Source organism: Pontimicrobium sp. MEBiC06410 (genome assembly GCF_053601615.1).
Genome location: NZ_JBSHNT010000133.1, coordinates 1 through 57,671 on the forward strand (window position 1 = coordinate 1; position 57,671 = coordinate 57,671).

Consider the following 57,671-nt stretch of genomic DNA (forward strand, 5'->3'; position numbering starts at 1 on the left):
TAAACATTATAGAAAACTATCCTTTTTAATTTTGGATATTGATTGCCATCAACTCACATGATTTGGTGGCAACATTGCCACTAATTAGTTCTTCAGCCATATTTAAGAGCTTCATATTATGGATTTAAATTGAATCATAGAAAATTATATTAAAACCGACTCCATGTTTTTATGTTTTTAATGGCATATTATGAGTATTTGGCATGTTGATGGCACGTTAATGGCATCCATAAACGCCTATGAATAAAGACTATATTATCTATTTGCCACATTGCCATTACTTTTACATAAAACTATTTAATTAAAAATTATTATAGAATATATAATAGATATAATATCAATAATAGTTTTGGGCTGTAACGTGGCAATGTGGCATTTTAATAATATTATTGACTTAATGTTATTAATTTAAAGTCTACTCTATTCAATATACATAATCACGATAAGATAATTGCCGTAAACATACACTTGTCAGGGAATTATCACTATATTAGTGTTATTATTTAATATAACCTAAATTAATAACATTTATGAGCAATATTGGATACTACTTAAGAACCTCCCATTACCTTCAGAATATAGGTACTCAAATTGATAAAATCGAAGATGGTTGGAAGGTGTATGAAGATAAAGGTGTCAGCGGTCGTATCCCATTCCTTGAACGCCCAAGTGGTAAACGACTTATTGAGGATATTGCAAACGGTAAGATTAATCAAGTGATAGTCCTTCGTATCGACCGCCTTGGACGAGACCTTAATGATATACTCACCACCATAAAAACTATCCATAGTTATAATGTACCTATTACATCGCAAAATGAAGGCATTACTACTCTTATTGATGGTAAAGAGAGCGTGATGTCTAACTTGCTCATTAATATATTAAGCTCGATTAGTGAGTTCCAATATCACCAAACTAGAGAAAAAACATTAGCAGGAATTGAACGAGCAAAATTAGATGGTAAATATAAAGGGCGCAAAATCGGTAGTACAGAAAGTGTTGAGACCTTCTTATCTAAACCAAAAGTGCAAAAGATAATGACCTTACTTAATGAAGATATAGGAATCAGAAAGATTAGTCGAATCGTTGAATGCTCACCTAACTACATATATAAGGTAAAGAATGCCATGACAACTAAACTTTCTGCCTAATTAAATCTGATTAATCTTTACATCAGTTATTGTAGGTTCGAACTCTCGACTGAACCTCTGAATGCTTTTGCTCTTCTTCTTATAAATACTCCAACAATGCGTGTGAGTGAACGTCTTACCTCTAGGTGTTTTATAGTTGTTCTCAATCAACCAATCCGATATCTGTTTAAAGTTCAATCCATCTTTCTCATGAAACTTACTTATAATATCAAATAGTTCTTGCTGATATGGACTGTAAGTTGATGTCCATAGATTAGATGATGATAAACTTACAGACAAATTAAGTGAGTATATAGGTTTGATAGGTGCTGAGTGTTGTCCCGTTGGAGCAAAATCAGTTACTGTAGAATAAACAACATTATCGAATAACATAAAAAAGGCACTATTTATTAAGAATAGTGCCTTTTTTTATTCATTTTTAACTGTTTTTTTGCTATGCACGCATAATTTTGTTAACTTTTTTTTATGATCTCACTAAAAAACGTATATTGGTCTTTCCAATATTAACTAATTAAAGAAATGAGAACAATCTTATCAATTTTATTGTTGCTTTTTTGTGGTATTACATATGCACAAACAACAATTACTGGAACAGTTGTAGACGAAAATAGTCAACCCATTCCAGGAGTCAACGTATTTGCTGTTGGCACATCTTCGGGAACTTCAAGTGATTTTGATGGTAACTTTAAACTAACCGTAAGTCAAGATCCTCCTTTTACAATTCAAGCTAGTAGTGTAGGCTTCTCTACAGAATCAATTGAAGTTACTACTAACAACCAAGTATTAAATTTCATTTTAAAAGAGGGTAGTATTCTAGATGAAGTTGTCATTTCTGCATCAAGAACACCAGAACGTATTTTTGAATCTCCAGTAACGGTAGAGCGTTTTGGTCTTAAAGAAATAAAAAATACAGCATCTGCAGATTTTTATGATGGATTAGAAAACTTAAAAGGTGTGGATGTAAACACAAACAGTTTAACTTTTAAATCTATAAACACACGTGGTTTTGCAACATTTGCAAACACTCGTTTTATGCAGTTAGTAGATGGTATGGATAATTCTGCTCCAGCAGTAAACTTCCCCTTAGGAAACTTAGTCGGTATGATTGAAACAGATGTATTAAGTGTAGAACTTTTACCTGGGGCATCATCTGCGCTATATGGAGCAAATGCTTTTAATGGTATTTTATTTATGAGAAGTAAAAATCCTTTCGAGCATGAAGGTATTAGTGGCTATATAAAAAGAGGGATTACATCTCAAGAAGCAGCTGGAGATAATGACTATACAGACCTAGGAATTAGAATGGCTCATAAATTTACAGACCACTTTGCAGCTAAAGTAAACTTTGGTTACTTAAAAGGAACCGATTGGGCAGCTACAAGTGAGGTAGATAAAACAACTCCTGGAGGCACAAGAGCAGATACAAATTATGATGGAATTAATGTTTATGGAGACGAAGTGTCTACAAATATACGCTCAGCATCAGGTTTAGGTATTATACCAGATGTTGTAGTAAGTAGAACAGGTTATAATGAACGTGACTTAACAAACTATAATGCAGAAAGTGTTAAAGCTGATTGGGGCTTTTATTTAAGACCAATAACAGATAATAGTTTAGAAATATCTTATGTAGGTAAAATAGGAACAGGTACAACTATATACCAAGGGACAAACAGATATAACATTAAAAACTTTACACAACAACAACATAAATTTGAAGTTAAAAACGACAACTTCTTTGCTAGAGCATACGAAGTAGCAGATAGTGCTGGTGATTCGTACGACATGGTTTTTACTGGTATTAATATTAACAGAGCTTGGAAAAGTGATGCAGATTGGTTTGGTGATTATATTAACACATTTGCGGGCATTAACTTAAGTGGTAACCCATTAGGTTTAACAGAGCAAGAAAAACATGATGCGGCAAGAGCAGCAGCAGATACTGGTCGTTTTTTACCAGGTACTCCAGAATTTCAAGCAGCATTTAATAAAAGTGTAAATGATCCAGATTTAGCAACAGGATCTAAATTTCAAGATAGGTCTAAATACTTCCACAGTGATGCTAACTATAACTTTAGTCACCTAATTGACTTTGCAGAAATACAAGTTGGTGGTTCATACAGAAAATATACTTTAAACTCTGGAGGAACAATTTATACAGATGGAAATGGAGAAATTAAGTACTCTGAAGCTGGTATTTATACTCAAATTCAAAAAAACTTTGAATTATCTGATGGTAAAGAATTAAAAATTACGGCTTCTGGACGTTATGATAAATCAGAATTGTTTGACGGTTTCTTCTCTCCAAGATTATCTGGTGGTTTAACGTTAAATAAAGACCATAATATTAGAGCTTCTGTACAAACAGGATTTAGAAACCCAACAACACAAGATTTATTTATTGGATTAGATGCAGGACGCGCTATTTTAGTTGGTTCAGCACCTAATAACTTAGATAGATATGTAAGAACATTCCCAGTTAGTACAGTTGCCCAAAATACACTTGGTCAACCAAGTAGTGTTACACAAACTGGAGCTGTTGCATACAACAACTCTTATTCAGCTACAGCTGTACAAGAATTTGCAGCAACAGGTAACCCTGCTATTTTAGCAGCACCTAGCGCAATTGCAAATCCAGATATTATAAAGCCAGAACGAGTAACATCTGTAGAAGTAGGATATAGAGGAAAGTATGACAAAGTTATTGTAGACTTTAGTACATACTATAACTCTTACCAAGATTTCATTTCTCAAGAAGTGGTAATCTCTCCATTCTACGGAACAGTTGGAGATAATACATTATCTGTAGCAGCAATAGTAAATAATGACTTCCAAACATATAGTACATACACAAACTCTGCTGCAAGTATTAATTCATACGGAGCCTCTTTAGGCTTATCTACTAAAGTATTTGGAAATTTTGATTTAAGCGGTAACTATACTTATACTAAGTTAGATTTCGATCAATCTTCAGATCCAGATTTAATGACAAACTTTAATACACCAGAACATAAGTTTAAAGCTACTTTTGGTAATACAGAATTATTTAAAAACTTTGGATTTAATATAGCTTACAGATTTAGCGATGACTACTTCTGGGAAGCAACTTTTGGAGAAGGTGTTGTACCTGAGTTCCATGTTTTAGATGCTCAAATAAACTATAGAGTTCCAGCAATTAAAACAATAATAAAAGCGGGTGCTACCAATATTACTGGTAAAGAATACTTTACTGCTTTTGGTACAGGATTTATTGGTTCACAATACTACGTTTCATTAACAATTAACAATCTATAATAATGAAAAAGATAAAATATATATACCTATTAGCAATTGCTTTAGGGTTTACAGCATGTAACGACGAAGAAGATTTTATAGATGCACCAGAACCAGCAGCAACATATCCAGCCTTAACTGCGGGTAGTGCAACACTTTCTAACTATGTAGCAGTAGGCGCTTCTTTTACAGCAGGCTTTACAGATGGTGCTTTATTTAATGCAGCACAACAGAACTCATTTCCTAACTTATTATCACAAAAATTTGCTACAGTTGGAGGCGGTACTTTTACACAGCCATTAATGAATGATAATACAGGAGGAATGGTAATAGGTACAACGCCTATTATTCCTTACAGATTAGTATTTAACGGATCTGGACCACAACGATTAAACGAATTTTTCGCAGATTTAGGAGCACCGGCACCACCAATAACAACAGATGCTACTGTAAACCTTGGTAGTACATTTAATAATACTGGTGTCCCTGGTGCAAAAAGCTTTCATTTAGTAACGCCAGGCTACGGAGCGTTAAATCCATATTTTGGGCGTTTTGCTACATCTGCTGGAGCAACAATACTAGGAGATGCAGCGGTACAACTTCCAACATTCTTTACATTATCAGAAATTGGAGGAAACGATGTATTATCTTATGCTACCTCTGGAGGTATTGGTGAAGACCAAACAGGTAACTTTAACCCTGCCACTTATGGTAACAATGATATTACAGACCCAACAGTTTTTGCTCAAGTATTTAATGGTATTGTAACACAATTAACTGCAAATGGATCTCAAGGTGTTTTAGCTAACATTCCTTACATTACAGATTTACCATATTTTACAACAGTACCACACAACCCAGTACCTTTAACTGCAGCTACTGCGGCACAGTTAAACGCTGGATATGCACTTTATAATGGAGGAATAGTACAAGCTTATGCATTTTTAGTTGCTACTACACCATTAACACAAGAAATGGCAGATGCAGAAATTGCGAAAAGAACCATTACATTTAGTGCAGGAGATAATAATGCTCTAGTAATTATAGATGAAGACTTAAGAAACTTAACAGGCATAAACCCTCAATTAATTAACTTAAGACAAGCAACTGCAGATGATTTAATAACATTACCAACATCTTCAGCTATACCAACAGGAGCAGGTACAGCGACTCCATTAGGAGATGCATCTGTATTAACACCAGAAGAGCAGTTAGCAGTAATAACAGCAACAGATGCTTATAACCAAACTATTGATGATACAGTACAAGCTACAGGTTTAGCTTTTGTAGACTTTAAAGCAATTTTACAGCAAGCTGCAACAGTAGGTATTGAAAACGGAGACTTTATTTTAACTACAGATTTAGTAACTGGAGGTTTAGTAAGTTTAGATGGTATTCACTTAACAGCTCAAGGTTATGCTATTATGGCTAATGAGTTTATGAAAGCTATAGATAAAACGTATGGGTCTAATTTTGAAGCATCAAATTCATTATTTAAAGTGGTTAATTATCCAACAAATTATTCGCCTTTATTACCATAAGACTACCTAATAAATAACAGTATAAAACGCCTTCAAATTGAAGGCGTTTTTTTATGCTTAAAAATGCTTTAAAAAACCCCTTTAATATTAAATTAAAACTACTATCTTTGCACGCGAAAACAAATTGCGTTTTCAATCAATTAAATTGCATAATATTAAATAGATAAGTAATGTCAAAAGTTACAGGTAAAGTTGCACAAATAGTAGGTCCAGTTATCGATGTTGAATTCGGAGCAGGTGCTGAACTTCCAAAAATTTACGATTCATTAGAAATAAATAGACCTGATGGTTCTACTTTAGTACTAGAAGTACAATCTCACATTGGTGAAGATACTGTACGTACTATAGCAATGGATTCATCTGATGGTTTAAGTAGAGGTACAGAAGTTAACGCTACTGGTGCTCCAATACAAATGCCTATAGGAGGAGACGTTTACGGACGTTTATTTAATGTAATTGGTGATGCTATCGATGGTTTAGGTGACTTACCTAAAGCGGGTGATGCAGGATTACCAATTCACAGAAGCGCACCTAAATTTGAAGATTTATCAACTTCTACAGAAGTTTTATTTACAGGTATTAAAGTAATTGACTTAATTGAGCCTTATGCAAAAGGAGGTAAAATTGGATTATTTGGTGGTGCTGGAGTAGGTAAAACGGTATTAATTCAGGAGTTAATTAACAATATTGCAAAAGGACACGGTGGACTTTCTGTATTCGCAGGAGTAGGAGAAAGAACTCGTGAAGGAAACGATTTACTTCGTGAGATGTTAGAGTCAGGAATTATCAAGTATGGTGATGACTTTATGCATTCTATGGAAGATGGTGGATGGGATCTACAAAAAGTAGATAAAGCTGCCATGAAAGATTCTAAAGCAACTTTCGTATTCGGACAAATGAATGAGCCACCAGGAGCACGTGCACGTGTTGCCTTATCTGGTTTAACAATTGCTGAATATTTCCGTGATGGAGCTGGAGATGGACAAGGAAAAGATGTACTTTTCTTCGTAGATAACATTTTCCGTTTTACACAAGCTGGTTCTGAGGTATCTGCCTTACTTGGACGTATGCCTTCTGCCGTAGGTTACCAACCTACATTAGCAACAGAAATGGGTGCAATGCAAGAGCGTATTACTTCAACTAAAAAAGGTTCTATTACATCTGTACAAGCGGTATACGTACCTGCAGATGATTTAACGGATCCTGCACCAGCAACAACATTTGCTCACTTAGATGCAACAACAGTATTATCTCGTAAAATTGCTGAGCTTGGTATTTACCCAGCGGTAGACCCATTAGATTCTACTTCAAGAATTCTAACAGCAGATATTTTAGGAAATGAGCACTACGATTGTGCACAAAGAGTAAAAGAGTTATTACAACGTTATAAAGAATTACAAGATATTATCGCCATCTTAGGTATGGAGGAATTATCTGAAGAAGATAAAATGGCTGTAGGTAGAGCAAGACGTGTACAACGTTTCTTATCTCAACCATTCCACGTAGCAGAGCAGTTTACAGGTATCCCAGGAGTTTTAGTAGATATTAAAGAAACTATTAAAGGATTTAATATGATTATGGATGGTGAATTAGATCACTTACCAGAAGCAGCTTTTAACCTTAAAGGATCTATCGAAGAAGCTATTGAAGCTGGAGAGAAAATGTTAGCTGAAGCTTAAAACTAGAAAACTATGTACTTAGAAATTGTATCGCCAGAAGCTACTATATTTAGTAGCGAAGTAGATTCTGTTGTTGTTCCAGGAATAAATGGAGAATTTCAAATGCTGAAAAATCACGCACCTATAGTGTCTCTTTTAAAATCTGGAAGCATTCAAATTCACACACACACGCAATCGCATTTAGTTTTTGACGATTTACATGGACTTGTAGTACCTCATGCAGATGATGATAAAGTACTAACAGTTCAAATCAACTCTGGAACGTTAGAAATGAACGGTAATAAAGTTATTATTTTAGCAGATTAGCTTTTATAAATAACTCATAATATTTAAAATAAAAAACGCGAAACAATTAAGTTTCGCGTTTTTTATTTTATGTAAAATCTAAGAATAAATTAATAGATTATATTTTTATAAATAGTTTCTTTCTATACATTACATACCCAAGTAATAGGTAAAAAGAAACAACCGATAGCCCGTAAAGTAATGAGGATAATTTATGACTAAAAAAGTCATGTACAAATACAGTATTATAAATCCATGAATGAATATTTTCGTCCCCTATTTTTGTTAAATAAAATGCTTTAGAAATAAAACTAGATAAAAAATAAATAGTAATTGCATTCATCCCCATATACTTAAAAATTGCTCCAAATTTTACTTTCTTTACATCTGTTATATAATAAATAATAGCTAATATTAACGTTGCCCAACCACTTGTTGCGAGTACAAAACTACTACTCCAAATAGCTTTATTAATGGGAAACCATAGATTAAGTAAATAACCTAAACATAATAATATTATAGCTACTACAAATAACAAACTAACGTTTTTAAGACCATCTAATAATTTCCCGATCAATACTCCTGAGATACAGGTAGCAATGGCAGGAATTGTACTAAATAATCCTTCTGGGTCGTAATCTTTTTGCCACATATGGTTTTCAAGTAAGTTAAGATCTATATACATAGCCCAGTTATTAGGGGCTCTATTAAATGTTGGAAATTCTCCATTAGGGAGAGGAACAAAACCCAAAAATAACCAATAGCCAATTACAATAATTATAGCTATACCAAGTAACACTTTCCATTTACAATTAAGATACAATATCGCCGAAAAGAAAAAAACCAGACCTATTCGCTGTAAAACACCTAGAAATCTGAGATCTGCTACATCAACAAAAAAAGGAATATAAGGTAAAAACCATGCTAAAAATAAACCTAAACCAATTAATTTTAGGCTCCTTATAGCAATTTTACGATATGTAATAAATTCATTTGGTTTGTTTTTATATGCAAAATATATAGAAATACCTACAATAAATAAAAAGAAAGGAAACACTAGGTCTGTAGGTGTCAACCCATGCCAATCGGCATGCAATAATGGTGCATAAACTGCACTCCAAGTTCCTGGAGTGTTAACTAAAATCATTGCCGCAATAGTAATTCCTCTTAATATATCTACAGATTCTATGCGTTGCGCCATGGTTAATTTTATTTAATATCTATCTATTATTCAGTTTAATACACTACTAAATTAACCTTTTTTCATTGTATAAAAAAACACGAAGTAAAGCCTTCGTGTTTTATAATATTATAACATTTGTATTGTATATTACCTCTGTCCAAAACCTGTAATTAATTGAAATGTTACACCCCAATCTGCTGTGCTTGTTTTAGAATAGTTTACAAAATGATTTAATCGAAAACGAGTATGCGGTGAAGCAACATAAGAGAAACTATTAATAAGTTGTCCATTAATACTTGTTTCAATAGCATCATCTTTATAATTATTTATTAGGACTCCATTAGATACATTAAAAATATAATTTCCTTTTAAATAATATTCTATATTTCCTTGTAAATTATAATTCCATTCATCTGAGCGATTATCGCTATACAATGTATTTCCTGTTACTGCCAAAGCTCCTATTTTCCATGACTCCCCTATTTTTTTCAAAATATCTACTCCTACTCTATTAATTTGCCTTGTAACATTATTCCCATTATCTAATCTACCAGACATACCCACAATACCATATTCAAATGGTTTAAACATTGGTGAACCTATTCTACCTGTAATTAACCAAGTGCCGTTATAATCTAGGTGAATATAATCGAACTCTCCAATTGTACTATTATAGGTTAAAAGAGACTTACTTACCGTTCCTCCAATAGATACACCTATTTCTCCATCTAAATTAGCCGAAATGGGAGATTTAAAAAAGACGCCTAAATCTTGATTAAACCCAATATCGTTTCTAGTAACATTTGCTGTAAAGTCTGATACTGGGTCTATTTTTGGGTTATGCCCAAATTTTACACGACCATAGCCTACAAAAAAAGAGGTTCTATCCCATTTAGTTGAAAACGACACCCCAATATTTTGAGGTTTAAAGCTAAAAATATCATCTCTAATATTGTCCTCACTTAATCCTCCATTAAACTGTAGTGATACCCTAGCTTTAAAGCTATTTACAGCAATGTTTTTAACGTAACCTTTTTGTAACTGTTTTTGATTTTTAGATAAAAATTGATAGGTAATATTATTTGAAGGTCCCACATTTGAAAAATCTAAGTAATCTATATTGCCTTCATTTATATATCCATAATGAAAATTCGTTTGTAAGTAATGAAAATTCGTTTGTTGTTTGTCTCGTTTAAGAGATTGTTGAGATTGCGCTATTTGTAACCCTATAAGTAATGAGCAGACAAATGTTATAATGGTTTTATTGTTCATTATTTTTTAATTCTATTGATGAAAATGCTTTTGAATTAGTAGTTGTAAAGTTGTTTACGGATTCTTACTCGCTCTCTTAATTCTTTTGGAAGTTTTACTCTTCCCATCCATAGAGGAGCAATTCGCTCATAAGAGATTAGATGAATATTTAAAACGTCTCGTTCTAACGTATCAAAGGACAAGTAAACTTTACCTAATCCTTTATGAAAATTATCCACCCAATGCCCAGTTTTAGAATCTGTAAGCAACACATATCTTTCATAGTCTTTAGGCATTAAATCTTCATCGAAAGTAATGGTTGCTTGTGCTGGATTATATCGTCTTCCTTTTGGGTATGTATTAAAGCCAAAATGCAAACCATATAGTTTTTGTTCTTGTAATGTTGACAAATCAAAGTTTCCTATAGTAAGTGTATAGGGAGACCATTTTCCTTTAACCTGTATTTCTACAACGCATTCTGTTTCGGGCAAATCAACACTTTTAATAGTTATCTCATTTAAATGGGATAACCAATTCATATCGAATGTTAAAGCTGTTTCTGGTGAGTAAAACCCTTCATCTCTAAACTGAGCAAATTGTAGCGGTTGCTTTTCTGGGTTTAAAATAGATTTGTAGGTTTCTTTACTTAAGCTATTTTCATCATAGCCAACAAATAAACCGTAGTCTATTTTATAGTGTTCTTCCATATCTAACAACGCTATAGGTTTGTTGCTTTCATGGCCTACTTCAATCATCTTGGTATCCCAAGACTTTTTTATTGGTTTGCGTAGTTTTTCGAAATCAATTTCAATACCTTTTGAAAAGTTAGATAATGTTTTATAATCGAAATCTCCAAAATCGAATCCATTTAGCTTAACATTAGGGTTCTTTAGTTCAACCAGTGTTTTGTATATATTTTTGGGTATTAAAAACCAGCTATGTGCAAGAATTTTATTTTGATTATAGTTTACCGGATTCTTTACTCTAGCATTAAAATCGGAATAATCCTCACTGGTTAAAACTATTTCCCATTTACCAGGATCTAGACAACCGTTAGTTATACTTGCTCTATACACACGGTCTAGTGCTTTATTAACTTCATCTGTATTTTGCTTTGATCTCTCTATTTTAAACTCGTTAAACTCTTTTCTAAACCCTACTCCAAATCTATTAAATTCCTCAAGCAGTAATTCTGGATATAAATGTGCTCCAGTAGTGTTTAAAGTAGGTACAACACGCATTAAATCGAAGGCATTAAATTTTATTTTATTTCCTATACCGTCTTCGAATACCATATCTACTAAAACTTGACCTTTAGGCATAACATCATTTAATGACAGGGTTATTGTATTAAAGTTTAAAACATTACTGTTGTTAAATGCCATATCTTTCTCCCACGCATCATATTTATAATTAGAGTTTGGGCTTATTCCTGTTGTAATTAGTTTATTATTATGGTCGTTAAATAGTTGTTTTATTTCTTTTGGAGCTTCAGCCGTTTCTACTGTTTTGGTATTTGTCCATTTATAGGTATAACAACTTGTAATACTTAATGGAAATATAAGCGCTATAAAAATAGCCTTAAACATTTGTTTCCGTTTTCTCTTAGTCTTTAATGATTTTGAAATTCTCATGATCTGAATTTTTATGGTTTTGTTTTTTATTGATTTAGCTATAAATATGGCATATAAGCACACATGTATGTTATTAACTCGTGTTAATGATGTTAATTTCTATACACAGATTTGCTTTAAACACATCAAATTGTAAGACGCTTACTCTTAAATGTATTTTATTTTAATAGGGTTTTGTTTTAAGTTATTGTTTAAAAATCCTAGGGTTAGATTTTTAATAGAACACGGTTGTAGTTACCTGTTATTTATATGGTTTATATTAATTAATAGCTTAGGTGATAAAGAGCATATTAAAATACGTTTTTTGTTCTTTATCGTTGTGAGTAAAATACTTATTAGTTTACTACTTTCATAATTTCTAATATTTTAACTAGTCATTTTCCAACAACTACTTGGATTAATAAAATAGAAATCTTTGTTTAGAGATAAAATATAAAAAAGCTATACGTCACTACTTTAATTATAATTTTAGTACTCTAAACTAAAAAGAATACTCTTTAAATTCAATTTCCTTTCCTTTAAAAAAAGTATAGAAGTGAATTCCAAAAACAACTCTAATACTTTTTTAGGTGTAACGAAATTAAATAAAAAAATTTAAGCTAATTGTAATTTAACCTATGTTTTTGCGTCTTTTATCGAAAAACTATAAAAACACTCAACTTGTTTATTTTAACGTTATTTATAGGTTAAATTTTAAAAATTGTGTTAAAAAAAATGCGAAGCATAGCTTCGCACTTTTGGGCTTTATAGGTCTAATCTATAATTTATTTTAAAGGCTAGTCCCCAATTTGTTCTATTAAATGAATTTGTTTTGTTGTAATTATCGCTTAATACTAAATAAATATATGATAACGGTTTATACTCCCATTGTAAGCGACTATTTACATTAAAATTATTTCGTTGGGTGTTGTGTTGTAAATAAGTAGTCCAATTTAATCTGTTATTAAAAAAGACTTCTCCTGTAAAGCGCATTAAATGAAAGGTTTGTTTGCCTAATTCTTTTAAATCTATTCTATTAATATCGTAACTGGCTTCTAAATTGGCAAATGGTAGTAATTGATAATTTAAATATATTCCTCCAGATGTTCTTTTTCCACTAAAATATTGTCCTTTTTGAATATTAAAACGATACCTTAATTTTTGGTTGTTTGCAGAATTATAACCTACTTTTAAAAGTCCATAATTATACTTCCTTGGTTGTAATGCATTACCATTTCTTAAGGGGTCGAATCCATATTTTAAATCGACATAATCGTAGGTAAACACATAATATAACGCTGATAAATCTTTAAAAAATATGGCAGAATTTAAAAAGTGCGCTGTTTGGTTTAATTTGCCTTGCTCATCGAAATAAGTATTGTTTCTATAGTTTAAAATTCTAAAGGAATTTAAAGTATTAGAGGTTTCATAAAATTTTTGATACTCGATACCTGTATTTACTTCTGTATACCCCTCTCTAACCGTTACATTATTTATAGCATCGTAATTATATAATCTAGGTGTAAACCCAATGTCTGTAATAAAATTACGTCCAATGGTTTTAACCCCTGCGTTCCATTCGAATCCTCTTTTATTAAACCAAATTCCTGCATTATAAAATGTATTTTTATTAGATATTCCGTCGTTAAAACTCTTCCCAAAATTAGCCAGACCTATCCATTTATTATTACTCGATTTGTAATTAAGGTTCAGTCCCGTAACACGATTATAATCATCTATAAAGTTAAAGGCATTGGTTTGTTGTCTGTTTATTAAATATCCTGTAGCTGTAATGCTTTTAGAGAGTTGTTGCTCTCCTACTATAACTCCATAGTTTTGAGATGCTATATCTTTATTTTTACTAGATTGTACATTTAAAATGCCTATTCGTGTTTTTGAGGCTAAATTTCCTGATAGTTTTAATCCGAACTGAATGTCTGAACTCGCACCTATTCGCCTTGAATAAAATGGATTAATTCCATTGACTCCTAGATTAGAAAACAAGTCTGAATTTTCTAAAAAGAAATTTCTTTGTTCTGGAAAAAAAACAGAAAACCGTGTTAAGTTCGTGACTTGTTGGTCTACATCTATTTGTGAAAAATCAGGGTTAACTGTAGCATCTAATTTTAAAGAAGACGTAAGGTTATATTGTACATCTAAACTGGGTTTGTATGTTGTTTCTTTAACATTATCGGTAACGTTATTTTGATAATTTGAGGTTAAAGAAGGGGTTACAGTAAACCGAGAGTTTGCTTTCTCTGGTAAATTTTCAACAATAAACTTCTCGGTAAACCTTAAATCGAGATTAGCATAGTTACGCTTTACATTTTTAAAAATTGTCCAAGAGTTATTTTTAATGTCTCTTACATAAAACTGCACACCAAAGACAGCATTATCCTTATTAAAGTTTAGCGCTTTTAAAGGGATTGCTATTTCATATTGTTTTTTGTTACCATTTAAAACTGCTTTGGCTTGCCATGTTGCATTCCAACTAAAGCTAAGGTTATAATTGCTATTGTTTCTACCAACCAACCCATCGGTTAGATTTCCTAAAGCATTAACTGCAAAAAAATAACCATTTTGTTCTTGGTTTTGGGTATCTAAAATTATTACAAAAGCATCGCTAAATGCTATAGAGACATCTCTTTTTAACGTACTTACTTGCGTTTTTGCTGTGGTGTCATTATAAACGGCTCTTATATATAAGTTTGTTTTGTTATGAAATAGTTTTACAGAGGTTTGGTTTTTGGCTAAGCCAATATCTGTTGGTAAATAATTGTAAAACCCTGTATATTCTGGTAATTGCTCCCAAACTGGCTCTTTAAAGTTCCCGTCTATTTCTACTGTAGCATCTACATATTTAATTGTAGCCGTTTGTGCTGTTATAGGTAATATATAACAACACATTATTAATACTAAAAAACGCTTCATAATTAGTTACTTGCAGCGTTATCTACTCGTGTTGCCGTTTTACTAATAATTTTCCAGCCGTTTTCAAATTTCTTCAATAAGAATAAATCTATATAAACCCATTGTCTTTCAGGCCCGGCAATTTCAACCTTCGCGGTTGCAATATCTTTCATCACTTCTATCGCTAATACTTTCGCTTCACGGCCATTAAATTTTCCTGTTTCTCCATTTTTAAAGAAACCTACATAGTCTTTTGGTGTTATTGATTTAAAACTACCGTCTCTAAGTGTTAAATATAATGTTGCATCTTCGGTAAAAGCACTTTCTAATAGGCCTAGCTTATTATAGGAACTACCTTCCATATATTTTTGTAAAGTCGTTTCAACTTTTACACATTCAGACTGTGCTTTTGTAAATTGAAAAGTGAATAGTAGGGCTAATAATAGCATGTAATTTTTCATGATGAATTTGTATTTAATGTATTTTAATTTCATTTAATACAAACATGAAAAAACAAGCTAAAATTAGCGTGTTAGCTTATAATTGAAGTGTCCGGAATTATAATTTTGGAGTTAATTTATTACGAATAGTGTTTTTTAAATTCTGATGGTGTTTGCCCAACAACTTTTTTAAAGGTGGCATAAAAATTTGATTTTGAAGAGAATCCTGCTTCAAATCCAATGGCTTCAAGCGTAAATTGATTGTTTTCTTTTATTAATTGCTTTGCTTCTTCAATACGTTGCTCATTTATAAACATTGCAAAGCTTTTTCCTAAGTTATCGTTTAAAAATTGAGATAATTTATGTGGTGTAATGTTAAGTACCGCTGCAATATCTTTTAATTTAACATCGGTATTTTTATAGAATTGTTGTTCTTGCATTACTTTTTGCAACTTCACTTTTAACTGCTCTGCTTCATTCGTTTCAATCTTTTTTAATGCATATTTTTCTGGAATATCTTGAAATACACTTTCTCTGTTATTTTTAAATAGTAAAAAAATTAATAAGGCATAAAACACAATAGAAAATGTCACTGTTCCTATTAAGTACAAATAAAAGTAACCGATTATATAGGCAGAATAAATTAATACATTTCCTACAAACACAGCAACTAACCAAAGCTCTGAAGTGGTGCATTTCTGCGTTTTATGCATTACTTTTTTAAAAATCGTTTTAAGCAATACTCCCGAGCCTAATATATAAAGCCCCCAAACAACATAAATTGAGTAAACAATATAGTTACTCCATGCTTCTGGATTAATTCGATAAGGTTTTACAATACCTATAGTTACAATTACAATTGTTGCTGTTGCAAAGTGTATTTTCCATGCACGCGGAATGACTTTAGTGTTTTCTATAGAAGATTTTATATAGTAAAATAATGCACTTCCTATTAAAAAACAGGCAGATAAACCTATTTGAAGCATTAGTAAATCTCGTGCTTCTCGTTCTGTAAAAATAGTATATACAGATTTACCTATTCGTATACTTAAAAACAGTAATAATAAGCCAAAAAAGAAATTTTGAACACGTTTTTGTTTACTAAAAAAAAGGAAATAGAAACTGGCTAAAAAACCATTAAAAACACCGATAGAACAAATAAAAAATACCAGCGGATTATTAAACGCCATGTGGTTTATACTTTTTTAATAACATTAGTAACAATACCCCATATTAAAAAGTTATTGTCTTCGGTAATTTTAATAATAGGGTAATTAGGATTTTCTGGTTGTAACCAAACCTCATCATTATCTACTCGCAGTCGTTTTACTGTAAATTCGCCATCTAAAAAACAAACTGCTATTTTATTATTTGCGGGCTCTAAACTTCTATCTATCACCAACAAATCGTTATCCTCTAGCCCAGCACCAATCATAGATTGTCCGCTAACTCTAGCATAAAAAGTAGCTTCTTTATTTTTTACTAGTTCTTCGTCTAGAGATAAACGTTGCTCTTTAAAATCGTCTGCTGGCGATGGGAAACCTGCAGAAATCCCGGTATCGAAAAACTGTGCAGCTGCATCGTCTACGGTTTCTGGTGTAAAGAAGGTTAAACTTCCTGATTTATGTACTATCATTTTACAACTATAATATCGTTAATATTAGTGGTATATCTTGGAGACAAGCGTTCTTGCCTCATTTTCCAGGTGCGTTTTAAATCTTGGTTCCCTAATTTAATTTTATAATCGCCATATTTAGTGTTTAAACTATCTATGGAGGCCATTAATGGTTTATGTTTCGGGTTTTCGTTATGAAACATATTTAATTGATAATTATCTGTAGGTACCAATCCTGTTACAATAACACCTGCTCGCTTGTATTTTATTCCTTCTTTAAATATAGACATTACTGCGCTAATAGCATAATTACTTATAATTAACGAGGAGTTTGTAGGGTATGTTAAATTAACACTAGTACTTTCCCTGTGTTGCTCAGCTCCTTTTTTATGTCTATCGCTACTTAACGAGACTATAATAACATAGCAACTAGAATCTTGTTTTCTAAGTTTCTCTGCGCAACTAGAGGCAAATGTAGAGATGCGTTCTTTTATATTATCTATATCCGAATAGGTATACTCAAAACTACGTGTAGTGGCAATCATTTTTCGGTCTTTATGCTCATCTAATTGTAGTGTAGGAACTCCTTCTAGGTCACGTTTTAAGCGCGATTCTATAACCGAAAAATTCTGTTTTACCCATGCATCAGGTAATTGCACAAAATCTAAAGCTGTTTTGCAGCCTTTTAACTTTAAACGTTTAGATAAGCGTCTACCAATACCCCAAACGTCTTCAATTTTAATCCATTTTAAGGCTTTTATTCGTTTTTCTTCAGAGTCTATAACATAGACGCCTTTAGTCTCTTTAGGAAATTTTCTTGCTATTTTATTAGCTATTTTAGATAGTGCTTTTGTTGGTGCTATACCTACGGAGGTTGGAATCCCTGTCCATTTTAAAACACGGGTTCTTATTTGTAAGCCATAATCATTATAATCGAAATCGGTTTTAAAGTTTCTAAACTCTACAAACGATTCGTCTATACTATAAAATTCTATATCTGGTGTAAATTGTTTTAATATGGACATAACACGACTACTCATATCTCCATACAAAGGATAGTTAGAGGATAGCACATGTATATTATTGGCTTTACAAAAGGCTTCCCATTTAAAAATAGGCGCGCCCATTGGTAAACCAACTGCTTTGGCTTCATCACTTCGTGAAATAACACAACCATCATTATTACTTAAAATAGCAACTGGTTTTCCTTGTAAGTTGGGGTTAAAAGCACGTTCACATGAAGCATAAAAATTATTACAATCTACAAGTGCAAACATAGACTGTAAAGATACGAGAAAATGATTTTGGTTACTTAATATTCAAAATAATTAATTCCCAAACTCTATTATTAGACTCATATTCCTTTAAAATTTCGAAACCAACTGCTTTGTGCGCATTAGATGATCTTATATTTTTAGCATCTACTTCTGTTATTATAGCATTAAAGTTACTTTTAAGTTCCTGAGCCATATAATTATATAAGCCTCTAAAAACACCTTGACCTCTCATGCTTTTATCTATACATATTTGCCCCATAACAATATAACTAAGCGTTTTATTTTGCTTTAATAATTCCTTATCTATTTCATTAAACATAGGGATTAATAATGGAATTTCTGTTTTAAAACTTTGCAACATAGACAAGGCATAACCTACAACTTTATCATCTTGTTTAGCAATACAATGTGCACAAGCAGTGTTCATTCTTTTTAAAATATCTAGGTCATGTTTTATAGATACAAAACCTTCTTTTACCTTGTCGCCATCTGTAAGTGATTCTGGTAAATTCTCCTGTTGGAGTGTTAAAATAGCGTTTAACTCTTTTTCTGTTTTTACTCTATGGTATGTAATATTAGTCTTCAACATATTCTAAAATATCACTTGGTTGGCAATCTAATGCTTTGCATATAGCTTCTAATGTAGAAAAACGAATTGCTTTTGCTTTACCAGATTTTAGTATAGACAAATTAGCTGTAGTTATCCCTATAATCTCCGCCAATTCTTTGCTTTTCATTTTACGTTTGGCAAGCATAACATCCAAATTTACAATTATGGCCATAGTTTATATTGTTAACTCATTTTCTTGTTTTAAACTTTTAGCGCGCTCTAAAATTTTACTAAATACTATTAAAAATAGGCCAATTATAGTAGAAAAATAAAGACTATATAAAAAGTCATTATTTAGTTTAAGGTTTGAAACAATATCCAATCCATTTTTAAATACATTAAAAATAACAACAATACTACCTACAATACTCGACATTAAAAGTATATTTCCCGATTTTTTAAACAAGTTAATTTTCTCATTGGTAAAACTTCCGTCTATAACTTTAAAATTTAAGATTTTTATAAGGTGATAAAAGCCAAAAAAGAATAAGCCTTTAGATATTATTTTTACAATCATTATTCCAACATCTATAGATGTTACGTTTTGATTAGAGCATACTCCTATATAAGACATATCATTCTCCATTATAGCAAATACGTTTTTAATTATTAATAAAAAATAACTTCCTAAAAAAACAAAAAACATAAGTTTAATTATCATTTTAAAAACCTCTATCTCTTTTAAATTTTTCATGGTTATATTGTTAGTTTATTTTCAGATTGTATCTCTATACCGCGTTTAAAAATAACAGCTACAATAAATAATAATCCTGCCATGAAAATAAACGCTTTGCTTCCCCAATTTATATCGAAACTGGCTCCTTTTTGTATTAATCTATCGCTATACGAATTCGCTATTATAGCAATAACACTTACCACAACAGCATAGTAACTAATTTTAGAAATTATATTGCCTACTACTACATCAAAAGGATTATCGAAATCAATATTTTTAAATAGTTTAATAACCAGATAAAACAAATACGCCTTTAAACTAGCTATTGTTATTAACAAGGAAACTATATAAATATAATACAGCTTAGAGTAAGCTTTAAGTTGAGATAAATCTAACCCCAGATATAAATTTCCTGCTGCTTCTGCATTTACAAATAAACTTATTATAAACGAAATGATAATAGCACCAACCTTAATGCAAAGCCCTATAAAAATAACCCAAGAAACTATTTTTAATAGCTCTAAAATTTGTTTTGTTTTCATAATTAAATTGTTAAATCATTTTCTTGTTTATACTGTCTTGCTTGAGTAAATATGTAACTAGTAAGCATAAAAAACATGCCTAAAATGATAAAAAACAAACCATGTACTTCTAATGTATCTACATGAAATGTTTTTAAACTAAATTTCATGCTTAATAATGCTGGAGTACCAGTTAAAGAGACAATCTGGATTATTATATAAGTAACACCAGTAATTACAAATGTTATTCCTGTTCTTTTTAAATTTTTTGTAACCTCCAAAGAAAAATAGTCTGTATTTAAAATCGCTTTCATAGCCTTGCGCAAGTATAAAACACCTACCATTAACAATACATTACTAATAATTAACAAAAGATGATTTACACCAAAATAACGAACAATATTTGGTCCATTTTTTAATCCATTCCATGTGTTTCCAGAAGAATAAAATAGTAAAGTATTTACTATCATTCCAGCTAATATTAATAGAAATACAATACTAAAAATATCTATTAATAACTTTAATCTCTTAGCAATTCTCATAATGAAAAAACTTAATTTATTATTGTTTAACAATAACAAACATAATAAAAAATTACTGAAAAACAATAATTTTTTATTGAAATAAGATAAATATATCTTTCAGTTAAATTAAAAAAGTAGTCTTACAATTATTTATATTTGACTAATGAAAGACACTAACATAATCGTTTCTGAAACTAATAGACCTTATTGGAAATTAGTCCTCGCGGCATTAGTATTTACCACTGTTATTTATTTAATTTTTGGAGATTATAAAAACTTTCAACTAGGCGAAGCATACCTAATACAGTTTGTAGAAAATAAACTGTTTGCTATTATAATGCTTACTGCTGCTGGTGTAATACTTAGTACTCACAAAAAAGTTTATATAGATATAAGCCAATCCCGATTTAAACCAACTACAGAAATTGGTTTTTTAAAATTTGGTCGCTGGCAAACAATCCGTAATTACGATTATATTTCTGTATTCTATAATAGAGTTACTAGAGATGGGGAGTGTTTTATAGTTAATCTTTGGTATGATACAAATCAATATTTCGAATTATATTCTAGAGATAATTTTGAAGATGCCGTATCTGTAGCTTTCGATTTATCCGAAGTACTAAATATAGATTTATTAGACGCCACTGTTCCAGACGATTTTAAATGGATAGACAAGGACGCTCTAAAAGCCAAACAATATAATGAAAAACCAACACCTTAGACAATTACTAGAACTAAGCCTAGCAACCGTATTTATAAGCACTTCTGGCGTATTAGGTAAGTTTATAGACATGCCGCCACCTCTAACGGTATGGTGGCGTGCGGCCTTAGCCATGCTTATTTTATTAGGTTATTGTAAATACAAAAAAATAAACATAAAACTAAATAAAAAAGACGCCCCAAGTTTTATACTAAGCGCATTGTTTTTAGGAGCTCATTGGGTTACCTATTTTTACGCCTTAAAACTATCTAACGTAGCACTAGGCATTTTATCGCTATACACCTTCCCAATAATAACGGCATTGTTAGAACCTTTGTTTTTTAAAACCAAACTAAACCCTATTCATATTATTTTAGGGCTGCTTGTATTATTAGGTATCTATATACTAGTTCCAGAATTAAACTACCAAAACACATACGTAAAAGGTATTCTTTTTGGTATACTATCGGCATTGCTTTATGCCTTACGAACCTTAATACTAAAAAGTCATGTTCCAAATTACAATGGCACTATGCTTATGTTTTACCAATTATTAATAGTTAGTATTGCGTTATTGCCTATTTTGTTTTACTACGGAAGTTCTAATATACACACACAATTTCCTTATGTTATTCTACTAGCATTATTAACTACAGCTATTGGGCATACCTTATTTATAAAAAGCTTAAAATACTTCTCGGTAAGTACCGCAAGTATTATTAGTAGTATGCAACCCATATATGCTATAATACTAGCCTATTTCTTTTTAAAAGAAATCCCAACTTGGAATACTTTTTTAGGCGGTTTATTAATTTTAGCAACAGTAGTTATTGAAAGTGTTAGGAGTAAAAAGAACACTTAGTAATTGTATATTTGTTATATGAAAAGTTTTCCTAAAAAACTACAGCAAAAACTAGACAACCGTAAAGCAAGTAATGCATTACGACAACTGGGTACACAAAAAGATTTGGTAGATTTCTCATCTAACGACTATTTAGGGTTTTCTGCAAACGAAGATTTGTTTAAACACACGCACCAGTATTTAACAGAAAACAACCTTACTAAAAACGGTGCTACAGGCTCACGCTTATTAACAGGAAATCACTTATTATACAAGATAGTAGAAACTCAATTATCTCAATACCATAATAGTGAAAATGCATTACTCTTTAATTCGGGTTACGATGCTAACCTAGGGTTCTTTTCTAGTGTACCACAACGCGGCGATATTATCTTTTACGACGAATATATTCATGCTTCCATTCGTGATGGTATTACTATGAGTACAGCTAGAAGTTATAAGTTTAAACATAATAATTTAAACAACTTAAAAACACTAGCACAGCGTCATTCTGAACTCGTTTCAGAGCCCTATCAAACTATTTACATTGTTACAGAATCTGTGTTTTCTATGGATGGAGATACGCCTAACTTGAAAGCGCTTGCCACCTTTTGTACAGAAAACAATTATCACTTAATAATAGACGAAGCACATGCACTTGGTGTATTTGGAACTAATGGCGTAGGCCTTGTTCAAGACTTAGCAATAGAGCAATTAGTATTTGCAAGAATTGTAACCTTTGGGAAAGCTATGGGATGCCATGGTGCAGCAGTTTTAGGAAGCACAGCTTTAAAAAACTACTTAATTAATTTTTCGCGCACTTTTATATACACTACAGGATTACCACCACACTCGGTAGCAACTATTAAAACAGCATATAAAGAGCTTTTACAAACAGATGCTATAGCACAATTAAAACATAACATTCATTTTTTTAATAGTGAAATAGAAAAAAACCAATTACAGCAAATATTTATAACAAGTAACTCGGCAATACAATGCTGCATTATTTCTGGTAATAACACTGTAAAAACAATTGCCAATACTATTCAACACAACGGATTTAGTGTTAAACCCGTACTATCGCCAACAGTGCCAAAAGGGCAAGAAAGACTTCGTTTCTGCTTGCATGCTTATAATTCTAAAAAAGAAATCTCCGAGGTTTTAAGCTTACTTAGTACCTTTGTTTAAAAATCATTTTTATCTATGGTAGATCATTATACAGTTTTAGCAACATTTCCGTATTCTACAGAAGCACATATAACAAAATCTAAATTAGAGGAAGAATACATACGTGTAATGTTGGCCGATGAAAAAACTATAGACTCAGACCCTTTAATAAGCCAAGCCATTGGAGGCGTTAAACTATTAGTCCATAATGACGATTTAAACAAAGCCATAACTATTTATAATAGAATTAGAGCTTACGAAAAAGATAAAGATGGAAATGCTATTGTATGCGAAAATTGCGAGTCTACCAAAATATTAATAGCAGAACCCTCAAGAAAAAATATTTTTTACATGTTATTTCCGTTTTTCGAAAAAACGAAATACCGCTGTAATGTATGTAATACCGTTTTTTAAATGAATACCTATTTTATAACAGGCATCTCTACCGAAGTTGGTAAAACAGTAGCTTCGGCTATTATAACAGAAGCCCTACAAGCCGATTATTGGAAACCTGTGCAAGCAGGAGAATTAGACCATTGCGATACTAAAAAAGTAAAACAATTAATCTCTAACACAAAATCGCAATTTCACGATAATGCATATGCATTAAATACACCAATGAGTCCACATGCAGCAGCAGATATAGATGGAATACATATTAAAACCAAAACAATAAAAGCGCCAAAAACTAAAAACACATTAGTTATTGAAGGCGCAGGTGGTATATTAGTGCCACTAAACGACACAGACACCATACTAGATATAATACAACCAAATTATAAAGTGATAGTAGTTTCTAGACATTATTTAGGAAGCATAAACCATACGCTTTTAACAGTAAACTTATTACAAGATAAAGGCTTTAACGTTGCCATTTTATTTAGCGGGGATGAGCATAAAACAACCGAGGCAATCATTAAAACCAAAACTAATGCGCCTATTTTAGGACGCATAGAAGAAGAACCATATTTTGATAAGAATATTGTTAAGGACTATGCAGAACAATTACGAGGCACTAAAGAGGCTCAACACTTTTTTGGATTAGATTAATTCTTTTTCTCATTGTTTTAAACCAACAACGTCACCCTAAACTTCTTTAACTTCGTTAATTAAAAACTAATCTTAAAAATAAGAGTACAGAATATTATAAGTATAAATTATAAATAACATTCTAAAAGCCGTTTTTACAACAACATTAAAATAGATTCCGTTTTTGCAGGAATAACAATTATGAGCATACAAGAAAGAGATAAAAAACATATCTGGCATCCATTAACGCAACATAAACTGCACCCAGAAGCCATAGCCATTACAAAAGCAAAAGGTTGTTTATTATTCGATGAAAATGGTAATGAGTATATAGATGCCATTGCCTCTTGGTACACCTGTATGTATGGCCACTGTAACGATTATATAAATAGCCGCGTAATTAAGCAAATGCAAATGTTAGACCAAGTAGTCTTTAGCGGATTTACACACGAGCCTGCCGTAAAACTATCTGAAGCCTTAATAGACATATTACCAGACAACCAAAATAAAATTTTCTTTAGCGATAATGGTTCTTCCTCTGTAGAAATAGGTATTAAAATGGCATTACAATACCATTTTAATAAAGGTGAAAAACGCAATACACTAATTGCTTTTGAAGGCGGTTTTCATGGTGACACCTTTGGCGCCATGAGTGTATCTAGCTTATCGGTATACAATGGCCCTTTTGAAGACTTTTTTCTAGACGTAAAACGTATACCTGTACCAAACGGAAACAATCATGATGCTATTTTAGAGCAATTACAAACCATAGTTAACCAAAACAAAGTTGCTGGTTTTGTTTACGAACCTTTAGTACAAGGTGCCGCAGCAATGAAAATGCATAACGCTCAAGGGTTAAACCAAATACTTCAATTTTGTAAAGCCAATACCATTATTACTGTTGCCGACGAGGTTATGACGGGCTTTGGTAAAACAGGTAAGCATTTTGCCTCTTTACACCTACAGGAGCAACCAGATGTTATGTGTTTAAGCAAGGCCTTAACTGCAGGGTTATTACCAATGGCAATAACCTCTTGCGCACAACATATTTATGATGCTTTTTATAGTAACGATATTGGTAAAGGGCTATTTCATGGGCACACCTACTCGGCCAATCCATTAGCCTGTACAGCAGCTTTAGCGGCTGTAGAGTTATTACAATCTAAAGCTATACAAGACAATATACAAATGGTTATAGCTGCGCATAAAACATTTAATGACCATATTAAAAACCATCCTAAAGTAAAATCAACACGGCAAACTGGTGTTATTTTCGCTTTAGATTTAAATATAAAAATGGAACGCTACGGTAATTTACGCGATAAACTATTTAATTATTTTATGGATAACGGCCTCTTTTTACGTCCATTAGGGAATACCATTTATATACAAGCACCTTATGTAATTACAGCAACGCAATTAGATAAAATATATGCCACTATTGAAGCAGCTTTAGAGATTGTTTAAATAAATAACTGTCTCATTTTTTTATAAAAAAAAGCCTTAATACAAGTAGGTATTAAGGCTTTTGTACAAACTAATAAAAAGTGAATTAATCCACTATGAGTTTTTTGGTAACACTCCCAACAGTAGTTTCAATCTTTACCATATATAATCCTTTAGGTAAAGTACTCGTATTTATTTGCTCTGTAGCACCAGTAATAGTTAATGCTACCTTTCCTAAAATATCATATATAACAACATTTTTAATTGTAGCATTCTTTTTAGTATTAATATTAAAAAAGCCATGAGCTGGATTAGGTACCAATGTTAAATTTTGCTCTAAAGTAAACTCTTCTACACTTAAAGTTTCTTCATAAAGCTGTACTTCGGCAATTTGTATAATACCTTCTATATCATCGCACTCCTGTATAAAGTTTATTCTGTAATAAGAGTACATATTACTATTAGTAAAATCAAAACTACGCGTTGTAAAACGATCCGAAATACACGGTATATTTATACTAGTAATCGTTGTAAAATCTGTTCCGTTATTAGAACCAGCTATTTCAACAATGGTAGGGTCTCTTAGTTCGGCATCGTTAGCTGTAGTTACCTCAATAGATTGAGCGAGTTTAGCAACACCTCCTAAGTTTACAATAAAACCAGAACCGTCTTCTTCATCAAAGTCTAAAAACTTGGTGTTTATATTACCATCTATAGCCAAATCTATAGTTTCGTTACTTGGGGAGTTAACTACTAAATAGGGAGTTACCGTCATGCTAGAATTAAAAACAGGAGTCTGGGCAAACAGCAATCCAGATAAAAATAATGCAAAAGTAAATAATGTAGTTTTTTTCATAAATGTTAATGTTTTATTTGTGATTGATTTTTCTGCGCTTTAACAAAACCCACATAAGTAGCTCTATGTTAAAACATTGAGTAAAAAAAAGAATATTAATTTAATATTATTTTATAATTGGGATACTCTAATATAAATTGGGGACGAATGGCTATTTCACCTCGATCTCACTGGTTTTAAGCATAAAAAAACACGTAATTATACCTGTTTTTTTTACCCCGTAACTTTACTAACTTTGGTTACATTAAATTTTAGCTCTAACCTTAAAACCAGATACGTTTTATGTCTGTATATTACCCTTTTGGATTACCAAACAATAACAACTTTGCCGAATTTGTGTATTACGAAGGGCTTTTACTACCACACGAGGTTAATAGAGTTCTAGAGTTTTGGGAAGAAGACAAAATAGAAAAAGCAACCGTTTCTGGAGACGAAAAATATAAAGACGATTTACGCAAAAGCTCTGTAATGTTTATAGATAAAACCAAAGCAAACGATTGGATATATCGTAAACTCGCAGAATTATCTGTAGTTACAAATAACCAACGCTATAATTATGATATTTTAGGTTTTCAGCAAGAACTACAATTAACGCGCTACTCTAAAGATGATTTTTTCGAGTGGCATTTAGATTTTGGTCCTGGTAGTATCTCGGTACGTAAACTAAGTGTTACCGTACAATTATCGGACCCAGACGAGTACGAAGGTGGCGATTTAGAGTTTATGATTAACCAAAACATAGTAAAAGCACCACGAAAAAAAGGTACTGTTATTATTTTCCCCTCTTTTATTTTACATCGTGTTACACCAATAACTAAAGGTACACGCCAATCTATTGTTGGTTGGGTTGCAGGGCCGCCATACCGTTAATAGTTTTCATGTAGGCTTACGGATTTCCGTAGAGAACTATAACAAAGGTTACTTAGGTTTGTTTTTTATACAAGAAAATAAACGCAATTAATTGCGTTTGTACAATAGTTGGCAACAATATGAAAAACATAAAAGAAATATGGCTACATTAAAAGGGGCAATGCGTTCATATGGAGCAGCAATCAGAAGAATGGAAAGAGAACAGCAAAGGCAGGCTCGTGAAGCAGCAAAAAGGTTCAAAGAACAACAAAAATTGGAAGAAATTGAAAATGCTAAACAGGCAGTTCTTGATTGGGAAAATTATGTCGATACAATTCAATCTGTTCACAAAAATTGTACAGAACCAATAGATTGGAAACAAATTGAAAATACGGAGAAACCTGTTGAGCCCATAAAAGAAAACACCAATGAACTTATAGCTAAAAATAAACTTGATAATTTTAAACCTTCTTTTTTTGATAAAATATTTGGTTCAACGCAAAAGAAAATCAACCGATTAAAAGAAAATTTAAGGAAGTCTAAGCAAAAAGATGAAAAACAATATGACTTAAAACATAAAGATTATTTAAGAGAATTAAGCAATTGGGAAGAACTTCAAAAAATTAACCAAGGGATTAAAAACAAAAAAGTGGAAGATTATAAAAATGCACTTGAGTATTTTAAGCCTTTCTCTGACATTGGAGAGTTAGGAGCACAAATAAGTTTCAATATCAACGATAACTTTATAGATATTGACTTACATGTTAATAGCTTAGAAGTTATACCTGATTACGAGTTAAAACAGACTGCATCGGGAAAACTTTCAAAAAAGAATATGGCTAAATCAAAGTTCAATGAATTATATCAAGATCATATTTGTAGTGCTTCGATTAGAGTAGCTAGAGAAGTGTTTGCATATTTACCTGTGGATTGCGCTAGAATAAATGCTGTATCAGAAATTGTGAATACAAAAACTGGACATTTAGAGAAACAGCCCATTCTATCTGTAATTTTCCCACCTCAAACAATTGATAAATTAAACTTAGAAACAATTGACCCTTCTGATAGTATGGAAAACTTTGTCCACAACATGAAATTTAGTAAAACAAAGGGGTTCTCGATAGTTGAAAAAGTAGAATTAAAAAAATAAAACGGTTGCCAACAATAGCTATATGCAAATGTTAAACCAAAAGTTTTATACTTATTTTAAAAGCCGAAACTTAAATGAAAAACTCGGAAAAATTGATATTTTGGATTTTAATATCTACAAGTGTAGTTCTGATTTTATTCGTCGGGCTTTTCATTTTTGTGATTAAAAAAAATGGAATCACGGAGTTTAACCAAAAATCAAGTGATTATAAGCCAATGGTTGTTAAAACCGAAAAGACAACGCCAGAATTTGAACATGGAAAAGAAATTTTCATATCAGACTGTAATGTTTGTCATAAAAGGCACTCTGTAATTAATCCCTTAAGTATGACTAAAGGAATAATGAACGAAATGGGAATTGATTACTTTAAAGAATTTATAACTAATCAAGATTCGTTAATAAATGTAAAAGATACTTATACGACTAAAATAAAAAACAATTACGGAAATTTAGCTAATAGCCATAACTTTAAATATTCTAACTCTGAATTAAATAATTTGATTGAATATATAAAAACGGAAAAATAAAAAACGATGTACAACAAGTATAAATAATTGTTACTTTGTACTTAAATAAAGGGAGCTACGTATTTTCTACATTAAATTACTTAAAAACAATCATTCCGCTTTTTTTAAAAGGTTTTTTTAAAATTTATTATTGTTAGCGGTTTGCTTCCTTTTTAAAAGGAAAAAATGAATATAATACGTGAAACAGTACTTGTTTTAACACATATTTTTGGAGATGATAAAATTAATGCTAAACGGCTAGAGCACTATTGCAGATGCGTAATTAAATATCTATTTCTACCATTTCTGCTCTTGCACCAAGCCTTATTGGTAAAATACTAGTACCTACCCCTTTAGAAATATACATTTTAGGTTCCTCCGCTTTATACCAACCTTTTAAATATTGCCCACTGCCTTTTGGTTTAAAAGGCACAAAACCTAAAAAAGTTATTTGGCCTCCATGAGTATGTCCTGCAAGGAGTAAATCTATAGTTAAATTTCCTTTTTCTTTTGCAATAACATCTCGGTGTTCTGGGCAATGCGATAATACTATAGTGGTTTCTGTTTGTACTACAGCTTCTGTAGCTTTTTTAAAGTTTGCGTTACCGCCAACGTAATCGTCTATACCTATTACCGTTATTTTTCTATTTCGTATTGAAAGGGTTCTATTTTCATTTATTAATAATTCGCAATTATTTTTATTGTAAATGTTATAAAGCATTTTTAAGTCGACACCTCCCCAATATTCCCAATTACCTGTTATAGCATATTTTTTTATAGACTTATCTATTAACTCCAAAAACGTATCGAGTGCCTTAATATTTTCGGTTTTGTCTACAGCGTCTCCAGTAATACAGATTAAATCGGGCTGTATTGTATTTATTTTCTTGGCTATAGATTTATGAAAATATCGTAATTGGTTAAAATGTAAATCAGAAATTTGAATGATTTTTATTTTGTTATTCTCTTGTTTTGAAATATCGAAATAATTCCAATCTATAACATATTTCTCAAACCAAAACGCATCTAAAAACAACACTCCTAAAGACGCTAATAGCCCACTTTTTATAAATTTTCTTCTAGTTATTTTCATTATAAAAAAGAAATATAGCGTTTAATCATCTAGTGCTTCTCTAATAATTCTATGCTTGTTTTTGCGTGCTTTTTTAACCTTATCAGATTTATCTTTAACTGCATATTCGTTTTTATCTGATGTAAACCACATATGGCTTTCTGTTAACCACGAACCTTGCTTAATCATGAGACCATTATATGGGCAATCTTTATAACCGCAATTGTGTTTTGAATACTCGCCAAAATTTCTATGTTTAATTTTCTTTTTTGAAAGTATTTTTTGTTGGTTTACCCTAATATCATCCCAAACTTTCATCTCATCTGCCTCTGTTAATTCTTGGCCTAGTGTTGTTAAATCGAAATAAGTTTTAGGGTCTTTTAATGGATAAAAATTAAATGTTTTTATAAACGTTTTATGGGTGTAGTCTCTTATTTCAATTCGGTCGTTTAAATCTAGTATTTTATTCTCGCAAATGGAGCGGTAATGTCCTAGAATATTAAAATCTGTGTATTTTTTATAATGATCTATATAGTAGAAATAGTCTTTTTTACTTAACTCATTAAATCGTTTTCCTATTGTCATGTTTACACTCTAAACTTATATATTCATTAAATTTACTACTCTCTTTTTTTAATTAGTTTAATATTATTTTCTACTGTCCTTACAACACTAAATTTTTTATCTCTTTTATCTACTGTTCTATCAATAAGCATTACACTGTCGTTAAGTATTTTTATTTTCCATAATAGTTCTGTGTCTTTATAATTATTTCTCAATTTCATTGCAATCAACTCTGAAGAGTTACTAACATTAATATAAGATTTAGAAATTTTATAATGGTAATTACTAAAAATAGAATCTTCTTTTATTTCGTAAAACGGAGGATATTGAAATTCACTTTCTAATGCCTCTAATGGCGGAGGTGGTGGAAGAGGCTTTATTATACTATCATTTAAAAATAAATCGTAATGTGCTTCTTCTACCCAAATACCTTTTAATAGTTCTCTATTAAATTTTGTTTCTCTTTTTTCTATAAGAATTTCATGATTTCTCTTACCCATAAAAAGACCTTTATAGCCATTTTTACTTTCTCCTGTTATAGCAATAATCTTATCTCCTAAAATTAGAAAATCGTTGTTTTTTAATTTTTCAACTTTCCAAGATAGAGCCTCTTTCTCATACATATAAGCAATACATATTGAGTCTTTAAACTCAATTATTAAAGTGTCTTTTTCTTCTTTAGAAATTAAATTATAAGTATTCCCCCGTAATTCATTTTCAAAATTACTCTTCTTACAACTAAAAAATAATAGTAGTACTATAAGTAAAGTTATAATCTTGTTCATTTTAAAATGAGGTTATAATTAATTCAAAAAAATACTACAAATATTCTATAATTCCAACGCTTCCTCTTCCTCTACAGCTTCATCCAACAGATTTATATTATTATCCTCATTATTTATATCTACATATAGTTTAGAGTAAGTCCATTCGTCATTTATTTTAGTACCCACCACGTAAATTACAGCACTATTTTCTGGTCCGCTAATTGGTATTGTCATTTCTACGCTTGTTTTACCGTTATTATAATTATAATGTGTGTTAGAGCCTACAAAACCATCTTCTATAGGTTCACCTAATGCTACTTTTACGGCATTGTTTTGTGTTGCCAAATTATAGGCATTAACATAAGGTTCAGACTCGCCTACTGCTTTTGTAACGCCCCAAATAGCACCTCCTATTATTACTATTACTAAAATAATTGAGACTAAACAGCCTCCTCCAAGAACCCAACCCCAATTACGACTAAACCAACTTTTTTGTCTTATTTCTTCCATTTAAAAAAACTTGTTATATTCCTATATTATAGGAATCTAATTTATACTTATAATATTCTGTACTCTTATTACTATTTCTATTGTTGTAAACACACATTAATTATATAATATCTGCATAATATAATACTTCTAAAAATAATTGTGCTTCTGCATTTTTTGCTTTGCCTGTTTTTAACTCTTTAATAATACCTGCAACTCTAATTTTTTCTTCTGGCAATTTAGCTTCTCGCTTTGCATGCGCTATAATAAAAGTTTCTGAAGAGGCCTCATCACGTAACTCATATACATCATACTGCTCTATTAGCGGCACCATGGTAAAGGTAGTAATACTTCCTGTAGCAATAGGAATCATGATAAAACCATTAAAATTGGTTTTAGATTTTGTTAGTTTAGGTATACCTGTAACTATGGCTCCAGAAGCTAAAATGCCTTCTATTTTTACTTGAGAGGCTAATAATTTTTGAGGCTTATAGTTTTTATAACTAGCTAGCATATTGTCTTCCATTTTAGCCAATACTCGCTGTTTAGCATTTTCATCTAATTGCGAAGTAGCCAATTCTAGAAATAGCACGGCACCTTGCTTATTATTTATTAGGCCTCCTGTTTTAGCTATTTCGGCTTGTGTAATAATACCATCGCCAGCTTTTGTAAAAATATTATAAAAACGTCCGCCATTATCTAAAGCCGTTACAGCTTCATTACTGGAAGTATAAGGTGTAACTTTTTTCATATTCATTTTTCCCATAAGAACAGGACTTTCTTTTAAAAGGTTAGTAAATAGCAACTATTTGGAAAATATAAATTGCTTGGTAAAATATTGGTAACCAAAAATTATTTTTTGTTACACATTACATCATAAATAAAATAAATTTCACTCTGTATTACAGAAATTAAATCGTATAATTTTCTAAGATAAAAAAAGGATAACTCGTACTTTTGCGTCAAAATTATTTTTTGTGCTACAACCAATCTCCATAACAGCAATAGCTTCGATTTCTACTTTAGGACTTTCGGCAGAACAGGTGTGGAATAGCTATAAAACCAAAGCACACCATATTACTTTAAAAAATGGTGCCTTAGTTTCGGAACTATCTAAAGATGCAAAAGCCGAAATTTTAAAACTAAAAACTTCAGATTTAAAATACAAAGCTTTAGACAATTCTGTTTTATTTGCTATTTATTCTGCTAGGCAAGCTATGCAACAAGCTGGCTGGAAGGCAGAAGATAATTTTGGTATTAATATAGGTTCTTCTCGTGGGGCTACACAATTATTTGAAAACTACTACAGCAGTTTTTTAAATAGAGATAAAGCAGAAACATTAAGTTCGCCAACCACAACATTAGGAAACATATCATCTTGGGTAGCGCACGATTTACAAACGCAAGGCCCAGAAATATCGCATTCTATTACATGCTCTACAGCATTACATGCACTCTTAAATGGTGTTGCTTGGTTACAAGCTGGGTTATGCAATACGTTTTTAGTTGGTGGTAGCGAAGCACCATTAACACCTTTTACTATTGCACAAATGCAAGCTTTAAAAATATATGCAAAAACAGAAACCAATTACCCTTGTATGGCTTTAGATTTAAATAAATCTAAAAATACAATGGTTCTTGGCGAAGGGGCAGCGATGGGTTGTTTAGAATTAGGTATAAAACCCAATGCTCTAGCAACAATTAATGGTATTGGTTATGCTACAGAAGTATTACAACACAATGTATCCTTATCTACTAATGGCGATTGTTTTATAAAGTCTATGTCTATGGCTTTAGGTAATTTAAGTCCAGACGACATAGATGTTATTGTAACCCATACGCCTGGTACTGTTAAAGGTGACCTTTCAGAAATTAATGCGATACAGACTATTTTTCGCAGTAAAATGCCTGCATTAACTACAAATAAATGGAAACTTGGACATACCTTAGGTGCTTCGGGTATGTTAAGTATTGAACTAGCTGTATTAATGCTACAACACCAAACCTTTATTTCCACACCTTATTTAGAAACTGAATCTCCTAAAAAATTACAACACATTTTAGTTAATGCTGTAGGTTTTGGAGGTAATGCGGTAAGTATTTTACTTTCTAAATAAATAACAGCATAACTTTATTTAAATATAACATACTATTTATAGTATAAAAGAGACTATCTATAGTATTAAGGGTAGTCTTTTTATTTAATATCTCTTCTCACTTTCTTATTTTTATATTTAAAATCAACATTTATATTATTTATAGCCATTATGAAACTTCTATTTAAACTTCTTTTTACATTACTAATAACAAGCACTTCTCTTTACGCACAACAAGACCCTAATATTTTTGATCTATTTGAATCTAAATTCTATACTATAGATGGTTATAAAATTAACGTAGAAACTAAGGGTTCTGGAGATCCTATTTTCTTTTTACCAGGAGGCCCAGGCAATTCTCACGATTACATGCAAGGTAATTTTGGACAGTATTATAAAACAAACACTGTAGTCTTTTTCGATTTTTTAGGACGTGGAAAAAGTGATAATGCAAAAGACCCTTCAGAATATTCTGTAGAGAACGATGTAGAACTTATAGAAAAGCTTCGCGTACTTTTAAAGTTCGATAAAATATCGTTAGTAGGACACTCTTACGGTACTGTTCCTGCACAGGCTTACAGTATTAAATACCCAGACAATGTAGACAAAATGGTACTTATAAGCGGTTTTCATAGCGGTGCTATGTGGCAAGCTAATTGCGATAGTTATAACCATTATGCAAAAACACATTTTCCAGAAAAATGGAAAAAGGTAGATTCTCTTCGTGCTTTGGGTTACCTCTCTAGTGATAAAGAGTTAGCTAAAGTTTATGGTAATTTCCCAACAAAATATATTTACTACCATAATACAACGCTGAAACAAAATGCTCCAAAATATAAGTATAGAGGTTGGGCAAACGATGTTTATGTAGCCATCATAGGAAAAGATGGTGATTTTGATGTCTCTGGGAGTATGATTAATCAAGATTACAGAAAGCAACTTAAAAACGTAAAAGCAAAAACATTAATTATTGCGGGACGATACGATGGGGTGTCTACTCCAGAATTTGCTGTACAGTATAAAACGTTTATGCCTCAAGCTCAATTTGTAATGTTCGAACAGAGCGCTCACAACCCCTATTTAGAGGAACCAAAAAAGTTTTATAAGCTGTTTGATACATTTATAAATAAATAAAAACTTCTATAATAAAGTAATGAGACTGTTATACAATATATCCTAATAGATTCTATGTATTGCTTATTATTAACCTAGAATTATAAGCTTACCGTAACTTATTGATTATTAATTATTTTATTAACTTAGGTCTATTATTAATCTTTAAAAATTGTTACCATGTTAAAAACCATTTCAAACTTAGGAAAAACCTTAAACAAGTTAGAACAAAAACGCATTAACGGAGGAGGAGGTTGCCCAGATGGAGAATGTGTAAATACTAGCGGAGGCTGTACAAATCCTGAAATTTCTCTTAATTACGATTGTGCTTAATATTTTTATAGCCCTCTTAATTGAGAGCTTTTTTTAAACGCAATACCTCGTTTTAAAAAACAAAAAAAGATTATTTGATTGTCCGTTTTGTGTGATAATACTAATTATGGCGTCATGTTGAACTTGTTTCTGCATCGCATAACACCTAAAAACAGAGATGCTTCATGGTGAGAACCTGAAACAAGTTCAGGTTAACGGTAAACTTTATGATTGACACATATATTCTGTAAAGATTATTAATGACCCTTAAAACAAGGGTATAGCATTGTGTAAGAATCACTCCTAACAGTCCTATTTTAAAATAAAAAAGACACTTTTAAAATAAACCTAGCAATTGTAAAATTATTAAATGTTGATATTTTAGATACAACAACGTCAAACTTTAAATGTATATAGTTATTTTTGTCTGCAAATAGTATCATTTTATGAGTGAGATAAGACACAATTGGACTAAGGAGCAAATTCTAGATATTTATAATAAGCCATTAATGGACCTGCTTTACGAAGCAGCAACAATACATCGCTTACACCACGACCCAAATACGGTTCAGGTAAGTACATTATTATCTATAAAAACAGGAGGTTGTCCAGAAGACTGTGGTTATTGCCCACAAGCTGCGCGTTATCATACCGATATAGAAGGGAACGATTTAATGAATGTACAGCAAGTAAAAGCACAAGCTTTACGCGCTAAATCCTCTGGAAGTTCTCGTGTTTGTATGGGAGCCGCATGGCGTAATGTAAAAGATGGTGAAGAGTTCGATCAAGTTTTAGAAATGGTTCGTACTATTAACAAACTAGATATGGAAGTATGTTGTACTTTAGGAATGCTTACAGAAAACCAAGCACAACGTTTAGCCGAAGCTGGATTATATGCTTATAACCATAATTTAGATTCTTCTGAAGAGTATTATAAAGAAGTTATTTCTACACGTGGTTACGAAGATCGTTTAAATACTATTGATAATGTACGTAAAACTAATGTAACCGTTTGTTCTGGAGGAATTATTGGTATGGGAGAAAAAATAGAAGATAGAGCAGGCATGTTAGTTGCCTTATCTACTTTAGATCCTCAGCCAGAATCTACACCAATTAACGCCTTAGTTGCTGTAGAAGGTACACCTTTAGAAGAGCAACAACCAGTGTCTATATGGGAAATGGTACGTATGGTAGCCACTACACGTATTGTTATGCCAGAAACTCAAGTACGATTAAGTGCTGGTAGAACACAAATGAGCCGCGAAGGACAAGCAATGTGTTTCTTTGCTGGAGCAAATTCTATTTTTGCAGGAGACAAACTATTAACAACACCAAATCCTGATGTAAATGAGGATATGAAAATGTTTGAGTTACTAGGTTTAAATCCGCAAAAACCATTTACCAAAAAGACACAACCACAAACTGTAGAAGCATCGGACTCTGAATATGAAGCTTTAGGAGAAAAACCTAAATGGTCTCGTCCAGAGCATAAAATTGAGAGAAACGAAATTGCAAAACAAAAAGCAAAAGCTGTTAAATAAAGCCAAAAAATAACATACTTTTTTTGAAAATTACAGCGTTTTTATAACTTTATACGCTAAACTTTCATCATTTGAAATTAAATCTTCAAGATATTCCTCGCGTAAAAACAATACGGAAAGAGGATTTTATAAAGCATTATTTTAAGCCGCAGAAACCTGTGGTAATAGAACGTTATATAGAAGATTGGCCAGCATATTCTAAATGGAGTTTAGAGTACATGAAATCTATTGCGGGAGATAAAACAGTACCGTTATACGATGATAGACCCGTAGACTATAAAGATGGGTTTAACGAGCCACATGCTACAATGAAAATGAGCGAGTATGTAGATTTATTAAAAAGCAAACCAACTAAGTATCGCATTTTTCTTTGGAATATTTTAAAAGAGGTACCAATGCTTCAAAAAGACTTTTCTTTTCCAGATTTTGGATTGCGTTTAATGAAAGGATTACCTATGCTCTTTTTTGGCGGAAGAGATTCACATACGTTTATGCATTACGATATTGACCTAGCCAATATCTTTCATTTTCATTTTGAAGGCAAAAAACAATGTATTCTTTTCGACCAAAAACAAAGCAAATATTTATATAAAATTCCACACTCTTTAATTGTTAGGGAAGATATCGATTTTTCTAATCCAGATTTCGAAAAATGGCCAGCTTTAAAGCATGCTAAAGGTTGGGTTTGCGAATTAAATCATGGAGAAGTTTTATACATGCCTGAAGGGTATTGGCATTACATGAAATATGTTACTCCAGGTTTTTCTATGAGTCTTCGTGCTATAGCTAGACACCCTAAAACATTAAGCAAAGCAATTTATAATGTATTTATAATGCGTAATCTAGATAACCTTATGCGTCGCATTAAAGGTCAAAAATGGATAGATTGGAAAAACGAACAAGCCATTATAAGAACACATAAATAATTATTATTTAATTAGTTCATTAGCTTTTTCGTAAACTAAATACGACTCCCAACCTCTGTATAATAAATAATCTATAAGTTTCTTTTTTTTCTTATACTTATCTGTTTCTTTTATTAAACTTGCTCTTTTTTCGGCTAAACTATTAAAACTTGCTATGTAATCGTCGTCGCTAATTTCTTTAAACGCAATATCTATATTTGCTTTAGAAATTGCTTTCCTTTTTAACTCCATAAGCAAACGTCCTTTACCCCATTTTTTGGTATTAAATTTACCTCTAACAAAAGCTTTTGCAAAACGTTCCTCATTAAGAAAATTATGCTGTAATAAATGTACTATAATGTCATCTATAGCTTCAGGAATCATATTCATCCCTTTTAATTTTTCTTGTACTTCTTTATGACAACGCTCCTGGTAAGCACAATAATGCTCTAATTTTCTTTTTGCTTCTTCTACCGTAAATGTTTTATTGTTTTGATACATTTATATAACTCTTGCTTTTTTAGCCTAAAAAACGAAGATACAATTCAACTCATAATTTCAAAGATTAAAAAAATGAATTATATCATTTCATCGAAAACAAATTAAATTAATTTAAAATACTCTGTATTCTTTATATATTTGAAAATCAATATTTACAAGGAGACAGTGTTGTTGTAATTAAATAAATGTGCAGTTAATTTTTTACAAAAAAGCTTTACCATAAATACACCACTCCCCTTATACTCTGTTTTTTGTAAAGTATTAATACCCCAATATCATGTATAATAATAAAACCCTACTTTTTATTATCACAGTTTTGTGTGCAATAAATTTTAGTTATTCCCAATGTTTAACAGATAATTTTAACTCTGGTTATGGTAACTGGACAGGCACAGGAACATACCAAAATGGAGCAGCAGGAAGAACAGGAAATGGTACTGGTTTTAACTCTACAGGAGATAATATAATTACCAATGCTATACTAACAAATCCACAGACATTAACACTTTGGTTAGCCAGAACTTCATCTACAGACAATAGAACTTTAAGTATAGAATATTCAACGAGCAATACCGGTCCATGGACTTCTGCTAGAGACGTTCTTGTAAGTGAAGTTACTACAACGCATGAAGAGTTTACTGTAAATTTAGATTTAGTTGGCGACTTTTATTTAAGAATAGCCATGACACAAAGAGTTGGAGGGTCTTATTATTTAGACGATATAAACGTAATATGTGGTATCTCTTGTACTCCAACACATTCTATTACCAATTTTTCTCCAACATCTGGCCCAGAGCTAACACATGTAACTATTACCGGGGCTGGTTTTTCGGCGATGTCTACAGTAAATTTTAATGGTGTTTCTGCAAATGTAACTTTTATTAATAGTACAACATTAATTGCCGAAGTCCCAACTGGAGCTTCAACAGGAGTTATTACTATTACAGAAAGTGGTTGCGATGTGGATACGACATCTAACTTTAGCATTTTAGCAGACAATTGTGGATCTGGAGGTATCTCGGCAAGTTTTACAGGGCTTATGTTTTCTGGTGTTTATGACGATCAAACCGATTCTTGCCATTATATAGAACTATTAAACCCAACTGCTTCAGCTATAGATTTATCAACTTACATTATTGGAGTTGACAATAATTTCACGTTAGGCTCAACCCCACCAACTTCTGGATTTAATTTAAATATGCCCTTATCTGGAACAATACTGGCTGGCGAAACACTTATGATTAGATTAAGTTCTTCTGGAGCTTGTACTAGTTGTGCTACAATATCTCCAGATTTATCTTTTACTGGTGGTGGCCTTAATGATGAAGACCGTTTAGTATTAGTTAATAGTGGTACGGCTGAAGATGTGTGGCAAAATCACTCTAATCCTGGAGCAGGATTTAATGTTGGTTATGTTTATACAAGAAATAATACTGCCAACGCACCAACTACAACCTTTAGTTTATCCAATTGGGATTCTGACGGTAATGAAGATTGCTTTGGGTTTGAAATATCTACAGTTACCTCACCTACTATAACACTTCAACCCTTAGATGTTGATGATTGCGACACAGCCTCTTTTAATCTTTCTATAACTGCTGGAGGTACAGGAACACTTTCGTACCAATGGAAGTATAATGATGGAAACTCAGTAGGTTGGACAGACGTTATGAGTACAACATTTTCTCCTGGTGTAGTAACAGGAGAAACGACTTCAAATCTATCTATATTTGGCTTTAATTTAGATGGTTATCAATTTTATTGCGAAATTACAGAAACTGGTACTTGTAGTATAGCTACTGATGCTGTTCAAGTAACAATGCCATTTACAACCTGGGATGGCGCTTCATGGTCTAATGGTATTCCAGATAGTAATACCATGGCTATTATTAATGGTGGATACGATACAAGTAGTAACGGTAGCTTTACTGCTTGCTCATTAATTGTGAATGCAAATACAGGTTCTGGACCTGAATACCGATTAAATATTGCAAATAATACTTATGTAGAGATTGAAAATAATGCTACCGTAGATGGAGAGCTATATGTACAAACACAAGGTGCTTTTGTTCAAAATAACAATAATTCAGGATTTAATTTAACGTCTACAGGAACTGCTTTAGTTAACAAAAGTACAACGCCTTTAAATAGCGTATACGATTATACATATTGGAGTTCTCCCATTCAAAATGCGATGATACAAGATGCGTTAGCATTTGCAAACCCCAATAGACGCTATTGGTTTAATGCTGCTAATTTTTTAGATGTTCTTGTAGAAATAGATAATACTAATACCTATACTACAGGAGCAGATGGCATTGATGATGATGGAAATGCTTGGACGTTAATTACAGATGGAACAGATATCATGTCTCCTGGTTTAGGCTATGCTTCTATGCATACACCAATTGGGTTTATTGCTGGCACACAATATACTTATACTTTTTCTGGTTCATTTAATACTGGAATTGTAAACACTCCAATTTCATATAATGGTGCTAATGGGGATGAAGACTGGAATCTTATAGGAAACCCTTACCCTTCTGCGATAGATGCAAATGCTTTTTTAACTAATAATTCGTCAATTATTGGTGGTGCTGCATATTTATGGTCGCAAAATACTGCTGCAGATAGTAACACTAGTGGTAACCAAAATTACAATTTTTCGCAAGACGATTATGCTATTATAACCAATGGTAGTGGCAATACTGCTGGTGGAGATATGATTATACCAAATAATTATATTCCCTCTGGACAAAGTTTCTTTGTTCAGGGCTTGTCTAACGCCAATGTTGTTTTTGATAATAGTATTAGAATGGCAGACGAAACTAGTAATGGGCAATTTTTTAGAGCCAACGAAAACACTAATAGATTATGGGTTAATCTAACATCTGATAATGGTGTTTTTAATCAAGTATTAATAGCTTATGTAAATGGGGCAACCGATGGAAGAGATAGTGTTTCTTATGATGCTAGAAGAAGTATCTACAACCAAAATGCTGCGGTAATTTATACAGAAATTGAAAATGATACTGACCGCTTTGCTATACAGGGTAAAGCTCCCGAAAGCTTAACACTTGAGGAAACCATTCCACTAGGTTTTGAAACTGCAATTACCGTCCCAACAATATACTCTTTATCTATAGCTAGAATTGAGGGTGACTTTATGACTTCAAATACAATATACCTAAAAGATAATATATTGAACATTATTCATAATTTATCTGATTCGGAATATACATTTACCTCACTTGAAGGGAATTACAATAGTCGTTTTCAAATTATTTTTAATATTGAAACGTTATCTGTAGATGAATTTGAAACGAATTCAAATTCAATATCTATTATAGAGCTTGATAATGATGTTATAGAAATTGAAGCAACAGATAATTTAAAAATAAAAGCTGTTAAAATAATAGATGCTTTAGGTAGACCTTTATATTTTATAAAGGGACAAAATAAGAATGTAATAACATTTTCTCTATCAAATCTTAATCAAGCACTATATTTAGCACAAATAGAATTATCTAATGGAAAAATAATAACCAAAAAAGCTATTAAAAAATAGACTTGAGTTTTATAGTGTTATTTAGATGTATTTATATACCATATTTTAACGACACTATTAAATTGCGCCCAGGAGCAGATATGCCAGAGGAGTACGTTCTATAACGCTGATCTGTAATATTTTCTATGCTTGCGGTTAAGGATACCGAATCATTTAACTGATACTGCGTTCTTAAGTTTAGTGTATACCAAGATGGTGAATATGGGTTTCCATCTTCATCTAGAGCATAGATATAATCCTTTTCTCTTTCGGATGGTGCTAATTGATTAAATGATAATGCATTATTATAATTAATAAACGCATCTGTTTTAAACTTGTCATTGTGCCATACAAAATGTGTATTCCCAAAATTAGGAGCCACATGCCTTACCGGTACTTCTACACCATCATTATCTTCTGTACCTCCAATAATATTATACTGTGAGGTTAGCTTTAAATTTTTAGAAAAATTAACTTTTATTCCTGCTTCAAAACCGTATATCCACGATTTAGAAGCGTTTTGAATGGATTGTACATTACTTATTTCGCCATCATAGAGTATACTTGTTTCTCCATTTAAATTGCCGTTTTTTCTTACTAAAGCATTATTTAAATACGTATAATATGTTGCTGTATCAAAAACAATAATATCATCAAAATTTAATGTTAGCCCTAACTCTCCTCCATAGGCATACTCATGCTTTAAAGATTCATTAGGTACTACTACCGAGCCTGGTTCAGAATCAAATACTTTTCCAATATCATCTATATTAGGCGCTCTAAATGCCGAAGAAAAGTTTAAGCGCCACTGTAAAGTTTTACTTGGTAACCAACTTACTCCTGCTGTACCTGTTAAAGCTCCAGAAGTATTTTTTGAAGCGCTAAATGGTAAGTCTAAAAATCTATTGTTTTCTGAGAAGTCTGCTCTAGAGTCTACATTGTTAAATCGTAATCCAGACTGAAATACAAATTTAGGGTTGGGTTTGTATTTTATATTCGCATAAATGGCTGCAGATTGCCATGTTGAACCATTTGGATACCTTGTTACTGCATCTGTAGTTTCGTTTGTTGTAATATCTTCTGTTTTAGCTTGCGATGCTATTTTGTTATAAACATATTCTAACCCATAGAATACTTTTATTTTAGGGCTTAATGTTTTTTCTAGATCTAAATTAAACGATAAAGCATTAACGGATTCTTCTCTTACTCTTCTGTTTGTAGACTGAAAATTCCTGTCTACTCTGCTTTCTTTAAAGTTTTGGTAAGCTGCTGTTGCTTTTATTTTATCATATAGATTAGAGTTACTACTTAGTTTAGTAGCATTTAAATTAGTCATAAACCATTTTTGAGGTCCATAATACCATTCTGCTGAACGTAATTGGTCTCCTCTATAGCGAATTAATCTATCATATCTAGGGTTATCGGATGTAGCTGTATAATATACTCCCAAGTCTAAACTAAGATTATTTTCTGGTTCAAACCTAACCTTTTGCATAAGGTTAATTTGATCATAACCAGAAAAACGTTGAACTAAGGGGTTATTATTTTCTACAATAGTATCTTCATTATTATTTGTAATAACAAATTCTGGTCTCAAATAATCTATTGGACCATGTTTTCCCATTCTTAAGTCGTTAAATGAAGTGTAACTTAAGTTAGTTAAGAATGCCCATTTTTTCAATCCAAAATTAAAACCTAAATGCCCTGTTTTTTCTTCACTAGCAGTAGCATATCTTAACACACTATTTGCTTTAATGTATGTAGAGTCTGAATACGATAATTGTGGTTTTTCTGTAAAGAAACTCATAACACCTCCTATGGCATCACTTCCATAAATAACTGAGCTTGGTCCTAGTATAACTTCTGTGTTCTTAATAGAAAAAGGATCTATAGATATAACATTTTGTAAATTTCCGCCTCTAAATATAGCATTGTTCATTCTTACACCATCTACAGTAATTAATAATCTATTAGTAGAAAACCCTCTTATCATTGGGCTACCACCTCCTAGTTGGCTTTTTTGAACATATATTTGCCCCGTAGATTCTAATAAATCTGCACTCGTCTGTGGGTTATTAAATGCGATTGTTTTTGCATTTATACTTGTTATTGTTTTTGGAATATCTCTTTTATTTTGTTTAAATTTATAAGCAGAAACAACCACTTCTTTTAAACCTTGAGTATCTGGGTCTAGATAAATAACGTTTTTATTCAATTTAGATTTAACGATATTTTTTAACTGAAATGTAATATGTTTTATGGATAAGGTTTCATCCTCATCAAAAATATCAAGAGATACGTTTCCATTAATATCACTTACAACACTTTTTGTTTTATCTGTGTTAAAAATTGCAGCGCCAATTACTGGTTCTTTTGTTATTTTATTTAAAACTTTAATATTTTGAGCTTGGGTTATTGTTATTGCTAATACAAACAACCAAAAACTAAAAAAATAGGCTTTATTTTTAATTGAAAACTTCATTAAATATCTGTAAAGATTTAGGCTTTTTAAAACTGCCCAAATGTAATTCAAAATAAAGTAAAATTAAACTTAAAAACGACTGTCTTTGTTTTGAGTTTATTTTCACCTCTTCTAAAGCATCAAATGTTATGCCTAACAGTTGTTTTAACAGTGTTAAATTTTCCCCAAAAACACAATATTTACTCTCATTTACCAACTGAAATTCTCCATCTCTTAAATTAAAAAACGGTGCTTCGATTTCTGTTTTATCTGGATAAAAACCAAGGTGTTTGGTAAGGTTTAATAAAAATAGCAGGTGGAAGTTAGCATAATTATCATTCATATCTAACCACTGTAAGGTCGCCTCTAGATAATTATATAGGGTATCGTTCTGTTCTTCTTCTTGAAGAGATGTAGACAATACTTCTGCTAAAAACATAACAATAGAACTTTTTAACACATTTGTGTGTAAACTATTATATAAGTAATTGTTTTTAACTTCTTTTATGTATTGTAATGATCTTTTTGATTTATGATCCGTTACAATCTGTAATTGAGATAACAACTGAAAGTAAGCCATTTTAGAATGCCCCTTTTTAGATTTAAAAATGCCTTTCAATAAATAACTTACTACACCTTCTTTTTGAGTGTAACATTTTATAATTAAATCACTATCTCTGTATCTTATTTTAGAAAGAACTATTGCATTTGTGGTGGAAAACATTACCTAACAATCATTACTTTTAAAACTTTCGTTTCAAACGAATCTAAATCAGAAATTAAAACAAGATAGACTCCTGAAGCTACTATTCTATCTGCCAAATTCTTTCCATTCCATAAAGCGGTTCCGCCATCTATTTCTAAATTATACCCTCTAAATTTTGAGTTTGTTCTAGACTCTGCTTCTGTAACTAAATTACCTTCAATATCTGTAATTTTTATATTTACATTATCTGTAAGTCCTTTTATTTTAACCTTATCCTCGGTTATATTAAATGCAGGCCTAACTGGATTTGGATATACATAAGCACTAGTAAGTGTTTCTTCAGGCTTTGATGTATCTGATTTAAATGCTACTAAACCTTTTTCTGTTGCAAAGTAAACAACACCATTGGTACCATCTATAGCCACATCCAACACATCATTTGAAGGTAATGGGGAATTGTTTTTTGTAAAATGAAATATAGTTTCCTGTCCATCTGATGATAGGTAATAGACTCCTGTATCTAGAGTAGATATCCATTTATTATTAGAACCATCGACTTCTATGTCCGTTATATACTGCTGGAACAAAAGTTCTCTTGGAATACCATCATCTAGTATTATAATATCTGATGGTTGATAAGCTGGGTCATCAAAAAATTCCGATGGATTATTAATAACTCTCAACCCACTATCTGTTCCTACCCATACTTGATTTTGCCTATCGACTTCTACAGCCCATACTTTTTGAGAAGGCATATTTAACTCTATATCTTCAATAAATTTTAAATCTCCATTGGACTCATCAAAACCTATAATACCATAATTAAGACTTCCAATAAAAACCTTACCATCATCTGTAAAGGATAAATCTGAAAACCCTAAATTACTGGTTCTAGGGTTAATAATATCTAACAAACTATAATCTGTCCAAGTCCCATCATTAAACTTATTTAAACTTGTATCTACACGTCCATTCATTACCCATAAGGCTCCATCTTTATCAAAATGACTTGCTAAGCTTAAATGTAATGCTCCTGCAAAAGGAATAATAGTACTGTTGTCTTGATTGTAAAGTGTTATTTCCTCTGGAGTAATTTCTAATATTCCTTTAAAATAAGAACTTACAAAAACTTTATTGCTAAAAGGATCTATAGAAAGGTAAGATAAATACCATGGGTTTGGCACATTGACATTTAAGCTATCGTATGTTATATTATTCCACTCTTCATTTATTAAACGACTAATACCAGAACGTCTTATTCCTCCATTAAAATTATAGGTCACAGAATGTCCGCCATGCACGCCCCAAACTTGTCCAGATTGAGTTTCAATTTGAAAAAATTTATTCTTTAAAGGGCTTTCTGGGTGAATTTCTTCAAATACAGTTGTATCATTAAAATTTGCTTTTAAAAGACCATAACCTGGTTTTCCCAAAACATCTATAGATTTCGTACCTATATATAAGTCTTCATTATCTCCAATTATTGATTTTGTGTAATCTGTTACAAATTCAGCACTTTCACCAGCACTTGCTATTTCTGTAAAGTCTTCAGAATATACAAAAGCATTTTTCTTTGTGGTTACAACTAGTTTATCATTTACACTTATAAACCCTGAAACATGATCTGGATAAGTTGCCTTTACAACGAAACCAGAAGTTACAATCTCAAAAACTTTTTTATTTGTAGCTGCTGTGTATAATTTTTCTCCAACCCTTTGTATTCCTATAAAGTTACCTAAACTAAGGTTAGTCCATTCTTGAAAATTAATTAAGTTAGGGTTATTAATTAAAGCTCTAAATATTCTAACTTCTGATGCCACATATATAAATTCTCCAAAAATTGCTGTTTGATTTACCTTTAATTGTGAACCTCCCGCTCCTATAAAATAAGTATCTCCAAATTCTAAATTTTCTATATCATATACAGATATTCCAAAACCAGTAGAAATATATGCATAATCATTGTAAATCATAAAATGATTGATCCGCTTATCGTTTGGCGGTATTGTTGGTTTTTCTAATATATCTATTACAGAAGTAAATTCTTTATTAGATTCGCTATAAATTTGTATTAATCCGTTTTCAAAACCTATTAATATTATCCCCTTCTCTTCAATATACTTAATAGCAGAAATATTTTCGCCAGATAGTCCATTTATAGTTGAAAGGCGTTCAATTTCGTTAGTACTTGTATCATAAATAAAAACAGCATTCTCTGATGCTCCAAGAATCTTATTAGATCCTTTAGAAACATCTACAATATCTAAATAGGAAAAGTGCCCTACCCATGAATCAGAAAAATCTTGCCCAGTTACTAATTGGGATAGTGTTATAAAAATTATAACTAAAACTGTTTTTAACCTTTTCATTTATTGAAGACTTCTACGTTTTAAGTAAAAACCAAAAATACTATATTTTATTGTATTTTGGCTATTATAAATTTTAAAACCACTTATGCTATTTAGTAGTCCTATTTTTTTATTTCTATTTTTACCACTTACCTTATTTATATATTATATAGCGCCAAAAAAGGTTAAAAACTTTATTTTATTAAGTTTAAGTTTAAGTTTTTATACTTGGGGAGAAAAAGAGCTAGTTATTTTAATTATACTTTCTGCTTTAATAGATTTTTCTGCAGGACTCATTATAAATTATGGTAAACGTAAATTAGGGCTTATTTTATCCATAATATTTAATTTATCTATTCTTTTCTACTTTAAATATTCAGATTTTGTTTTCTCTAATTTGGTTGAAATACTTCAAAATTTCAATATAGAATCGTTAACAGCAAATCGTTTTGCTAATGTTGTTTTACCTCTAGGGATTAGTTTTTATACTTTTCAAACCATGTCTTATACTATAGATGTATATAGAGGTGATGTTAAAGCGAATAAAAACTTTATAGATTTTGCTACCTACGTTTCTTTATTCCCACAATTAATTGCCGGCCCTATAGTAAGATATTCACATATTGAAAAAGAAATTAAAAACAGAACAGTTAGTTATAAACTATTTTCTGAAGGTATTGAACGTTTTATTATTGGCTTAGCAAAAAAAATGATTATAGCTAATAATTGTGCTTTTTTGGTTGATGGGATTTTTAATATGCCTACCAGCGAATCTTCTGCTTTAATTACTTGGCTAGGTGTTATTGCTTATAGTTTTCAAATTTATTTTGATTTTTCTGGTTATTCAGATATGGCTATTGGTTTAGGTAAAATGTTTGGTTTTAATTTTCCTGAGAATTTTAATTACCCATATATTTCTAAATCTATTCAAGAGTTTTGGAGACGTTGGCACATTACACTTTCTAGTTGGTTTAAAGATTATTTATATATTCCTTTAGGGGGCAATAGAAAAGGGCCTTTAAGAACTTATTTTAATTTATTTTTTGTGTTTTTTGTAACTGGCCTATGGCATGGAGCAAGTTGGACCTTTGTTATATGGGGCATGTCTCATGGTTTATTTATTGTCCTAGAAAAATTAGGGTTAAAAAAAGAATTAAATAAGTTAGGAGCTACAATCTCTTTAATATATACGTTATTTATTGTAAATATTACTTGGCCTATATTTAGAAGTGACACTATAAGCGAAGCTTTTAATTATATTAAAATGATGTTTAATTTTAAAACAGAAACCAATTACGATTACTTATTTTTCTATTTATCTAAAGAAATTATCATTGTTTTAATATTAGCTATAATTTTCTCTACACCTATACATAGACAGTTAAAAAATTATTTAATAACATTAAATACGTCATCTACAAAGTATAAACTAATAGAAACGTTAAGAATTATTACACTATTTGTTTTGTTAAGTATTAGCTATATTTATATAGCTACAGATTCGTACAACCCATTTATCTATTTTAGATTTTAATAATGAAAAATAACACTCAAAAATTTAAAATTATTATCGCACTGTTTCTATTGGCATTATTAATTCCCAATCTTGTTTTAGTTTTTGGTGTGGAAAAAAATCTAACTAATAATGAAAACAGAAAATTTCAATCTTTTCCCAAGCTAACTATAAAACAACCAATAGTATCCCTAGGGAAATTTAAAAATTACTATTTAGAAAATTTCGGATTAAAAACAACTCTAGTTAATAATTATATTCATTTTAAAGATACTATTCTTGATGAAAACCCTATCCCTAACCGTGTTGTTTCTGGCAAAGAAGACTGGTTGTTTTTAGGAAATCATTTTAATAATGTTTTAAATAATAGTTATGGAAATGATCCTTTTACAGAGAAAGAACTCACAAATACAGTTTCTTACTTAAATAGTGTAAAAAACTATTTTGACGCTAAAAATATTCCTTTTTATTTTGTTGTAGCCCCTGATAAAAATAGAATCTATCAAGAATATTTACCTTATAAGCTAAATCAAAAAGCAACAAAATTAGATGTTTTAAAAACTGTTTTAAAATCTAAAACTAATATCGATATTATAGATTTATCTCCTCCTATTGTAGAAAACAAATCAAAAAACCAATTACTATATTTAAAAACAGATACACATTGGAATTATTATGGAGCGTATGTAGGTTATAATCATATTATGGATGTTATTAACAAAGATCTAATACTTGAGAAAGTAAGACTTGAAGATTTTACAATTACACCCCAAAAGTTTAAAGAGACTTTCGATTTAGCAAAAATGATTAATAAGTCACAACAAGAAACTGCCTTAAAAATAGAAAAGACAGAGCAGTCGAAAACCATATTAGTTTCTAACGCAAATAATAAGCTTCACTACAAAAACTCTTCTAAAAGCTTAAAATTAATGCTTTATAGAGATTCTTTCACCAATGCTTTAATTCCATTTTTTAATGAAGGTTTTGCAGAAGTTATTTACCTTAAAAAGTATACTATTGATAAAAAAGAAATAGAAGCTTTCAAACCAGACATTGTTATCTTCGAAATTATAGAACGTAATATTGATATATTTGCCCAATTACCACCTCTAAATTAAAAAAGCTCCCTAAAAAGGAAGCTTTTTATAATTATTTTAAAGTTTTAGTATTATACTACGCCTTGTGCTAACATGGCGTCTGCTACTTTAACAAAACCAGCAATATTTGCTCCTTTAACGTAATCTACGTTTCCGTCTTTATCTGTACCGTAAGTAACACAAGATTCATGAATATCATTCATGATTTGGTTTAACTTAGCATCAACTTCTTCTCTAGTCCAGTTGTAACGTAATGAGTTTTGACTCATTTCTAATCCAGAAGTTGCAACACCTCCTGCGTTAGATGCTTTACCTGGTGCAAATAATACTTTAGCATTTTGTAATACTTCTATAGCTTCTGGTGTTGTTGGCATATTAGCTCCTTCTGCTACAGCTAAAACATTATTACTTACTAAAGCTTCAGCTTCTTCTTTATTTAATTCATTTTGTGTTGCACATGGCATTGCCACATCGCAATCTACATTCCAAGGTCTTTCTCCTTTATGGAATGTTGCAGAAGAATATGTATCTACATACTCACTAATTCTTCCTCTTTTAACATTTTTAAGCTCCATAATAAACGCTAACTTGTCTGCATCTATTCCATCTTTATCATGGATATAACCAGAAGAATCAGACATTGTAACGACTTTCCCTCCTAATTCAGTTGCTTTTTGGCAAGCATATTGTGCAACGTTTCCTGATCCAGAAATAACAACAGTTTTTCCTTCAAACGAATCATTTTTAGTTGCTAACATATTTTTTGCAAAATATACACAACCGTAACCTGTTGCTTCTGGACGAATTAAAGAACCGCCATAAGACATTCCTTTTCCTGTTAAAACTCCAGTAAACTCATTACGTAATCTTTTATATTGTCCAAACATGTAACCTATTTCTCGCCCTCCAACTCCAATATCTCCAGCTGGTACATCTGTGTTTGCACCTATGTGTCTAAATAACTCACTCATAAATGACTGACAGAAACGCATCACTTCGTTATCACTTTTTCCCTTTGGGTTAAAGTCACTTCCTCCTTTTCCTCCACCCATTGGTAGAGTTGTTAAACTATTTTTAAATACTTGTTCAAAACCTAAAAACTTAAGAATACTTAAGTTTACTGATGGATGAAAACGTAACCCTCCTTTGTAAGGTCCAATTGCAGAATTAAATTCTACTCTAAAAGCTCTGTTTACTTGAGTATTACCATTATCATCTATCCACGGTACTCTAAATATTATTGTACGCTCAGGCTCAACCATACGCTCTAATAACATCTTACCTTGATATTTTGGATTATCTTCAATAAATGGGATTACAGTCTCTGCAACCTCATGAACTGCTTGTAAGAATTCTGGTTCGTTTCCATTTTTTTCTTTTACAAGATCTAAAAATGATTCTATCTTATTTTTCATTTACTTATATGATTATAAATATGATGTATATTATTTTAATACAAATATACATTATCTTTAAAAATTACATTCTTTTTTTTTTAAATTCGCAAAAGTTAATTTTATTGTTAAATAAAATAAAATCAGAAAGAACCGATGCATTTTGTCTATAAAATTTGCTGGTTTATCGGGTTTTTATATATTTGTTTAATTATAAGCCTCTAAATTTGAACCATATCATGCTTAAAGCAAAACAATTAGCATTGCTATTTTTAATCTCCCTAGCCTCCCAAGCTGCTTTTTCTCAGTTAGGGTTTTCTCACGAAATAGGGGTAATAACGGGTCCTGTAGCATTTCAATCCGATTTTGGAGTTCGTAATGACTTTGAAACAAACAAAGGAAACACAGGTATAGGAGTTGGTATTGTACACTATATTAACTTTGCATACAGAGCAGATTGTAATTGTTATACTACTGATAACTTTTTTAATGATCACTTTAAACTTAGAACCGAAATATCTTGGAATAAAACAAAATTAAACCATTTTGGTAAATGGGTTGATGACTCTAGAGGTACTGTTGAAGCTGATCAATTAAGAGGACATGAAGGCGAAGCTAATAATTTTGACATTGGTATGCAGTTAGAATTCTTTCCTTTAAGTATTCGTTCATTTCAAGCATTCGGGTATAAGTTTGCACCTTTTGTAAGTTTAGGAGCTCACTATGTATCTTACAATCCTAAAGTAGCTACTTCTTATGGAAATGGAGACCCAGATAATTTTGCTAACTTCTATAACCCTTGGTATAATACACATCCACAAAATACTATAAATAGTGACTTTCCAGAACCTATAAATGTTGAGTCTGGTAGTACGTGGTCTATAGTATCTAGTGTTGGTGTAAGATATAAAGTAGCACCTCTTGCAGATGTAATGGTAGACTTAAGATGGCAATATTACTTTAGCGACTGGGTCGATGGATTAAATCACCAATTAGATTCTAATAAAAACAATGATTGGTTAGTTTGGTTTAATGTTGGATATATATACTACTTAGATTAAACTAAAAAACATTTTATAATAAAAAGAGGATAAGTTTTAAAACTTATCCTCTTTTTTATGCTTAACAAATAATTATTACAACTATCCTTTTAAAGATGCTGTTAAGTATTCACGGTTCATTCTTGCAATGTTTTCTAACGAAATTCCTTTAGGACATTCTACTTCGCATGCTCCTGTATTTGTACAGTTACCAAATCCTTCTTCATCCATTTGTTTTACCATGTTTAAAACACGGTCTGTAGCTTCTACTTGCCCTTGTGGTAATAATGCAAATTGAGAGACTTTAGCCCCTACAAATAGCATTGCGCTAGAGTTTTTACAAGATGCTACACAAGCTCCACAACCAATACATGTAGCTGCTTCAAATGCTTTATCTGCATCTGCCTTATTAACAGGTATAGCATTTGCATCTATTGTGTTACCTGAAGTATTTACAGATATAAACCCTCCTGCGTGTTGAATACGATCAAAAGCACCTCTGTCTACAACTAAGTCTTTTATTACAGGGAATGCTTTTGCTCTAAATGGCTCTATATAAATAGTATCGCCATCTTTAAACATACGCATGTGTAACTGGCATGTTGTAACACCTCTATCTGGTCCATGTGCTTCTCCATTAATATATAGAGAACACATACCACAAATTCCTTCACGACAATCGTGATCGAATGCTACAGGTTCGTCTCCTTCGTTTATAAGTTGTTCGTTTAAAACGTCTAACATCTCAAGGAAAGACATATCTGGAGATACATCGCTGATTTTATAATCAACCATTTTCCCTTTATCGTTAGCGTTTTTCTGACGCCATATTTTTAACGTTAAATTCATAGTCTTCCTTTTATTTATAACTTCTTTGTTTTAATTCTATATCCTTGAATTCTAATTGCTCTTTATGTAAAACAGCGTCACTAGGTTCTCCTTTATACTCCCATGCTGCTACGTAAGCAAAATCTTCATCATTACGTAAAGCTTCTCCTTTTTGTTCTCCATCTAACTCCACAGAATCCTCTCTAAAGTGACCACCGCAAGATTCTTCTCTGTTTAATGCATCTTTAGCAAACAACTCTCCTAATTCTAAGAAATCTGCTACACGTCCTGCTTTTGCTAATTCTTCGTTTAACTCATCGCTAGAACCTGGTACTTTTACTTCTTTCCAGAATTGTTCTCTTAATGCTTTTATTTCCTGAATCGCTTCAGTTAATCCTTTTACATTTCTAGACATCCCTACTTTATTCCACATAATCTTTCCTAACTTCTTATGGAAATAATCTACAGAATGAGATCCTTCATTATTAATAAAGAAATCAATTTTTGCTCTTACTTCTTTTTCTGCTTCTTCAAATTCTTTCGAATCGGTAGAAATTGGCCCAGTTCTAATATCATCAGATAAGTAATCTCCTATAGTATATGGTAATACAAAATAACCATCTGCTAGACCTTGCATTAATGCAGAAGCTCCTAATCTATTTGCTCCGTGGTCTGAGAAGTTAGCTTCTCCAATACAATATAATCCTGGTACAGTAGTCATTAAGTTATAATCTACCCATACACCTCCCATTGTGTAATGAACTGCTGGATAAATCATCATTGGTGTTTCGTATGGGTTTTCGTCTACGATTTTCTCGTACATTTGAAATAAGTTTCCATACTTATTTTTCACGACTTCTTGCCCTAGCTTTTTAACAAGAGCAGCATCGTTTATATTTAATCCTTTAATTGTTGCTTGTTCTTTACCGTAACGCTGTATTGCTGAAGCAAAATCTAAATAGACTGCTTCACCTGTTGCATTAACACCATAACCTGCATCACATCTTTCTTTTGCTGCACGTGAGGCTACATCACGAGGTACTAAGTTACCAAATGCTGGGTAACGACGCTCTAAATAATAATCTCTATCATCTTCAGCAATTTGTGTTGGTTTTAATGTTTTATTACGAATAGCCTCAACATCTTTCATGTTTTTAGGCACCCATATACGTCCATCATTTCTAAGAGATTCAGACATCAATGTTAATTTAGACTGATGGTCTCCAGAAACCGGAATACATGTTGGGTGAATTTGCGTATAACAAGGGTTTGCAAAGTAAGCACCACGTTTGTGCGCTTTCCATGCTGCTGTAACATTACTTCCCATTGCATTTGTAGATAAGAAGAATACGTTACCATAACCTCCTGTTCCAAGAACTACTGCGTGTGCAGAATGACGTTCTATTTCTCCAGTGATTAAGTTTCGTGTTATAATTCCACGAGCTTTCCCATCAACCTTAACAACATCAAGCATTTCATGACGGTTGTACATTTTTATTTTTCCACGACCTATTTGACGGTTCATGGCAGAATAAGCTCCTAATAATAATTGTTGTCCTGTTTGCCCTGCTGCATAAAATGTTCTAGATACTAAAACCCCTCCAAACGAACGGTTATCTAATAACCCTCCATATTCACGAGCAAAAGGAACACCTTGCGCTACACATTGATCAATAATATTTGCAGATACCTCAGCTAAACGGTATACATTTGCCTCACGAGAACGGTAATCTCCTCCTTTTACAGTATCGTAAAATAATCTGTAAGTAGAATCTCCATCTCCTTGGTAGTTTTTTGCTGCATTAATTCCCCCTTGTGCCGCAATAGAGTGCGCACGTCTTGGAGAATCTTGAAAACAAAATGCTTTTACGTTATATCCTAGTTCTGCTAAAGTAGCTGCTGCAGAACCTCCTGCTAATCCAGTACCAACAACGATAACATCTATGTTTCTTTTGTTAGCTGGATTTACAAGATCAATTTTATTTTTATAATTAGTCCATTTGTCTGCTATTGGACCTTTTGGTGTTTTTGAATCTAAAGCCATATTGAACTTAATTATTAGTGATTAAAATGATGAAATAATGCAATAATTATAAACCCTACAGGAATTCCAATTGCATAAATTTTGCTAAACCCTTTTAATCCTTTAGTATATTTATTGTTTGCTCCTACAGACTGAAATGCCGAGTTAAAACCGTGTAATAAGTGTAATGCTAAGAATACAAACCCTAAAACATATAACGCTACACGCCACATAGGTTGAAATTTATGAACTAACTCTTCATAATACCTAAATCCACTCGTTGCATCTTCTGGGTTTATTAATCCAGACATGTCGCCTGCAACAAATTTTGTATTCAATTCTGGAATCCAAAAATCTATAAAATGAATAATCATAAAGACTAATATAAAGCCTCCACTCCAAATCATATTTCTACTCATCCAAGAAGAGTTTGCACCTCCATTATTTTTAGCATAACTAACTTGTCTTGCTTTATTATTTCTAATTTCTAAAACAAACCCCATTACAAAGTGAAAAACCACTCCAAATATTAGTATGGGTTGCAATATGTATTGAACAGCCCAAAACGTACCCATGAAGTGAGATGCTTCGTTAAAAGTATCTGGACTGAATACCGATAGAATGTTAATTGCAAAATGTTGAAGTAAAAAAAACATTAGAAAGAGTGCCGAAAGTGCCATGGCAAACTTTCTTCCTATTGAAGAATTTAAAATTCCGCTCATTATTTTTGTTGTTAAGTATAGTGTTCAACAAAGATAACGCTCGTTAGTTAGTATCACAAATTTATACTATGCTTTTGCTCACTATTTAGAATCGGTTTAAGTTAAGCTTCTAAAATTATTGTTTTTGTTTAAGCTTCTTACTTACCTTTTTCAACATCAATGCTTTAAAAATAAATAATCAAAAACTGCTCTAAAGCCTATTGTATACAATAGAATTAAACACACATACCACACATTACCAACAACTTACAAAACAAGAAGTAGCTTAAACATTATAGCTCGTATTAAAAATTAAATCTTGGATTTACAACTGTATTATAAATAGAACCAAAAGAATAACTAAAACCTATACTTACAAAATAATTATACCCAGACTGTAATTGCTGTTGTTGTAATAGCAACTCTTCTAAAGACACATCTCCAGCTGGTAAATTAATTTGGTTTCTTGTAATTCTATAATTACCACTTACATCGAAATTAAACCCTTTAAAAATTCTAATATTAGCACCTAAAAAAAATCCTAACGAATTTAAAGTAGTATCATGTAAATACTGATTAAAAGAGGCTTCGCCATTAATATTCCCCCATTCTTGCCTTACAACGCCTCCTAACAAAACATTATGCTCCCATAAATGTTCTTCATTTTTTCCAAAAACAGAACGCTCAATATATTTATTATACACAACTCCGTTTCTATATGATAATGTTAATTGCTTTTTAGCAGATTCGTCATATTTAAAGAAATTATACTCTATAGCTGGTTTAAAAGACCAATACAGGTCTCTATTAGAGAATGTAGAGGAGCCAAGGCTTCCAAATGCTCCTGCAGACCAATGGTTGTTTAAACTAATAACATTGTTTACGTTTAAAAACTTATTATTGTTAATAGCCACAATGTCTTCATCATCGAAAGTAAATACCGATTTATTTTCTCCAAAGCCCATTCGTAATGAGAATTTATTTTTCTCTGTTACTCTTCGTGCAGACACATTAAAGTTTAAGTTACTACTTCGGTTAGATTCTTGCCCATTAAAAAAACCTCTAGCTCCTATTCTAAATAACCAATAGTTCCATGGGTCTTTAACTTCAGCAGTATAACTTTCTGTACTAGGTGTTGGTACGCTTACACTTACCTCATCTGTTGCCCCTTTTGCAATCCAAAAGCGAACTAAACCCAATTTAATGTTTTTAAGAATTCTTTTTCTAACATCATCACTAGTCATGTTAGCATCGGTAGAGAATTCAATTTTATAATTTATATCTGCTAATTCTTCTTTCCCTATAAAGTCTATTTCATAGCTACGCCCACCGCTTCCGTTTCTTTGAGAGACAAAAAATAAATGTACATCTCCAAGGCTTTGATCTCTTACAAACTCCACCTTTCCAAGGTTTTGTTTAATATATGTATTATCGCATATATTACAGTCTAAAAATATCTTTAATTCTTTGTTTTTTGTGTCTTGAGTGAAACTTTTAAACACAGAGAATAGCGCAAGTAAAACGATTACAAGTTTTTGATTGATGATTTGATTGATG

51 protein-coding genes are annotated in these 57,671 nt (G+C 31.5%); 23 read left to right on the forward strand and 28 right to left on the reverse strand.

Translation table 11 applies throughout. From position 1 onward, the window contains the following. The first annotated feature begins 530 nt into the window (after positions 1–530). The 5 genes from ACVC08_RS02515 to ACVC08_RS02535 all read left to right on the forward strand — a co-directional run bounded on the left by ACVC08_RS02515 (position 531) and on the right by ACVC08_RS02535 (position 7,950). The gene (locus ACVC08_RS02515) at positions 531–1,151 is read left to right on the forward strand and encodes a recombinase family protein (protein ID WP_452600882.1); all 621 of its coding nucleotides are present in this window, start codon (positions 531–533) and stop codon (positions 1,149–1,151) included. Positions 1,152–1,670: 519 nt separating this feature from the next. After that, positions 1,671–4,445, forward strand: a complete 2,775-nt coding sequence (locus ACVC08_RS02520) for a TonB-dependent receptor (protein WP_452596996.1) — start codon at positions 1,671–1,673, stop codon at positions 4,443–4,445. Positions 4,446–4,447: 2 nt separating this feature from the next. Next, a complete protein-coding gene (locus ACVC08_RS02525) occupies positions 4,448–5,965 on the forward strand; it encodes a G-D-S-L family lipolytic protein (RefSeq protein ID WP_452600883.1) in 1,518 nt (505 codons plus the stop codon). A 170-nt stretch (positions 5,966–6,135) separates the two neighbouring features. After that, positions 6,136–7,644: a F0F1 ATP synthase subunit beta gene (gene atpD, locus ACVC08_RS02530; RefSeq protein WP_452596994.1), complete on the forward strand. Its 1,509-nt coding sequence runs from the start codon at positions 6,136–6,138 to the stop codon at positions 7,642–7,644. A gap of 12 nt (positions 7,645–7,656) precedes the next feature. Next, positions 7,657–7,950 carry a F0F1 ATP synthase subunit epsilon gene (locus ACVC08_RS02535; RefSeq protein WP_452596993.1) on the forward strand — a complete coding sequence of 98 codons (294 nt, stop codon included), beginning with the start codon at positions 7,657–7,659 and terminating at the stop codon, positions 7,948–7,950. Between the two features lie 97 nt (positions 7,951–8,047). Here ACVC08_RS02535 and ACVC08_RS02540 read toward each other — a convergent pair whose 3' ends face one another. From ACVC08_RS02540 to ACVC08_RS02600, 13 genes are all read right to left on the reverse strand, one after another. Beyond that, positions 8,048–9,130, reverse strand: coding sequence for an acyltransferase family protein (locus ACVC08_RS02540; RefSeq protein WP_452600884.1), 1,083 nt, complete (start codon positions 9,128–9,130; stop codon positions 8,048–8,050). Between the two features lie 129 nt (positions 9,131–9,259). Then, positions 9,260–10,384, reverse strand: a complete 1,125-nt coding sequence (locus ACVC08_RS02545; protein WP_452600885.1) for a hypothetical protein — start codon at positions 10,382–10,384, stop codon at positions 9,260–9,262. A gap of 35 nt (positions 10,385–10,419) precedes the next feature. Next, on the reverse strand, positions 10,420–11,997 hold the full coding sequence (locus tag ACVC08_RS02550; protein ID WP_452600886.1) for a hypothetical protein: 1,578 nt from the start codon (positions 11,995–11,997) through the stop codon (positions 10,420–10,422). A gap of 744 nt (positions 11,998–12,741) precedes the next feature. Further along, a complete protein-coding gene (locus ACVC08_RS02555; protein ID WP_452600887.1) occupies positions 12,742–14,907 on the reverse strand; it encodes a DUF5916 domain-containing protein in 2,166 nt (721 codons plus the stop codon). A gap of 2 nt (positions 14,908–14,909) precedes the next feature. Continuing rightward, positions 14,910–15,347, reverse strand: coding sequence for a nuclear transport factor 2 family protein (locus tag ACVC08_RS02560; RefSeq protein WP_452600888.1), 438 nt, complete (start codon positions 15,345–15,347; stop codon positions 14,910–14,912). A 119-nt stretch (positions 15,348–15,466) separates the two neighbouring features. Continuing rightward, the gene (locus tag ACVC08_RS02565) at positions 15,467–16,516 is read right to left on the reverse strand and encodes a helix-turn-helix domain-containing protein (protein WP_452600889.1); all 1,050 of its coding nucleotides are present in this window, start codon (positions 16,514–16,516) and stop codon (positions 15,467–15,469) included. Positions 16,517–16,521: 5 nt separating this feature from the next. Beyond that, entirely contained in the window at positions 16,522–16,962 is a 441-nt protein-coding gene (locus ACVC08_RS02570) for a LexA family protein (protein WP_452596986.1), read from the reverse strand. After that, entirely contained in the window at positions 16,959–18,218 is a 1,260-nt protein-coding gene (locus ACVC08_RS02575; protein WP_452600890.1) for a Y-family DNA polymerase, read from the reverse strand. The genes ACVC08_RS02570 and ACVC08_RS02575 overlap by 4 nt, the downstream gene beginning before the upstream one ends. 31 nt (positions 18,219–18,249) lie before the next feature. Continuing rightward, positions 18,250–18,807: an N-acetyltransferase family protein gene (locus tag ACVC08_RS02580; RefSeq protein WP_452600891.1), complete on the reverse strand. Its 558-nt coding sequence runs from the start codon at positions 18,805–18,807 to the stop codon at positions 18,250–18,252. Then, the gene (locus ACVC08_RS02585) at positions 18,794–19,000 is read right to left on the reverse strand and encodes a helix-turn-helix domain-containing protein (protein WP_452596983.1); all 207 of its coding nucleotides are present in this window, start codon (positions 18,998–19,000) and stop codon (positions 18,794–18,796) included. The genes ACVC08_RS02580 and ACVC08_RS02585 overlap by 14 nt, the downstream gene beginning before the upstream one ends. A gap of 3 nt (positions 19,001–19,003) precedes the next feature. Next, the gene (locus ACVC08_RS02590) at positions 19,004–19,522 is read right to left on the reverse strand and encodes a DUF2975 domain-containing protein (RefSeq protein ID WP_452596982.1); all 519 of its coding nucleotides are present in this window, start codon (positions 19,520–19,522) and stop codon (positions 19,004–19,006) included. A gap of 2 nt (positions 19,523–19,524) precedes the next feature. Beyond that, a complete protein-coding gene (locus ACVC08_RS02595) occupies positions 19,525–20,046 on the reverse strand; it encodes a DUF2975 domain-containing protein (protein ID WP_452596981.1) in 522 nt (173 codons plus the stop codon). Between the two features lie 2 nt (positions 20,047–20,048). Further along, complete coding sequence (locus tag ACVC08_RS02600; RefSeq protein ID WP_452596980.1) at positions 20,049–20,567, reverse strand: DUF2975 domain-containing protein; 519 nt, start codon at positions 20,565–20,567, stop codon at positions 20,049–20,051. A 145-nt stretch (positions 20,568–20,712) separates the two neighbouring features. Here ACVC08_RS02600 and ACVC08_RS02605 point away from each other — a divergent pair, with 145 nt between their 5' ends. The 6 genes from ACVC08_RS02605 (at position 20,713) to bioA (ending at position 25,756) form a co-directional block, all read left to right on the forward strand. Beyond that, complete coding sequence (locus ACVC08_RS02605; protein ID WP_452596979.1) at positions 20,713–21,270, forward strand: hypothetical protein; 558 nt, start codon at positions 20,713–20,715, stop codon at positions 21,268–21,270. Then, on the forward strand, positions 21,251–22,111 hold the full coding sequence (locus ACVC08_RS02610) for a DMT family transporter (protein ID WP_452600892.1): 861 nt from the start codon (positions 21,251–21,253) through the stop codon (positions 22,109–22,111). The genes ACVC08_RS02605 and ACVC08_RS02610 overlap by 20 nt, the downstream gene beginning before the upstream one ends. An 18-nt stretch (positions 22,112–22,129) precedes the next feature. Then, positions 22,130–23,281 (forward strand): aminotransferase class I/II-fold pyridoxal phosphate-dependent enzyme, encoded by a 1,152-nt coding sequence (locus ACVC08_RS02615; protein WP_452600893.1) that lies wholly within the window; start codon positions 22,130–22,132, stop codon positions 23,279–23,281. Positions 23,282–23,296: 15 nt separating this feature from the next. Continuing rightward, positions 23,297–23,674, forward strand: a complete 378-nt coding sequence (locus ACVC08_RS02620; RefSeq protein WP_452600894.1) for a DUF2007 domain-containing protein — start codon at positions 23,297–23,299, stop codon at positions 23,672–23,674. Continuing rightward, the gene (gene bioD, locus ACVC08_RS02625) at positions 23,675–24,310 is read left to right on the forward strand and encodes a dethiobiotin synthase (RefSeq protein ID WP_452600895.1); all 636 of its coding nucleotides are present in this window, start codon (positions 23,675–23,677) and stop codon (positions 24,308–24,310) included. 180 nt (positions 24,311–24,490) lie between these two features. Beyond that, entirely contained in the window at positions 24,491–25,756 is a 1,266-nt protein-coding gene (gene bioA, locus ACVC08_RS02630; protein ID WP_452600896.1) for an adenosylmethionine--8-amino-7-oxononanoate transaminase, read from the forward strand. Positions 25,757–25,841: 85 nt separating this feature from the next. Here bioA and ACVC08_RS02635 read toward each other — a convergent pair whose 3' ends face one another. Beyond that, positions 25,842–26,591 carry a T9SS type A sorting domain-containing protein gene (locus ACVC08_RS02635; protein WP_452600897.1) on the reverse strand — a complete coding sequence of 250 codons (750 nt, stop codon included), beginning with the start codon at positions 26,589–26,591 and terminating at the stop codon, positions 25,842–25,844. 282 nt (positions 26,592–26,873) lie between these two features. Between ACVC08_RS02635 and ACVC08_RS02640 the strand changes: the two genes are divergently transcribed. The 3 genes from ACVC08_RS02640 to ACVC08_RS02650 all read left to right on the forward strand — a co-directional run bounded on the left by ACVC08_RS02640 (position 26,874) and on the right by ACVC08_RS02650 (position 29,117). After that, positions 26,874–27,461, forward strand: a complete 588-nt coding sequence (locus ACVC08_RS02640) for a 2OG-Fe(II) oxygenase (protein ID WP_452600898.1) — start codon at positions 26,874–26,876, stop codon at positions 27,459–27,461. Between the two features lie 139 nt (positions 27,462–27,600). Beyond that, positions 27,601–28,590 (forward strand): hypothetical protein, encoded by a 990-nt coding sequence (locus tag ACVC08_RS02645; RefSeq protein ID WP_452600899.1) that lies wholly within the window; start codon positions 27,601–27,603, stop codon positions 28,588–28,590. A gap of 74 nt (positions 28,591–28,664) precedes the next feature. Further along, a complete protein-coding gene (locus ACVC08_RS02650) occupies positions 28,665–29,117 on the forward strand; it encodes a hypothetical protein (protein ID WP_452600900.1) in 453 nt (150 codons plus the stop codon). A 262-nt stretch (positions 29,118–29,379) separates the two neighbouring features. Here the strand turns inward: ACVC08_RS02650 and ACVC08_RS02655 are convergent, their stop codons facing one another. From ACVC08_RS02655 to ACVC08_RS02675, 5 genes are all read right to left on the reverse strand, one after another. Continuing rightward, complete coding sequence (locus ACVC08_RS02655; RefSeq protein ID WP_452600901.1) at positions 29,380–30,189, reverse strand: metallophosphoesterase; 810 nt, start codon at positions 30,187–30,189, stop codon at positions 29,380–29,382. A 21-nt stretch (positions 30,190–30,210) separates the two neighbouring features. After that, positions 30,211–30,753, reverse strand: coding sequence for a hypothetical protein (locus ACVC08_RS02660; RefSeq protein WP_452600902.1), 543 nt, complete (start codon positions 30,751–30,753; stop codon positions 30,211–30,213). Between the two features lie 35 nt (positions 30,754–30,788). Beyond that, a complete protein-coding gene (locus ACVC08_RS02665; protein ID WP_452597599.1) occupies positions 30,789–31,517 on the reverse strand; it encodes a hypothetical protein in 729 nt (242 codons plus the stop codon). Positions 31,518–31,562: 45 nt separating this feature from the next. After that, positions 31,563–32,009 (reverse strand): cytochrome c oxidase assembly factor Coa1 family protein, encoded by a 447-nt coding sequence (locus ACVC08_RS02670; RefSeq protein ID WP_452597600.1) that lies wholly within the window; start codon positions 32,007–32,009, stop codon positions 31,563–31,565. A 100-nt stretch (positions 32,010–32,109) separates the two neighbouring features. Beyond that, positions 32,110–32,739: a hypothetical protein gene (locus ACVC08_RS02675; protein WP_452597601.1), complete on the reverse strand. Its 630-nt coding sequence runs from the start codon at positions 32,737–32,739 to the stop codon at positions 32,110–32,112. A 226-nt stretch (positions 32,740–32,965) separates the two neighbouring features. On the opposite strand from ACVC08_RS02675, the gene ACVC08_RS02680 reads away from it, so the two are divergent. The 5 genes from ACVC08_RS02680 to ACVC08_RS02700 all read left to right on the forward strand — a co-directional run bounded on the left by ACVC08_RS02680 (position 32,966) and on the right by ACVC08_RS02700 (position 37,976). Then, a complete protein-coding gene (locus tag ACVC08_RS02680; protein ID WP_452600903.1) occupies positions 32,966–34,105 on the forward strand; it encodes a beta-ketoacyl synthase N-terminal-like domain-containing protein in 1,140 nt (379 codons plus the stop codon). A gap of 150 nt (positions 34,106–34,255) precedes the next feature. Continuing rightward, positions 34,256–35,218 carry an alpha/beta fold hydrolase gene (locus ACVC08_RS02685; protein ID WP_452600904.1) on the forward strand — a complete coding sequence of 321 codons (963 nt, stop codon included), beginning with the start codon at positions 34,256–34,258 and terminating at the stop codon, positions 35,216–35,218. Between the two features lie 159 nt (positions 35,219–35,377). Continuing rightward, positions 35,378–35,530 carry a hypothetical protein gene (locus tag ACVC08_RS02690; RefSeq protein WP_452600905.1) on the forward strand — a complete coding sequence of 51 codons (153 nt, stop codon included), beginning with the start codon at positions 35,378–35,380 and terminating at the stop codon, positions 35,528–35,530. 425 nt (positions 35,531–35,955) lie between these two features. Continuing rightward, positions 35,956–37,050, forward strand: coding sequence for a biotin synthase BioB (gene bioB / locus ACVC08_RS02695; protein ID WP_452597605.1), 1,095 nt, complete (start codon positions 35,956–35,958; stop codon positions 37,048–37,050). A gap of 71 nt (positions 37,051–37,121) precedes the next feature. After that, complete coding sequence (locus tag ACVC08_RS02700; protein WP_452597606.1) at positions 37,122–37,976, forward strand: cupin-like domain-containing protein; 855 nt, start codon at positions 37,122–37,124, stop codon at positions 37,974–37,976. 3 nt (positions 37,977–37,979) lie between these two features. Here ACVC08_RS02700 and ACVC08_RS02705 read toward each other — a convergent pair whose 3' ends face one another. After that, positions 37,980–38,456, reverse strand: a complete 477-nt coding sequence (locus ACVC08_RS02705) for a regulatory protein RecX (protein WP_452597607.1) — start codon at positions 38,454–38,456, stop codon at positions 37,980–37,982. Between the two features lie 277 nt (positions 38,457–38,733). Here ACVC08_RS02705 and ACVC08_RS02710 point away from each other — a divergent pair, with 277 nt between their 5' ends. After that, entirely contained in the window at positions 38,734–42,024 is a 3,291-nt protein-coding gene (locus tag ACVC08_RS02710; RefSeq protein ID WP_452600906.1) for an IPT/TIG domain-containing protein, read from the forward strand. A gap of 31 nt (positions 42,025–42,055) precedes the next feature. On the opposite strand, the gene ACVC08_RS02715 is transcribed toward ACVC08_RS02710, so the two are convergent. From ACVC08_RS02715 to porZ, 3 genes are read right to left on the reverse strand one after another with little or no spacing between them, the layout of a single operon-like run. Further along, the gene (locus ACVC08_RS02715; protein WP_452597609.1) at positions 42,056–44,485 is read right to left on the reverse strand and encodes a TonB-dependent receptor; all 2,430 of its coding nucleotides are present in this window, start codon (positions 44,483–44,485) and stop codon (positions 42,056–42,058) included. Further along, complete coding sequence (gene recO, locus ACVC08_RS02720) at positions 44,469–45,188, reverse strand: DNA repair protein RecO (RefSeq protein WP_452600907.1); 720 nt, start codon at positions 45,186–45,188, stop codon at positions 44,469–44,471. Before recO ends, ACVC08_RS02715 begins: the two co-directional genes overlap by 17 nt. Continuing rightward, a complete protein-coding gene (porZ, locus tag ACVC08_RS02725; RefSeq protein ID WP_452600908.1) occupies positions 45,188–47,539 on the reverse strand; it encodes a type IX secretion system anionic LPS delivery protein PorZ in 2,352 nt (783 codons plus the stop codon). Before porZ ends, recO begins: the two co-directional genes overlap by 1 nt. Positions 47,540–47,624: 85 nt before the next feature. Between porZ and ACVC08_RS02730 the strand changes: the two genes are divergently transcribed. Then, positions 47,625–49,052: an MBOAT family O-acyltransferase gene (locus ACVC08_RS02730; protein ID WP_452600909.1), complete on the forward strand. Its 1,428-nt coding sequence runs from the start codon at positions 47,625–47,627 to the stop codon at positions 49,050–49,052. A 2-nt stretch (positions 49,053–49,054) separates the two neighbouring features. Beyond that, on the forward strand, positions 49,055–50,149 hold the full coding sequence (locus ACVC08_RS02735; RefSeq protein WP_452600910.1) for an alginate O-acetyltransferase AlgX-related protein: 1,095 nt from the start codon (positions 49,055–49,057) through the stop codon (positions 50,147–50,149). Between the two features lie 50 nt (positions 50,150–50,199). Here the strand turns inward: ACVC08_RS02735 and gdhA are convergent, their stop codons facing one another. Continuing rightward, positions 50,200–51,543, reverse strand: a complete 1,344-nt coding sequence (gene gdhA, locus ACVC08_RS02740; protein WP_452600911.1) for an NADP-specific glutamate dehydrogenase — start codon at positions 51,541–51,543, stop codon at positions 50,200–50,202. Between the two features lie 218 nt (positions 51,544–51,761). On the opposite strand from gdhA, the gene ACVC08_RS02745 reads away from it, so the two are divergent. Next, positions 51,762–52,583 (forward strand): THC0290_0291 family protein, encoded by an 822-nt coding sequence (locus ACVC08_RS02745; protein ID WP_452600912.1) that lies wholly within the window; start codon positions 51,762–51,764, stop codon positions 52,581–52,583. Between the two features lie 81 nt (positions 52,584–52,664). Here the strand turns inward: ACVC08_RS02745 and ACVC08_RS02750 are convergent, their stop codons facing one another. The 4 genes from ACVC08_RS02750 to ACVC08_RS02765 form a co-directional block, all read right to left on the reverse strand. Continuing rightward, complete coding sequence (locus ACVC08_RS02750) at positions 52,665–53,411, reverse strand: succinate dehydrogenase/fumarate reductase iron-sulfur subunit (RefSeq protein ID WP_452599487.1); 747 nt, start codon at positions 53,409–53,411, stop codon at positions 52,665–52,667. A gap of 10 nt (positions 53,412–53,421) precedes the next feature. After that, positions 53,422–55,434, reverse strand: coding sequence for a fumarate reductase/succinate dehydrogenase flavoprotein subunit (locus ACVC08_RS02755; protein WP_452600913.1), 2,013 nt, complete (start codon positions 55,432–55,434; stop codon positions 53,422–53,424). A 14-nt stretch (positions 55,435–55,448) separates the two neighbouring features. Then, positions 55,449–56,135 carry a succinate dehydrogenase cytochrome b subunit gene (locus tag ACVC08_RS02760; protein ID WP_452599489.1) on the reverse strand — a complete coding sequence of 229 codons (687 nt, stop codon included), beginning with the start codon at positions 56,133–56,135 and terminating at the stop codon, positions 55,449–55,451. 284 nt (positions 56,136–56,419) lie between these two features. After that, entirely contained in the window at positions 56,420–57,514 is a 1,095-nt protein-coding gene (locus ACVC08_RS02765; RefSeq protein ID WP_452600914.1) for a hypothetical protein, read from the reverse strand. Positions 57,515–57,671 lie beyond the last annotated feature (157 nt).

Coding starts and splice junctions, on each gene's coding strand:
- ACVC08_RS02515 (WP_452600882.1), top strand. CDS start 531: ATGAGCAATATTGGATACTACTTAAGAACCTCCCATTACCTTCAGAAT.
- ACVC08_RS02520 (WP_452596996.1), top strand. CDS start 1,671: ATGAGAACAATCTTATCAATTTTATTGTTGCTTTTTTGTGGTATTACA.
- ACVC08_RS02525 (WP_452600883.1), top strand. CDS start 4,448: ATGAAAAAGATAAAATATATATACCTATTAGCAATTGCTTTAGGGTTT.
- atpD (WP_452596994.1), top strand. CDS start 6,136: ATGTCAAAAGTTACAGGTAAAGTTGCACAAATAGTAGGTCCAGTTATC.
- ACVC08_RS02535 (WP_452596993.1), top strand. CDS start 7,657: ATGTACTTAGAAATTGTATCGCCAGAAGCTACTATATTTAGTAGCGAA.
- ACVC08_RS02540 (WP_452600884.1), bottom strand. CDS start 9,130: ATGGCGCAACGCATAGAATCTGTAGATATATTAAGAGGAATTACTATT.
- ACVC08_RS02545 (WP_452600885.1), bottom strand. CDS start 10,384: ATGAACAATAAAACCATTATAACATTTGTCTGCTCATTACTTATAGGG.
- ACVC08_RS02550 (WP_452600886.1), bottom strand. CDS start 11,997: ATGAGAATTTCAAAATCATTAAAGACTAAGAGAAAACGGAAACAAATG.
- ACVC08_RS02555 (WP_452600887.1), bottom strand. CDS start 14,907: ATGAAGCGTTTTTTAGTATTAATAATGTGTTGTTATATATTACCTATA.
- ACVC08_RS02560 (WP_452600888.1), bottom strand. CDS start 15,347: ATGAAAAATTACATGCTATTATTAGCCCTACTATTCACTTTTCAATTT.
- ACVC08_RS02565 (WP_452600889.1), bottom strand. CDS start 16,516: ATGGCGTTTAATAATCCGCTGGTATTTTTTATTTGTTCTATCGGTGTT.
- ACVC08_RS02570 (WP_452596986.1), bottom strand. CDS start 16,962: ATGATAGTACATAAATCAGGAAGTTTAACCTTCTTTACACCAGAAACC.
- ACVC08_RS02575 (WP_452600890.1), bottom strand. CDS start 18,218: ATGTTTGCACTTGTAGATTGTAATAATTTTTATGCTTCATGTGAACGT.
- ACVC08_RS02580 (WP_452600891.1), bottom strand. CDS start 18,807: ATGTTGAAGACTAATATTACATACCATAGAGTAAAAACAGAAAAAGAG.
- ACVC08_RS02585 (WP_452596983.1), bottom strand. CDS start 19,000: ATGGCCATAATTGTAAATTTGGATGTTATGCTTGCCAAACGTAAAATG.
- ACVC08_RS02590 (WP_452596982.1), bottom strand. CDS start 19,522: ATGAAAAATTTAAAAGAGATAGAGGTTTTTAAAATGATAATTAAACTT.
- ACVC08_RS02595 (WP_452596981.1), bottom strand. CDS start 20,046: ATGAAAACAAAACAAATTTTAGAGCTATTAAAAATAGTTTCTTGGGTT.
- ACVC08_RS02600 (WP_452596980.1), bottom strand. CDS start 20,567: ATGAGAATTGCTAAGAGATTAAAGTTATTAATAGATATTTTTAGTATT.
- ACVC08_RS02605 (WP_452596979.1), top strand. CDS start 20,713: ATGAAAGACACTAACATAATCGTTTCTGAAACTAATAGACCTTATTGG.
- ACVC08_RS02610 (WP_452600892.1), top strand. CDS start 21,251: ATGAAAAACCAACACCTTAGACAATTACTAGAACTAAGCCTAGCAACC.
- ACVC08_RS02615 (WP_452600893.1), top strand. CDS start 22,130: ATGAAAAGTTTTCCTAAAAAACTACAGCAAAAACTAGACAACCGTAAA.
- ACVC08_RS02620 (WP_452600894.1), top strand. CDS start 23,297: ATGGTAGATCATTATACAGTTTTAGCAACATTTCCGTATTCTACAGAA.
- bioD (WP_452600895.1), top strand. CDS start 23,675: ATGAATACCTATTTTATAACAGGCATCTCTACCGAAGTTGGTAAAACA.
- bioA (WP_452600896.1), top strand. CDS start 24,491: ATGAGCATACAAGAAAGAGATAAAAAACATATCTGGCATCCATTAACG.
- ACVC08_RS02635 (WP_452600897.1), bottom strand. CDS start 26,591: ATGAAAAAAACTACATTATTTACTTTTGCATTATTTTTATCTGGATTG.
- ACVC08_RS02640 (WP_452600898.1), top strand. CDS start 26,874: ATGTCTGTATATTACCCTTTTGGATTACCAAACAATAACAACTTTGCC.
- ACVC08_RS02645 (WP_452600899.1), top strand. CDS start 27,601: ATGGCTACATTAAAAGGGGCAATGCGTTCATATGGAGCAGCAATCAGA.
- ACVC08_RS02650 (WP_452600900.1), top strand. CDS start 28,665: ATGAAAAACTCGGAAAAATTGATATTTTGGATTTTAATATCTACAAGT.
- ACVC08_RS02655 (WP_452600901.1), bottom strand. CDS start 30,189: ATGAAAATAACTAGAAGAAAATTTATAAAAAGTGGGCTATTAGCGTCT.
- ACVC08_RS02660 (WP_452600902.1), bottom strand. CDS start 30,753: ATGACAATAGGAAAACGATTTAATGAGTTAAGTAAAAAAGACTATTTC.
- ACVC08_RS02665 (WP_452597599.1), bottom strand. CDS start 31,517: ATGAACAAGATTATAACTTTACTTATAGTACTACTATTATTTTTTAGT.
- ACVC08_RS02670 (WP_452597600.1), bottom strand. CDS start 32,009: ATGGAAGAAATAAGACAAAAAAGTTGGTTTAGTCGTAATTGGGGTTGG.
- ACVC08_RS02675 (WP_452597601.1), bottom strand. CDS start 32,739: ATGAAAAAAGTTACACCTTATACTTCCAGTAATGAAGCTGTAACGGCT.
- ACVC08_RS02685 (WP_452600904.1), top strand. CDS start 34,256: ATGAAACTTCTATTTAAACTTCTTTTTACATTACTAATAACAAGCACT.
- ACVC08_RS02690 (WP_452600905.1), top strand. CDS start 35,378: ATGTTAAAAACCATTTCAAACTTAGGAAAAACCTTAAACAAGTTAGAA.
- bioB (WP_452597605.1), top strand. CDS start 35,956: ATGAGTGAGATAAGACACAATTGGACTAAGGAGCAAATTCTAGATATT.
- ACVC08_RS02705 (WP_452597607.1), bottom strand. CDS start 38,456: ATGTATCAAAACAATAAAACATTTACGGTAGAAGAAGCAAAAAGAAAA.
- ACVC08_RS02710 (WP_452600906.1), top strand. CDS start 38,734: ATGTATAATAATAAAACCCTACTTTTTATTATCACAGTTTTGTGTGCA.
- ACVC08_RS02715 (WP_452597609.1), bottom strand. CDS start 44,485: ATGAAGTTTTCAATTAAAAATAAAGCCTATTTTTTTAGTTTTTGGTTG.
- recO (WP_452600907.1), bottom strand. CDS start 45,188: ATGTTTTCCACCACAAATGCAATAGTTCTTTCTAAAATAAGATACAGA.
- porZ (WP_452600908.1), bottom strand. CDS start 47,539: ATGAAAAGGTTAAAAACAGTTTTAGTTATAATTTTTATAACACTATCC.
- ACVC08_RS02730 (WP_452600909.1), top strand. CDS start 47,625: ATGCTATTTAGTAGTCCTATTTTTTTATTTCTATTTTTACCACTTACC.
- ACVC08_RS02735 (WP_452600910.1), top strand. CDS start 49,055: ATGAAAAATAACACTCAAAAATTTAAAATTATTATCGCACTGTTTCTA.
- gdhA (WP_452600911.1), bottom strand. CDS start 51,543: ATGAAAAATAAGATAGAATCATTTTTAGATCTTGTAAAAGAAAAAAAT.
- ACVC08_RS02745 (WP_452600912.1), top strand. CDS start 51,762: ATGCTTAAAGCAAAACAATTAGCATTGCTATTTTTAATCTCCCTAGCC.
- ACVC08_RS02750 (WP_452599487.1), bottom strand. CDS start 53,411: ATGAATTTAACGTTAAAAATATGGCGTCAGAAAAACGCTAACGATAAA.
- ACVC08_RS02755 (WP_452600913.1), bottom strand. CDS start 55,434: ATGGCTTTAGATTCAAAAACACCAAAAGGTCCAATAGCAGACAAATGG.
- ACVC08_RS02760 (WP_452599489.1), bottom strand. CDS start 56,135: ATGAGCGGAATTTTAAATTCTTCAATAGGAAGAAAGTTTGCCATGGCA.